Annotated in this window: 46 protein-coding genes (2 of these 46 only partly in view); 27 read left to right on the plus strand and 19 right to left on the minus strand. The window is 60.1% G+C overall.

Annotation, left to right across the window (positions count from 1 at the left end; translation table 11 throughout):
• Positions 1-1,082, minus strand: the 5' portion of a protein-coding gene (locus BJF91_RS07080; RefSeq protein ID WP_234801564.1) for a glycosyltransferase family 2 protein. The gene continues 862 nt to the left of window position 1, outside the view; the window shows 1,082 of its 1,944 coding nt (coding positions 1-1,082); it begins with the start codon at positions 1,080-1,082; its stop codon lies beyond the left edge, outside the window.
• 78 nt (positions 1,083-1,160) lie between these two features.
• Here BJF91_RS07080 and BJF91_RS07085 point away from each other — a divergent pair, with 78 nt between their 5' ends.
• A complete protein-coding gene (locus BJF91_RS07085; RefSeq protein WP_075613766.1) occupies positions 1,161-2,051 on the plus strand; it encodes a transporter substrate-binding domain-containing protein in 891 nt (296 codons plus the stop codon).
• 66 nt (positions 2,052-2,117) lie between these two features.
• Here the strand turns inward: BJF91_RS07085 and BJF91_RS07090 are convergent, their stop codons facing one another.
• The 3 genes from BJF91_RS07090 to BJF91_RS07100 form a co-directional block, all read right to left on the minus strand.
• On the minus strand, positions 2,118-2,531 hold the full coding sequence (locus BJF91_RS07090; protein ID WP_075613767.1) for a tellurite resistance TerB family protein: 414 nt from the start codon (positions 2,529-2,531) through the stop codon (positions 2,118-2,120).
• Between the two features lie 158 nt (positions 2,532-2,689).
• On the minus strand, positions 2,690-3,349 hold the full coding sequence (locus BJF91_RS07095) for a S24 family peptidase (protein WP_075613768.1): 660 nt from the start codon (positions 3,347-3,349) through the stop codon (positions 2,690-2,692).
• Between the two features lie 278 nt (positions 3,350-3,627).
• Positions 3,628-4,275 carry a response regulator gene (locus BJF91_RS07100; RefSeq protein WP_075613769.1) on the minus strand — a complete coding sequence of 216 codons (648 nt, stop codon included), beginning with the start codon at positions 4,273-4,275 and terminating at the stop codon, positions 3,628-3,630.
• 332 nt (positions 4,276-4,607) lie between these two features.
• On the opposite strand from BJF91_RS07100, the gene BJF91_RS07105 reads away from it, so the two are divergent.
• Both BJF91_RS07105 and BJF91_RS07110 read left to right on the plus strand, forming a co-directional pair.
• The gene (locus BJF91_RS07105) at positions 4,608-4,958 is read left to right on the plus strand and encodes a DUF952 domain-containing protein (protein WP_075613770.1); all 351 of its coding nucleotides are present in this window, start codon (positions 4,608-4,610) and stop codon (positions 4,956-4,958) included.
• Positions 4,955-6,046 (plus strand): quinone-dependent dihydroorotate dehydrogenase, encoded by a 1,092-nt coding sequence (locus BJF91_RS07110; RefSeq protein WP_075613771.1) that lies wholly within the window; start codon positions 4,955-4,957, stop codon positions 6,044-6,046. The genes BJF91_RS07105 and BJF91_RS07110 overlap by 4 nt, the downstream gene beginning before the upstream one ends.
• On the opposite strand, the gene BJF91_RS07115 is transcribed toward BJF91_RS07110, so the two are convergent.
• Genes BJF91_RS07115 through BJF91_RS07125 form a run of 3 tightly spaced genes read right to left on the minus strand, consistent with a single transcriptional unit; the run spans position 6,019 to position 8,273 of the window.
• Positions 6,019-7,374 carry an MATE family efflux transporter gene (locus BJF91_RS07115; RefSeq protein ID WP_075613772.1) on the minus strand — a complete coding sequence of 452 codons (1,356 nt, stop codon included), beginning with the start codon at positions 7,372-7,374 and terminating at the stop codon, positions 6,019-6,021. The genes BJF91_RS07110 and BJF91_RS07115 overlap by 28 nt on opposite strands.
• 43 nt (positions 7,375-7,417) lie before the next feature.
• Positions 7,418-8,005, minus strand: coding sequence for a CAP domain-containing protein (locus tag BJF91_RS07120; RefSeq protein WP_075613773.1), 588 nt, complete (start codon positions 8,003-8,005; stop codon positions 7,418-7,420).
• A gap of 1 nt (position 8,006) precedes the next feature.
• Positions 8,007-8,273: a DUF6460 domain-containing protein gene (locus BJF91_RS07125; protein ID WP_075613774.1), complete on the minus strand. Its 267-nt coding sequence runs from the start codon at positions 8,271-8,273 to the stop codon at positions 8,007-8,009.
• 179 nt (positions 8,274-8,452) lie between these two features.
• Here BJF91_RS07125 and BJF91_RS07130 point away from each other — a divergent pair, with 179 nt between their 5' ends.
• The 3 genes from BJF91_RS07130 to BJF91_RS07140 all read left to right on the plus strand — a co-directional run bounded on the left by BJF91_RS07130 (position 8,453) and on the right by BJF91_RS07140 (position 10,986).
• Positions 8,453-9,424, plus strand: a complete 972-nt coding sequence (locus tag BJF91_RS07130) for a class I SAM-dependent DNA methyltransferase (protein ID WP_075613775.1) — start codon at positions 8,453-8,455, stop codon at positions 9,422-9,424.
• Positions 9,425-9,562: 138 nt separating this feature from the next.
• Entirely contained in the window at positions 9,563-10,201 is a 639-nt protein-coding gene (locus BJF91_RS07135; RefSeq protein ID WP_075613848.1) for a YitT family protein, read from the plus strand.
• Between the two features lie 233 nt (positions 10,202-10,434).
• On the plus strand, positions 10,435-10,986 hold the full coding sequence (locus BJF91_RS07140) for a YagU family protein (RefSeq protein ID WP_075613776.1): 552 nt from the start codon (positions 10,435-10,437) through the stop codon (positions 10,984-10,986).
• Between the two features lie 179 nt (positions 10,987-11,165).
• Here BJF91_RS07140 and BJF91_RS07145 read toward each other — a convergent pair whose 3' ends face one another.
• The 3 genes from BJF91_RS07145 to BJF91_RS07155 are packed head-to-tail and all read right to left on the minus strand — an operon-like array spanning position 11,166 to position 16,450.
• The gene (locus BJF91_RS07145; protein WP_075613777.1) at positions 11,166-13,379 is read right to left on the minus strand and encodes an FAD-dependent oxidoreductase; all 2,214 of its coding nucleotides are present in this window, start codon (positions 13,377-13,379) and stop codon (positions 11,166-11,168) included.
• A 15-nt stretch (positions 13,380-13,394) separates the two neighbouring features.
• Positions 13,395-14,603, minus strand: a complete 1,209-nt coding sequence (locus BJF91_RS07150) for an acetyl-CoA C-acetyltransferase (RefSeq protein WP_075613778.1) — start codon at positions 14,601-14,603, stop codon at positions 13,395-13,397.
• Between the two features lie 53 nt (positions 14,604-14,656).
• Complete coding sequence (locus tag BJF91_RS07155; protein ID WP_075613779.1) at positions 14,657-16,450, minus strand: acyl-CoA dehydrogenase C-terminal domain-containing protein; 1,794 nt, start codon at positions 16,448-16,450, stop codon at positions 14,657-14,659.
• A gap of 485 nt (positions 16,451-16,935) precedes the next feature.
• Between BJF91_RS07155 and BJF91_RS07160 the strand changes: the two genes are divergently transcribed.
• The 8 genes from BJF91_RS07160 (at position 16,936) to BJF91_RS07195 (ending at position 29,063) form a co-directional block, all read left to right on the plus strand.
• Entirely contained in the window at positions 16,936-20,760 is a 3,825-nt protein-coding gene (locus tag BJF91_RS07160; protein WP_075613780.1) for an SEL1-like repeat protein, read from the plus strand.
• 460 nt (positions 20,761-21,220) lie between these two features.
• Positions 21,221-22,144 (plus strand): sulfite exporter TauE/SafE family protein, encoded by a 924-nt coding sequence (locus BJF91_RS07165; RefSeq protein WP_075613849.1) that lies wholly within the window; start codon positions 21,221-21,223, stop codon positions 22,142-22,144.
• Positions 22,141-22,962: a TIGR02186 family protein gene (locus BJF91_RS07170; protein WP_075613781.1), complete on the plus strand. Its 822-nt coding sequence runs from the start codon at positions 22,141-22,143 to the stop codon at positions 22,960-22,962. The genes BJF91_RS07165 and BJF91_RS07170 overlap by 4 nt, the downstream gene beginning before the upstream one ends.
• Before the next feature lie 253 nt (positions 22,963-23,215).
• Entirely contained in the window at positions 23,216-24,967 is a 1,752-nt protein-coding gene (locus BJF91_RS07175; protein WP_075613850.1) for an alkaline phosphatase, read from the plus strand.
• Between the two features lie 79 nt (positions 24,968-25,046).
• Positions 25,047-25,514 (plus strand): hypothetical protein, encoded by a 468-nt coding sequence (locus BJF91_RS07180; protein ID WP_075613782.1) that lies wholly within the window; start codon positions 25,047-25,049, stop codon positions 25,512-25,514.
• A 4-nt stretch (positions 25,515-25,518) separates the two neighbouring features.
• Positions 25,519-26,220, plus strand: coding sequence for an ABC transporter ATP-binding protein (locus BJF91_RS07185; RefSeq protein WP_075613783.1), 702 nt, complete (start codon positions 25,519-25,521; stop codon positions 26,218-26,220).
• The gene (locus BJF91_RS07190) at positions 26,217-27,491 is read left to right on the plus strand and encodes an ABC transporter permease (RefSeq protein WP_075613784.1); all 1,275 of its coding nucleotides are present in this window, start codon (positions 26,217-26,219) and stop codon (positions 27,489-27,491) included. Before BJF91_RS07185 ends, BJF91_RS07190 begins: the two co-directional genes overlap by 4 nt.
• A gap of 192 nt (positions 27,492-27,683) precedes the next feature.
• Positions 27,684-29,063: a histidine-type phosphatase gene (locus BJF91_RS07195; RefSeq protein WP_075613785.1), complete on the plus strand. Its 1,380-nt coding sequence runs from the start codon at positions 27,684-27,686 to the stop codon at positions 29,061-29,063.
• A gap of 41 nt (positions 29,064-29,104) precedes the next feature.
• On the opposite strand, the gene BJF91_RS07200 is transcribed toward BJF91_RS07195, so the two are convergent.
• A complete protein-coding gene (locus BJF91_RS07200; protein WP_075613851.1) occupies positions 29,105-31,045 on the minus strand; it encodes a diguanylate cyclase in 1,941 nt (646 codons plus the stop codon).
• Between the two features lie 286 nt (positions 31,046-31,331).
• Here BJF91_RS07200 and BJF91_RS07205 point away from each other — a divergent pair, with 286 nt between their 5' ends.
• From BJF91_RS07205 to pdeM, 4 genes are all read left to right on the plus strand, one after another.
• Positions 31,332-31,979 carry a YitT family protein gene (locus BJF91_RS07205; protein WP_075613786.1) on the plus strand — a complete coding sequence of 216 codons (648 nt, stop codon included), beginning with the start codon at positions 31,332-31,334 and terminating at the stop codon, positions 31,977-31,979.
• A 127-nt stretch (positions 31,980-32,106) separates the two neighbouring features.
• The gene (locus tag BJF91_RS07210) at positions 32,107-32,889 is read left to right on the plus strand and encodes a transporter substrate-binding domain-containing protein (protein ID WP_075613787.1); all 783 of its coding nucleotides are present in this window, start codon (positions 32,107-32,109) and stop codon (positions 32,887-32,889) included.
• Between the two features lie 102 nt (positions 32,890-32,991).
• The gene (locus BJF91_RS07215; RefSeq protein ID WP_075613788.1) at positions 32,992-35,499 is read left to right on the plus strand and encodes a ligase-associated DNA damage response DEXH box helicase; all 2,508 of its coding nucleotides are present in this window, start codon (positions 32,992-32,994) and stop codon (positions 35,497-35,499) included.
• A 22-nt stretch (positions 35,500-35,521) separates the two neighbouring features.
• Entirely contained in the window at positions 35,522-36,250 is a 729-nt protein-coding gene (gene pdeM, locus BJF91_RS07220; RefSeq protein WP_083943202.1) for a ligase-associated DNA damage response endonuclease PdeM, read from the plus strand.
• A 29-nt stretch (positions 36,251-36,279) separates the two neighbouring features.
• Here pdeM and BJF91_RS07225 read toward each other — a convergent pair whose 3' ends face one another.
• The 4 genes from BJF91_RS07225 to BJF91_RS07240 form a co-directional block, all read right to left on the minus strand.
• On the minus strand, positions 36,280-37,680 hold the full coding sequence (locus tag BJF91_RS07225) for a bifunctional serine/threonine-protein kinase/universal stress protein (protein ID WP_075613789.1): 1,401 nt from the start codon (positions 37,678-37,680) through the stop codon (positions 36,280-36,282).
• A 1-nt stretch (position 37,681) separates the two neighbouring features.
• Complete coding sequence (locus BJF91_RS07230; protein WP_075613790.1) at positions 37,682-38,422, minus strand: metallophosphoesterase family protein; 741 nt, start codon at positions 38,420-38,422, stop codon at positions 37,682-37,684.
• A 160-nt stretch (positions 38,423-38,582) separates the two neighbouring features.
• Positions 38,583-39,020 carry an FKBP-type peptidyl-prolyl cis-trans isomerase gene (locus BJF91_RS07235; protein WP_075613791.1) on the minus strand — a complete coding sequence of 146 codons (438 nt, stop codon included), beginning with the start codon at positions 39,018-39,020 and terminating at the stop codon, positions 38,583-38,585.
• Positions 39,021-39,278: 258 nt separating this feature from the next.
• Complete coding sequence (locus BJF91_RS07240; RefSeq protein WP_075613792.1) at positions 39,279-42,788, minus strand: PAS domain-containing hybrid sensor histidine kinase/response regulator; 3,510 nt, start codon at positions 42,786-42,788, stop codon at positions 39,279-39,281.
• A gap of 257 nt (positions 42,789-43,045) precedes the next feature.
• Between BJF91_RS07240 and mscL the strand changes: the two genes are divergently transcribed.
• Complete coding sequence (gene mscL, locus BJF91_RS07245; protein WP_075613853.1) at positions 43,046-43,477, plus strand: large conductance mechanosensitive channel protein MscL; 432 nt, start codon at positions 43,046-43,048, stop codon at positions 43,475-43,477.
• 8 nt (positions 43,478-43,485) lie between these two features.
• Here mscL and BJF91_RS07250 read toward each other — a convergent pair whose 3' ends face one another.
• Positions 43,486-44,349, minus strand: a complete 864-nt coding sequence (locus BJF91_RS07250) for a GNAT family N-acetyltransferase (protein ID WP_075613793.1) — start codon at positions 44,347-44,349, stop codon at positions 43,486-43,488.
• Between the two features lie 181 nt (positions 44,350-44,530).
• Between BJF91_RS07250 and BJF91_RS07255 the strand changes: the two genes are divergently transcribed.
• The 7 genes from BJF91_RS07255 (at position 44,531) to BJF91_RS07285 (ending at position 52,237) form a co-directional block, all read left to right on the plus strand.
• Entirely contained in the window at positions 44,531-45,718 is a 1,188-nt protein-coding gene (locus BJF91_RS07255) for a pyridoxal phosphate-dependent aminotransferase (RefSeq protein ID WP_083943204.1), read from the plus strand.
• A 174-nt stretch (positions 45,719-45,892) separates the two neighbouring features.
• The gene (gene galE, locus BJF91_RS07260; RefSeq protein ID WP_075613855.1) at positions 45,893-46,927 is read left to right on the plus strand and encodes a UDP-glucose 4-epimerase GalE; all 1,035 of its coding nucleotides are present in this window, start codon (positions 45,893-45,895) and stop codon (positions 46,925-46,927) included.
• Positions 46,928-47,148: 221 nt separating this feature from the next.
• Positions 47,149-47,919 carry a glucose-1-phosphate cytidylyltransferase gene (gene rfbF / locus BJF91_RS07265; protein ID WP_075613794.1) on the plus strand — a complete coding sequence of 257 codons (771 nt, stop codon included), beginning with the start codon at positions 47,149-47,151 and terminating at the stop codon, positions 47,917-47,919.
• Entirely contained in the window at positions 47,919-49,007 is a 1,089-nt protein-coding gene (gene rfbG / locus BJF91_RS07270) for a CDP-glucose 4,6-dehydratase (RefSeq protein ID WP_075613856.1), read from the plus strand. Before rfbF ends, rfbG begins: the two co-directional genes overlap by 1 nt.
• Positions 49,004-49,567: a dTDP-4-dehydrorhamnose 3,5-epimerase family protein gene (locus tag BJF91_RS07275; protein ID WP_075613795.1), complete on the plus strand. Its 564-nt coding sequence runs from the start codon at positions 49,004-49,006 to the stop codon at positions 49,565-49,567. The genes rfbG and BJF91_RS07275 overlap by 4 nt, the downstream gene beginning before the upstream one ends.
• On the plus strand, positions 49,564-50,793 hold the full coding sequence (locus BJF91_RS07280; protein WP_075613796.1) for a class I SAM-dependent methyltransferase: 1,230 nt from the start codon (positions 49,564-49,566) through the stop codon (positions 50,791-50,793). The genes BJF91_RS07275 and BJF91_RS07280 overlap by 4 nt, the downstream gene beginning before the upstream one ends.
• A 133-nt stretch (positions 50,794-50,926) precedes the next feature.
• Positions 50,927-52,237: a glycosyltransferase family 2 protein gene (locus tag BJF91_RS07285; protein WP_075613797.1), complete on the plus strand. Its 1,311-nt coding sequence runs from the start codon at positions 50,927-50,929 to the stop codon at positions 52,235-52,237.
• A 142-nt stretch (positions 52,238-52,379) separates the two neighbouring features.
• On the opposite strand, the gene BJF91_RS07290 is transcribed toward BJF91_RS07285, so the two are convergent.
• A complete protein-coding gene (locus BJF91_RS07290; RefSeq protein WP_075613798.1) occupies positions 52,380-53,192 on the minus strand; it encodes a cephalosporin hydroxylase family protein in 813 nt (270 codons plus the stop codon).
• A 255-nt stretch (positions 53,193-53,447) separates the two neighbouring features.
• On the opposite strand from BJF91_RS07290, the gene BJF91_RS07295 reads away from it, so the two are divergent.
• Positions 53,448-54,293: an NAD-dependent epimerase/dehydratase family protein gene (locus BJF91_RS07295; protein ID WP_075613799.1), complete on the plus strand. Its 846-nt coding sequence runs from the start codon at positions 53,448-53,450 to the stop codon at positions 54,291-54,293.
• 19 nt (positions 54,294-54,312) lie between these two features.
• Here the strand turns inward: BJF91_RS07295 and BJF91_RS07300 are convergent, their stop codons facing one another.
• Together BJF91_RS07300 and BJF91_RS07310 are read right to left on the minus strand one after the other, a co-directional pair.
• Positions 54,313-55,440 carry a hypothetical protein gene (locus BJF91_RS07300; protein ID WP_075613800.1) on the minus strand — a complete coding sequence of 376 codons (1,128 nt, stop codon included), beginning with the start codon at positions 55,438-55,440 and terminating at the stop codon, positions 54,313-54,315.
• Between the two features lie 693 nt (positions 55,441-56,133).
• Positions 56,134-57,671 carry the 3' portion of a P-loop NTPase gene (locus BJF91_RS07310; RefSeq protein ID WP_075613802.1) on the minus strand. Its footprint extends 1,021 nt past the window's final position, so the window shows 1,538 of its 2,559 coding nt (coding positions 1,022-2,559); its start codon lies beyond the right edge, outside the window; the stop codon is at positions 56,134-56,136.

A 57,671-nucleotide genomic window follows, 5' to 3' on the forward strand; every position in this document is an offset into this window, starting at 1 on the left:
TGGGGCCGGTCCTCGGCGTCGTAGAGCACGAGAAAATCGCCGCGGGCGCCGGATAGTGCGTAGGTCAGCGCCTTTGGTTTGGTCCGGGGTCCGACCGGTGGCGTCGCGATAACTTCGATATGGGCGGGCAGCGTCATCGACGCCAGCGCGCCCAGCGTCTCCAGATCGTCCGCTTCGCAGACCAGCTTGATATCCAGCCGAGCCGCCGGCCAGTCCAGCCTTTGCAGGCTCTCGATCAGTTGTGGGACCATGGCGCTTTCGCGGTAGAGCGCCACGAGAACCGTATAGACCGGCAGTTGCGCCGTCGCCGGCAAGAAGACCTGCTGCGCGAGGCCCGTGACCCGGTAGGCGAGAGTGACGGCGCGAAAGGCGAGCATCCATAGATAAAGCAACGAGGTCAGGATGTGGACGACAGCCAGCGCACCCGATCCGAAGATGGCGAGGCCCGTGATGGCTGCTGTGAGCAGCGAACCTAGCCAGAAGCCCTGCCGGCCGGTCAGAACCATGCGGGCGGAAGACAGCGGTGCGGTCTCGAAGAGATGATTGGTTGTCTTTTCCACTCGCTGCAAGCTGCCCGCCTGCCAGACCGCTCCAGCCAAAGCGCGTGGCGTGGTCACCGCAAGCGAAGCTCTCAGGTCTGGCGCTTCGGTCACCCGTTTGTGCAGGGCGTCGATATGGCGGGCTTCCGGCACAATGACGGTGATCGGTGGACGGACCTTGTCATGCAACCGCAGCAGGCTTGGCCGGATCAACTGGCTGTCCATATGGTCGGAATAGAGAACCTGATCGATCGGCAGGGTCGCCAAGAATGGCAGTCCCAGATAACCGGCGAGCGCGCAGTAATAATCCTGCGCTTCCATACTTCCCGAGACCAACAATTCCTGCTCCATCGTGGAGCCATTCTCGATCGCTTGGCGCAACAATCTTGCGAGCAACGGCCTCTCCAGGCCAATCCCTCTCAGCACCTGCAATTCCTGACCGAAGCGAGTGCGGATGTCAGGAAAAGCCACCGCCGTCACAGAACCGCGCAAACGCTGCTGGCTCGATGCAGAGAAAAGCCCGGAATGGGATGAAAACGGCAAGGCGCGTTTCCATGGCGCAATTCCTTTGCTAAACAATGGCACGACCCCACGCCCTATCCCTGCCCGAAAGAGATGATAATGCGCCGGTTGAAAGTTGCATCCCTGAAAACCAAGGGGCGAACCATGGCAATTGCGCGGTGGGCAGCGCTCTGCCTCTCAAGTCTGTTGATTTCACTGCCTGTTGCGCGAGCGGAAGAAACGGTATCAGGCACGCCGCCCATTCTGTTTGACGTGCGGGCCAGGCTGCCGAAGCCGGATCTATCGGTTTTGCTGCGGCTGCGGTTTCTGACGACGGTTGATTTTCCGCCCTTCAGCTTTCTGGATCAGACTGGACATTTGACCGGTTATAATATCGATCTGGTGCGGGAGATCTGCCGGGAGCTGGACGTCGAGGCCAAATGCGAAGTCCAGTCTGTACCGTTCTCCGACATCGAAATCGCGCTGCTCAGCAAGCATGGTGATGCTGCGGTGGCGGGCATGGCCGTGACGGCGGGGCTGCGCCGCGATTTTGCGTTTTCACGACCCTACCTGATGCTACCGGCCCGTTTTGTCGTGGCGCGCGGCAGCGCTTCGGGTACGCCCGCGATGCTTTCTGGCAAACAGGTCGGCGTTGTCGCCGGCTCGGCACAGGAGGCGATGCTGAAAGCGTTTTTCCCGGCCACTGTTGCGGTTCCGGTCGCCAATCAGGCGGACTTGATGGAGGCATTGAAGCAGAAAAAACTCGCAGCCGTGTTCGCCGATTCCCTGCAATCATCCTTCTGGCTGGCGAGCCCAGCCTCTAGCCAGTGCTGCGCCTATCTCGGCAGCCCTTATTTTTCTCAAGGGTTCCTGGGGGAGGGAATGACCATCATGGTGCGCAAGGAAGACGGCTTCCTAAGCGCCGCCTTCGACTATGCTCTTGTGTCTCTGTCGCGAAAGGGGCGGCTGGACGAACTCGCCCGCCGCTATTTCCCGGAAGGCTTTTATTGAGAGCTAGAGCATTCCAGGGAAAGTGGAAACCGCCTTTCCGCACGGAAATGCTCTAGAAGACAAGGCTTAAGCCTTGCGATAGCGGGCAATCGCGCTGCGTTCGATGGCAGCGCAAGTTAGCTTGTCGAGGCCGAGGCGGTCGCGCAGCAATTGCAGCAGGCGGATTTCCTCCGGTCGCACAGTATGATCGACGGCTGCGACTTCGACGGCCAGCGCATAGGCGGTGTCGTAAAGCCGCTCAGGCAGGGCATCGCGGATCGTTTCGAGCGTGATGTCGAGGCCTTCCGGCCCCGCCAGAATGGTGGCGCAGCGCCTTGCAACGTCGAGCACGGCACCTTCATCGAAGCCGGCAAAAACGGGCGTATTGGAAACGAGATTGCCGATCCGCTCCAATTCCCGGTCATCCATGGCATTGTCGACCGCCGACGTCATCACCATCGCGAAAATCATCGCATCCTGCACGGTCACCTTGGAGGTCATGGATGTAGTGTTCCTGTCATCGTCTTCGAGTGGATCGGTTCTCAGTTCCGGCTAAGCCGCCGCGCGCCATGAAGAATGGCGATTGCCGCAGGCGGTTTCAAGAGGCGTCAATGTCGCCGCAGACTGCCTAAAGAGGATTAAGTCTATGGGAAATATTCCTACTGGCTGACCCAGATAATCCGGGCGATCCATTCGACATCCTGCATGTCGAGCACCCGATTGGGGTGGTCCGCGTTGATGGATATCAGGTCGACCGACCGTGCCGTCTGGCGGCCAAGGACCTTGGCCATGACCTCGCCGTTGCAGGTCTTGACGACCACCCGGTCGCCACGGCGCACGGCCGCACCAGGCTCGACAATCAGGATGTCGCCGTCGCGGTAGAGCGGCTTCATGCTGTCGCCCTGAACTTCCAGAGCATAGACGCCCGGCTTGGCCGCCGTTGGAAAATCCACAAGATCCCAGCCCTGGCCGGCAGGAAAACCGCCGTCGTCGAAAAAGCCGCCGGACCCGGCCTGCGCCAGGCCTAGCAATGGGATAGCTCCAATTTGTGGTGGGAAATTACCCTCCGGCACCACGTCGCTGCGATTGTCGTTGCTGATCAGCGTCACGAACTGGTCGATCCTCGCCCCAGTTGCTTCCAGAACCTTGGCGATGGATTCCGTCGAGGGCCAACGCATCCGACCATCCGGGCCGACACGCTTGGACTTGTTGAAGGATGTGGGGTCCAACCCCGCTTTTCGCGCCAGTCCCGATGGCGTCAGATGATACTGTTCGGCCAGTCGGTCAATCGCATTCCAGATCGTCTCATGTGAAAGCATATCCCGCCAACCCCGGCAATTATAAAGCCGTGGCACACGGCTTAGACCCCCGCCATATATCGAACAGAAGAGGTCGAGAGTAAAGATGAAAGAGGAATAAAGTCCTCTATTTTTGATATTCGTCGCGGATATTCGCCACGCTTTCCCTGTCCCTATCGTCACATCCCTGATTTTTAGGAGGGGAAATTTGTAGCCCTGCTGGTGGCATGCTGCCCAAGCCAGATCAAGGCACAGGGCACCGCATGCCGATCAGCAAGCCGTTGCTCGTATGGAAATGGTCAGGCGACCATGGCCATGTTGAGCCGTCCGAGCTGAATGACCGCCTGAGTACGGCTATCGACCTTCAACTTGAGCAGGATGGCGGAGACATGCGCCTTGATCGTCGCTTCCGAAACGCCGAGTTCGTAGGCGATCTGTTTGTTCAGCAGACCTTCGCAGAGCATGCCCAATACCCGGTTTTGCTGCGGGGTGAGCGTGCGCAGCCGCGCCATGATATCGGCCAGTTCAGGATCCTGCTCCTGCTGCTCTATATAGGACGAAGGCGTGAAGATGTCGCCGCTCAGCACGGTCTGGATCGCCAGCCTGATATCCTCGATGCCCGACGATTTCGAAATGAAGCCGGATGCGCCGAGTTCCAGCGCGCGCCGGATGGTGGCGCAATCGTCCGTGGCCGAGCAAATGATGATCGGTAGGCTGGAAAATTCTGCCCGCAGTGCCATCAGTCCGGAAAAGCCGCTGGCGCCGGGCAAGGCGAGGTCGAGCAGAAGCACATCGGCATCCGGATGCTCAGCCGCTGCCTGGCGTGCCGCTTCGAAATCTCCCGCCTCGACGATATCCTGCTTGCCGTCCATGCCGCTTACGGCTTGCCGCAGCGCGCCGCGAAACAAGGGATGATCGTCCACGATAATGATTGTTTGCTCAGCCATCGTCTGCCCCCTCCCAAGAGCTTTCGTTGTGCAGCAGTTCCCGCATCTGCGATGCCGGGTCTTTGTTATTAACGGTTGTCGTGCCTCCTGCGCAAGCAGCAACGCCATTGGCCGTCTGTCTTGCGTCTCCAACCGTCACTATACGGCGAATAGATACCGCTACCAAGTCTTCACGCCACCGTGAAATCGTAGATCACTGCAGGTTGAACAGGAAATCAAGCCTAAAAATACTGCACAGTTCAATTGCCTCGTGCTGTCGACCGTGGACAAGTCGGGCCGGTTCAGGCAAACCGACAGGGATTTCGCCCGTTAAGGGCTGCAAGGATGGCATCATGGCAGCAGAGACAGTCTATAAAATCGTGCCGGAAACGCTCTGGCAAAAGGCGCGGGCAGAGGGCGTATTTACCGGCGCCGCCATTGATCTGTCTGATGGCTTCATCCACTTTTCAACGGCTGCCCAGGCGCGGGAAACGGCAAGACTGCATTTTGCCGGGCAGGAAGGCCTGCTGCTGATCGCTGTCGATGGTGCGGCGCTGGGGGCGAAGCTGGTGTTCGAAGCGTCGCGTGGCGGGGCGCTGTTTCCGCATCTTTACGCAGCCTTGCCGCTCTCGGCCGTCGTTGCCGAATGGGCCTTGCCCTTGGGCGAGGATGGGCTGCACCAGTTTCCGGAGGATATGGCATGATAGATCCCTTCAAGCGTTTTGCCCGTCCGGGCCTGTTCCTGTTTGATCCTGAAACCGCCCATGGCCTGTCGATCGCGGGCCTCAAGACGAGCCTGATGCCGAAATGCCGCCAGCCTGATGATGCCAGGCTGGCGCAGACCATTGCAGGCCTGCATTTTCCCAATCCGGTCGGCATGGCCGCCGGCTATGACAAAAATGCGGAAGTTCCGGATGAATTGCTCGGCCTCGGCTTCGGCTTTGCCGAAGTGGGAACACTGACGCCAAAGCAGCAGGACGGAAATCCGAAGCCCCGCATTTTCCGCCTTGTGCGTGACGAAGCGATCATCAACCGGCTCGGCTTCAACAATGAGGGTCATGAGGCGGCCTTCCGGCGTCTTCAGGCGCGGGCTAACAAACCCGGCATCGTCGGGGTTAATATCGGCGCCAATAAGGATGCCGAGGATCGGATTGCGGATTATGTCGCCGGCATTCGCCGCTTCTATTCGCTTGCTACCTATTTCACCGCCAATATCTCCTCGCCAAATACGCCCGGCCTGCGGGACTTGCAGGCCAAGGACAGTCTCGGTCAGTTGCTGGATGCCGTGCTCGCTGCCCGGGCCGAAGAGGCCGTCAAGGCTGGCCGTCGGGTGCCGGTCTTTCTGAAGATCGCGCCCGATCTGACCGAAGAAGGCATGGACGATATTGCTGAAGTGGTGCTGGCCCGCGATCTCGACGGACTGATCGTCTCCAACACCACCCTGTCGCGCGAGGGCTTGATGGATCAGCGCCAGGCCAGCCAGGCCGGGGGCATGTCCGGCAAACCGCTGTTTGCCAAATCCACAGCGGTGCTTGCCCGCATGCGCCACCGTGTCGGCCCCGGCCTGCCGCTAATCGGCGTTGGCGGCGTGTCTTCTGCGGAAACCGCGCTGGAAAAGATCAAGGCGGGTGCCGATCTGGTGCAACTCTATTCCTGCATGGTCTATGAGGGGCCGGGTCTTGCGGCTGCTATCGTCCAGGGACTGTCAAAGGCGCTGGATCGCGAAGGCGTGGCGTCGATTTCGCAGTTGCGCGATAGCCGGCTTCAACACTGGCTGTCGGCAAAGGTTTGACGGCTGCGGCTTTTCAGCCGCAAAGCCAGAAACAGGCCGCGAAACGCCAGGAACAGATTGAGCGCCAGCCAGAGGCCGTGATTGCCCAACAGCGGCACGAAGATCGCAAGTGCGATAAGATAGCCGACAAAGGCGGCAAGCATCATGTTGCGCATGTCGCTTGACCAGGCCGCACCTATAAAGACCCCATCCATCTGAAATGCGAGCGCACCGGTGAGCGCGGTGACCGCCGCCCAGGGCAGGAAGATCCGCGCCACTTCGCGCACGTCTGCCGCTGTGGTCATGGCGTCGATGATCGCTCCGCCGACGAGAAGAAAGAATACCATGCTGGTGATCGCCAGCCCGAAGGACCAGACCGTGGTCAGCCGCACAGCCTGATCAAAGGCAGGCCGATAGCGGGCGCCGACGGCCCGGCCGACGATCTGCTCTGCGGCATTGGCGACGCCGTCGAGATAGAATGAGGCGACCATGAAGAAATTCATCAGCAGCGCGTTGGCGGCCAGCGTCACCGCTCCAAAGCCGGTGCCGATCCGGGTCAGCAGCGTGAAGGCGCCCAGCAGGACGAAGCTGCGGATCAGGATGTCGCGGTTAAGGGCAAACAGCTCGCCGAGTTGCTGGCGATCGAGCAATTCGGCCATGGACGGCAGCAATGACCGCTCGGTGCGGATAAGGATGACGGCAAGGCCGACAATGGCTGCTGTAGCTTCGCCGGCAACCGCTCCCCAGGCGACGCCTGATACACCCCAGCCGAAATGCAGCCCGAGCAGGATCGACAGCAGGATATTGACGCCGTTGAGAAGGATCTGCAGGGCGAGTGCCAGAGACCCTTTGCCCCGCCCGAGAATGAAGCCCATGATGGTGAAATTCGATAGCGTCAACGGGCCGGCTAGAATGCGGGTCGAGAAATAGATAGACGTGACCTCCGCCACCCGACCTTCGGCGCCCATCAGCGCCAGTCCCGCCTTCAGCAGAACCGGAGATAGAGCCAGCAGCAGCAGGCCGATGCCGAGCGACAGGATCATCGAGCGACAGAAGACTGCGATCTGTTCACGCTCATCCCGACGGCCATGGGCCTGGGCAACCAGCGCAGTGGTCGAGGCTCGCAGGAAATTCAGGCTGGCAAAGACAAGGTCGAAAACGGCGGCGCCGATCGCAAGCCCGGCCAGCGCGGCAGCCTCACCGGTCCGCCCGATCACAGCCGTATCGGTTATGCCGAGCAGCGGCGTGGTGATATAGCCAAGCGTCATCGGGATGGCGATGGCGAGCACGGCGCGATGGGTCACGATAAAAGCCCGGTTTTGTGCGCCGGGAGTGGGGGCAATGGTCATCAAAGGCTCCAGCGGGCAAAGACCACTGCCCGGAAGCTCGTTATCAACCGATTCTCAGGCGAATGCCAGTCGGCGAGGCGCCCATCGGCAGAATACCCATATCCGTCTGTGGACGCGGCGTGCCTGAGAGGACCATGGCCCAATAGGGCTTGTTGCCGCGTGCGGGAATGCGCGCTACGGCAACGCCAAGCCCATGATAGGGGCCGAGCATATTTTCGAGATGGTGCGGCGAGTTGATCCAGGCCTGCATCGCGGCCTCGTCGGTCTGCTGCAGCATGGCGATATTTTCCGCCGCCGGAAGCTGGACATTGCCGGCCCGCATGCGGGAACCGAAACTGTCACCCATGCCGATCAGATGCGACATGGTTTCGGCCTGGGCCATGCGATTGGCCTGGAACATCGCCGCCTTTGCCGCCTGCGGATCGATCACCAATGTCGATTTGCCGTTCTTCTGGCGCAGCGCGTTCACCATCGGCAGGAAGGCTGCTGTCTCGTCCGTGACGTTGGACGGCGCCGTCGGCTTTGAGATGGGGCTGGCGCAGCCGGCAAGCAGGGCGGCAAGACCAAGACCAGCCGAGGCTATAAAGGCGCGTCGGCCGGAACGATCGGTCTCTGGGCAAGGAACGTACATGTTATTTCCGCATGTTGAGAAGGCGCAGGATGATGAACAGCGGGATGACCACGCTGGCGCCGAGCAGCAGATAGTCTCCGAACTGGCCAAGCGCGGCAAAGCCCTTGTGCCAGATATCCTGGAAGAAATGGCGGATGCCCTCGATAATGTCATAGGGATAGATGCCGAAGATCCGCATCACGAAGCCGACGATCACCGAAACGACGATCAGCTTGATGATGGTTCGGCCGATCGAATCGCCCAGAAATCTGTTGACGCCATCGGTCATGGCTCTGTCTCCTGTTATCCGCCCTTGGCGCATGAGTCGCACATAAGCATTGGATTATGGCGACGCAAGCACAATGACGCTCCGATGAAGGCGACAAGCAGGCCGCCGATAGATTTCACTTGCGTTTTTCAAGGCTTGCGCCATTGCTCCGGCATCGTCCCTCAGCACAGACATGTCCCATGCATCGCACGCAGCCCCCTTCCGGTAGAAATGCCCCCGGTTCACGCTCCTCAGGCGACGTAACCGCCGACCGCCGCGCCGATTATGCCCGCATGCTCGCAGAAAGTGGTGATCACGCCGCTGCCGCCGAATTGATGGAACAGGCGCTGGAACTGGCTCCCGGCTGGGCGGCCGGTTGGTTTCTGCTTGGCGACTACCGGATGAAGGCCGCCGATCCGACTGCCGCCGACGCTTACCGGCAGGTGCTGGCGCTCGACCCTCAGGACATATTCGGTGCTGGCCTGAAACTCGTGCTGCTCGGGGCGGAAGCCATGCCGGAAAAGCCGCCAAGCCGTTATGTCGAGGCGTTGTTCGATGATTATGCCGACCGTTTCGACGCGGCCCTGGTGGAAAGGCTCGACTACCGGGTGCCGAAAAAGCTGGCGGCTCTTATTGCCCGGGTCACCGGCCCAGACCGCCGCCACGCCCATGCCGTCGATCTCGGCTGTGGCACCGGCCTGATGGGCGCCGAACTGCGGCCGCAGACAGACTATCTGGAGGGCTACGACCTCTCCGCCGCCATGCTGGCCAAGGCACGCGACAAGCAGATCTATGACGCACTTGGCGAGGCCGACCTGTCGCTACCCCCCGAGACCTGCGGTCTGTTTCCAAAGGACAAGGGCAGCGCCCGCGCCGATCTGGTCACGGCAGCCGATGTGCTGATGTATCTCGGCAACCTCACCGGCGTCTTTACGCTTGCCGCCGACCTGTTGCGACCGGGCGGATATTTCGCCTTTTCGGTGGAGCGGCACGAGGGCGAGGAGGGATTTTCTCTCGCGCCATCGCTGCGCTACCAGCATGGGCAGGCCTATGTGGAAGCCGAACTTCGGGCGCAAGGCTTCGAACTGCTGACCAGCGAACAGGAGATCATTCGTCTTGATGGCGGAAAACCCATTCAAGGCTTGCTGTTTATTGCCCGCAAGCCCGCCTGAAAGACCGAAAATTGCGATCTTCTCGATAGGTCAGGTATCCTGACCAAACTATCTTGAAAGCCTTGGATTTTCAGGCATTCTCATAGCCAATAGACAACCAAAACTGGCGGTCGCGCGGGCAACGGGATGGGAACGGCCATGGCCTTGATGAACAATCTCTTCGGCATCTGGAACGACAATCCCACCCGTCATAACCGCGCCGAGGATGTGCAGGGCATCATTTGCGGCACGATGATTTCGGCGCTCGGCCTGTTTCTGATCGCCAAGATCGGGCTTGTCACCAGCGGCATGGCGGGGCTTTCCTTCGTCATCCATTACTGGACCGGCTGGAGCTTCGGCCTGATCTTCTTCCTCCTCAACATGCCCTTCTACATCCTCTCCATCAAACGCGTCGGCTGGGACTTCACCATCAAGACCTTCGTTGCCGTGGCATTGACGTCTTTCCTCGTTGAAATCGAAAGCCGCTTCATCGTCATTGAAAGCATCAACCCGGTCTGGGGCGCCGTGCTGGCTGGCCTGTTGCTCGGTTTCGGCCTTCTTGCGCTCTATCGCCACCGCGCCAGCCTCGGTGGCATCGGCATCCTCGCCGTCTTCGTCCAGGACCGGTTCGGCATCCAGGCCGGACTGGTGCAGCTCGCCTTCGATCTCATCGTCATGGCCCTTGCTTTCACCGTCGTCAGCCCCTGGGTGGTCGGCTGCTCGGTCATCGGCGCCGTTGTGCTCAATCTCTTCGTGCTGATCAATCACCGCTCAGACCGGTATATCGCGCTGCGGTGAGCACTGTCGCCGGTCGTTTCCTCTCTCTCCCATTCCGGCCCTTTTACTGCATGTGACTTGGCGGGGCCATCCATGGTTGCCCTGATACGAGGGGGCGTATCGTCTCCTGACCGCAATCCTGCCAACGTCACAGCTTCACCACAGTCTTGGTGGTGATGTCAGTCTGATAAGATGTCTGTGGCTGTTGCGGGAGGTCTTGTTTGATCGAGCCTTCCACTGGAAGGATATTGGTCATGTTTGGAACGAGGGATAATCGCAAAGTCATATTCTGGGCGACCGTGATCGGTGGTTTCATCAGTTCGCTCGTCAAATGGGGGTCGGAGGTCAATGTGCCGCCGCGCGTTCCCGGCGAAGTATCACCGCCGGCCGCCCATATCGATGCCTGGCTCGGGCCGTTCGGGATCAATTCGCATTCACTCGATTATGTCTATCAGGGTGCGACCGTGGGCGGCGCCGTCACGCTTTACCACTGGCTTTTCAGCTTCGCTTTTGCCTTCGTCTATGTTCTGCTATCCGCCTACTGGCCGAAAATCAGGCTATGGTACGGAGCCTTTTATGGCTTGGTCATCACCGTCACCATGCATGGCTTTCTGATCCCGCTGCTTGGTTTCAGACATCCCGTCTATGCCAATGGGGCCGTCGGGTGGCTCTGGAACCTAAACGCTTATGAGCTGTGCAGCGAGATGCTCGGCCATGTCTACTGGGCAGGATCGATTGAGATCTGCCTGATCGCCGTTCTGGCTTCTCAGGCCAAACCGGTGAGGGGCGATTGGGCGGTGCTGTAACACTTTAAATCTGCTGCGTAATTTTCTCCTCAAATCAATTCCGATTTAAGAAATTATGCAGTAGCCGCGCCTGATAAGGCCCGTCATCGCGTAGCCCTGACAATTAAAAACCCGGCAGGGCCAAAGGCCTTGCCGGGTTTTTCCAGTCAATTCCGACGCTTTCCAATCCTGGTGAAGGATCAAGCAGCAGCCTTCACCGCGCCATAGGGATCGAACCGGCCATAGAAGGTGTCACCCTTCTCGGCCATGTCCTTCAGCAGCGGTGTCGGTGCAAAATGCGGACCGTATTCTCCTGCCAGCTTTTCGCAGAGCGCCACGAAATTCTTCACGCCCATGCCGTCGATATAGGACAGTGCACCGCCGGTATATGGCGCAAAGCCGAAGCCCAGGATGGAGCCGACGTCGGCTTCACGCGGGTCTATGACGATGCCTTCTTCCACGGTGCGGGCAGCTTCGAGCGCAATGGTTGCCAGAAAGCGCTGCTGCAGCACCTTCACGTCAACGTCATCAGCCTTCTTCTGCGGGTAGAGATCCTTCAAATCAGGCCAGATGAATTTCTTGGCGGGCTTGGCGGGATACTCGTAGAAGCCCTTGCCGTTCTTACGGCCGAAGCGTTCTTCCTTCTCCACCATGCGCGCGACAAGCTCCATATGGCGCGGATTGACGGCTTTTTCACCGAGATCGGCAACGGTGGCCTTCAGGATCTTGTAGGACAGATCGATCGCCACTTCATCGTTGAGCGACAGCGGTCCGACCGGCATGCCCGCGAATTTCGCGGCATTTTCGATCATGACCGGCGGCACGCCTTCGATCAGCATGTCATAGCTCTCGGCCATGTAGCGCAGAACGCAACGATTGACGAAGAAGCCGCGCGTGTCGTTGACGACGATAGGCGTCTTCTTGATCGCTGCGACGTAATCCAGTGCCACGGCCAGCGCCTTGTCGCCGGTTTCCTTGCCTAGGATCACTTCGGTCAGCATCATCTTCTCGACCGGCGAGAAGAAATGGATGCCGATGAAATCTGCCGGCCGCTTCGAGTTCTTCGCAAGCCCTGTGATGGGCAGCGTCGAAGTGTTGGAGGCGAAGATCGCCCCTTCCGGCAGCACGGCCTCGACCTTTTCGATGACAGCCTTCTTGACGTCGCGGTCTTCGAACACGGCTTCGATGACCAGATCGGCATCGGCAAGTGTGGAATAGTCGGGCGTGGCGGTGATCAGGCCAACCAGCTTCTCGCCAGCTTCCTTGGTCAGCTTTCCCTTGCCGACAGCGTCTGTCACCAGCTTCGCCGAGACGGCGAGACCCTTGTCAGCGGCTTCCTGGTCGCGGTCGATCAGCACCACGGGAATGCCGGCGGCAGCCGTGACATAAGCGATCGAGGCGCCCATGAAGCCGGCGCCGACCACGCCAACCTTCTTGATCTCACTCTTCGGCTGACCCGCCGGGCGGCGTGCGCCCTTGTTCAACTCCTGCATGGAGATGAACAGCGAGCGGATCATCGAGAAGGCTTCCTTGGTCTGGACGATCTCAGTAAAATAACGCTGCTCGATGCGCAGGCCGGTGTCAAAGGGCACTTGCAAGCCCTCATAGACGCATTTCAGAATGGCGAGCGCTGCCGGATAATTGCCTGAGGTTTCACGACGCAGCACGGCGGGCGCCGCAGGCCAGAGTTGGGCGGAGGCCGGCGTCCAGATGCCGCCGCCGGGGGCCTTGAAGCCCTTCTCGTCCCAGGGGGCGACGGGTTTCAACCCATCCTTGATCATCTGCTTGGCGGTGGGGATCAGCTGATCCGGTTCGACAACCTGATGTATGAGGTTCATGGCCTTGGCGCGCTGTGGCGCCAGCGTCTGGCCTGTTGTCATCATCTGCAGGGCGTCCTGCGCATTGGCAAGACGCGGCACGCGCTGGGTACCGCCCGCACCTGGGAAGATGCCGACCTTGACTTCCGGCAGGCCGATTTTTACCGACTTGGCATTGGAGGCCACGCGGCCATGGCAGGCGAGCGACAATTCGAAGGCCCCGCCCATGCAGGTGCCGTTGATGGCCGAGACCCACGGCTTGCCGCAGGTCTCGATCTTGCGCCACAGCCAGCTCATGCGGCCGACGCCGTCGAACAGCTTCTGCACGGCATTGGCGGGGTCTTTCGTCCGTTCTTCCTCGACCATGGAGAACATGCCACGGATCATGCTGAGATCGGCGCCGCCAGAGAAAGAAGACTTGCCCGAGGTGAAGACCACGCCCTTGATGGCTTCATCGGCCACCACGGCATCGACGATAGCTTCGATTTCGTCCATCACCCCGACAGTGAAGACATTCATGCTTTTATCGGGCATGTCCCAGGTGACGAGAGCAATGCCGTCTGCGTCGGTTTCGACGGTGAAATTCTTGTAGGTCATTGTCATCCCTCCCAATCAGACGCGCTCAATTACGGTCGCAGTGCCCATGCCTGCACCGATGCAGAGCGTGACGAGTGCTGTGTTGAGATCGCGCCGCTCCAACTCGTCCAGCACGGTGCCGAGGATCATCGCGCCGGTGGCACCCAGCGGATGGCCCATGGCGATCGCGCCGCCATTGACGTTGATCTTGTCGGTCGGAATATCGAAGGCCTGGATGTAGCGCAGCACCACGGCGGCAAAGGCTTCGTTGAGCTCGAAGAGATCGATATCGGCGAGCGAGATGCCTGACTTCTTGAACAGCTTTTCCGTCACATCGACCGGACCGGTCAGCATCAGTGCCGGATCGGAGCCAATATTGGCAAAGGCCCTGATGCGGGCGCGAGGCTTCAGCCCCATGCTCTCGCCACCGGCCTTGGAACCGAGCAGCACGACGCCGGACCCGTCGACGATACCGGAGGAATTGCCGGCGTGATGGACGTAGTTGATCTTTTCGATTTCCGGATGAGCCTGAATGCCAACGGCTTCGAAGCCGCCCATTTCGCCGGGCATCTGGAAGGACGGGTTGAGGCCGGCCAACGACTGCATATCGGTGCCGGGACGCATGTGCTCGTCGCGGTCGAGGATCGTCAACCCGTTCTGGTCCTTCACCGGCACGACGGATTTGTCGAAATAGCCGCTCTGCCAGGCATGGGCCGCCCGTTTCTGGCTTTCGACCGCATAGGCATCGACGTCATCGCGGGAAAAGCCGTATTTTGTAGCGATCAGATCGGCAGACACGCCCTGCGGCATGAAATAGGCAGGGAAGTTAACCGAGGGGTCCATGAACCAGGCACCGCCGGACATGCCGAGGCCGACGCGCGACATGCTTTCAACGCCACCGGCAATCACGATGTCATCGGCGCCCTGGGCAATCTTGCCGGCGGCAAAGTTGATGGCATCGAGACCAGACGCGCAGAAGCGCGAGATCTGCATGCCAGGCGCTTTGGTGGAATAGCCGGCCTCGAAGGCGGCGGCCTTGGCAATTACGGCGCCGGCGTCCATGACCGGATCGACGCAGCCCATGATGATATCGTCGACAGTATCCGTGTCGAGCCCGTTGCGGTCGCGGATCGCTTCCAGCGCCTTGGCGGCGAGGCGAACGGACGGCACCTCATGCAGGGAACCGTCCTTTTTGCCACGCCCGCGCGGCGTGCGCACGTGGTCGTAAATATAGACGTCACTCATGTCTCTCTCCCTTGGGCGTTTGCTTCGCCCGAAATCTTTTCGTCAAATCCAAATCAGAAGGCGTCGGCGGCCAGTTCCATCACGCTGTCGGCGCCTGCTTCGATGCGGATCTTGCGCACTGCCGTCTCGGGCATAATTTTTTCCATATAGAACCGGCCGGTGATCAGTTTGTTCTTGTAGAAATCGGCGTCGCCTGTGCCTGTCGCAAGCGCCTCTTCAGCGGCCTTGGCCATCTTTGCCCACATGTAACCGAGCACGACGATACCAAAGAGATGCATGTAATCGGTGGAGCCAGCGCCGGCATTGTCCGGCTTTGCCATGGCGTTCTGCATGAACCACATGGTCGATGCCTGCAGGTCGTTCAGGCCCTTTTTAAGATGCTTGGTGAAGAAGGACAGCTTTTCGTTGTCGCGATTCTCCTCGCAGAAAGTGTCGATTTCGTTGAACAGCGCCATGACAGCGCGGCCGCCATTCATGCCAAGCTTACGGCCCACCAGATCCAGCGCCTGGATGCCGTTGGCACCTTCATAGATCATCGCGATACGGGCATCGCGCACATACTGGCTCATGCCCCATTCTTCGATATAGCCATGGCCGCCATAGACCTGCTGGGCCATGACCGCATGGTCGAAGCCCTTGTCGGTCAACACGCCCTTGAGGATCGGCGTCATTAGTCCGAGAATGTCGTCGGATGTCTGTTTTTCAGCGGCGTCGCCGGAGCGGTGGGCAATGTCGGATTTAAGCGCCGTCCACAGCGTGAAGGCGCGGCCCGCTTCGTTGAAGGCGCGGATGGTCATCAGGCTGCGGCGAATATCGGGATGGACGATGATCGGATCGGCCTTCTTTTCCGGTGCCTTGGCGCCTGACAGCGACCGGCCCTGGATACGCTCGCGCGCATAATTGGCGGCGTTCTGATAAGCGATTTCCGCAATCGACAAGCCTTGCAGGCCAACGCCGAGGCGAGCTTCGTTCATCATCACGAACATGGCCGACAGGCCCTTGTTTTCCGCACCGATGAGATGGCCAGTCGCCTCGTCATAATTCATCACGCAGGTGGCATTGCCGTGAATGCCCATCTTATGCTCGATGGCGCCGCAGGAGACTCCATTGCGCGCGCCGACCGAGCCATCCTCATTGACCAAGAATTTCGGCACGATGAACAGCGAGATGCCTTTGGTGCCTTCAGGCGCGCCTTCGATGCGGGCGAGGACCAGATGGATGATATTGTCCGACATGGTGTGTTCGCCGGCGGAGATGAAGATCTTCTGGCCGGAAATCTTGTAGGCGCCATCGCCAGTGGGGACCGCCTTGGTGCGCAGCAGGCCGAGATCGGTGCCGCAATGCGGCTCCGTCAGGTTCATGGTGCCGGACCAGGTGCCTTCGACCATTTTCGGCAAATAAGTCTGCTTCTGCGCGTCGGAACCATGCACGAGAATGGCGGCAATCGCCCCCTGGGTCAGGCCCGGATACATCATCAGCGCCATATTGGCCGACGACATATATTCACCAACGGCGGTGTGCAGCACGTAAGGCAGTCCCTGTCCGCCGAACTCGGCAGGAATGGACAGGCCGAGCCAGCCGCCCTGGCAATAGGCGTCATAGGCCTGCTTGAAGCCCTTCGGCACAGTGACGGTGCCGTCGTCATGACGCGTGCAGCCTTCCTGGTCACCAGAGAGGTTAAGCGGGAAGAGCTGTTCTTCCGCAAGCTTTGCAGCCTCGCCGACGATCGCTTCGATCATGTCGGGCGTTGCGTCCTCGAAACCCGGAAGGTTGTTGAAGCGCTCCAGGCCCAGCACGGTGTTCAGGATGAAAAGCGTGTCGGCGACGGGGGCCTTGTAGACGGGCATGGTCAATGTCCTCCAGATTGCGGCCGGCTACCTCCCCGACCAGATACTGTTCTACAAAATATTGACGTGCGCGTAAACGTCAATACGGAAAAACGTGAATTCTGCGGCAACCCATGCGGCAAGAAGACCGGGGTGGCCGCAAATGAGAAGGGGCCACACAGATGGCGAAGGCGCACTTTGCCCATGTCGTCTTCGCGGCAAAGCCAAAGCGCCAACTATCTTGGGCAAATGGCAGAAACCGTGGTGATTGGAACCAAAAGGTTAAAAAATCCTGCGCCTCTTAACGGGTTGTTTACCACGTTTACCCGATTCTGCAGCGGAATGATTTGCGTCGCCTCAAGATTGCATCTGCTCCCGCCCGACGTTCGCTTGAACGGGGCATGGACGGGGCCTGTCGTTCTTGAGATCGGGCCGAAACACGAAGCGAGTTTGGAAATATGAACGGACAGCGGTCTTCATCTCAGGGCTACCGGGCTCCGGACCAGATGGCGTCCCGTCATGCGGATCCTCGCCAGGCGGAGGTCCGGCCTGGCGAGCCGCGCTCTGCCGGCGCCTCCTCGCTCGATGCTCTCAGCCGCACAATCGAAGGGCTGGAAGCTCGCATCGAAGGTTTAATGAATGGTATGGCAGCCGCGCCGCGCGATAGCCGCCTCCCGTCTGATCCTGTTTTTGCCGAACCTGCTCCGACGCCCGAGCGGTTCGACCCGCTGGCCGAGATCCGCGCCAGACAGCGTGCTCTCGAGGCCTCTCGTCCGTCGACGCCTGCAGGCACTATCGGTTCGCAGCCCGCTGCGGCCGAAGACAGGCCACTTGAAAAAACATCCTCACGCCGTATGCCGGTGCTCGAACTTGCCCCTGAGCTGGCCGCGCCCAGCCGTCCGGCGGCAACACCTATGGATTTCCAATCGGCTCTGTCGACGCTGCGGGCGGATCTGCGCCAGGATATCAGCGATAGTCTGGCGGGTGAGATCGGTACCTTGCGCGCCGAGATGCGCGATATCCGCCGGTTGGCCGAAGACGGTCGCGAGGCAGCCGGATTGCGCGATGACTTCGTGCGCATGGCCGACAGTATCGACCGCATCGGTCATGCCGTGACCCCGGATGCGACTGCGCAGACCGATGCCTTGCGCGCCGATTTCGAAGACCTGCGGTCGCTGATTGACGGGCTCGCCCGTGGCGGCACGACGCCGGCCGTCGAGGCGCGTTGGAGCGCGCTGGAAACCCGGCTTGATGCCATCGACCCCGAGCGCATCCAGCAGGACCTGCTGCAACTCGCCTATCGGCTCGATGATATCAAGCAGCAGCTGGGCTCGATCGGAGACGTGCGCTCGGTGCGTCTTCTGGAAGACAAACTCATTGCCATTGCCAAGGCGCTCGAACATATCGGCCAGCATCTGGAGCCCAACAGCCAGGCGATGCTCGACCAGTTCGGCCAACTCGACCGCCGGCTGGATGAGATTTCCCGCGCCATTTCCGTCACTGGGCGTCACAATGGCGCCGCGACCGATCCGCGCCTGATCGAGCGGCTGGAAGACCGGATCGCCACCATTGCCCATCATCTGGAGCTTATCTCCGAGCAGACCGCCGGATTGGGGACCAATGATCTTGGCCAAGAGCTTGGCGAGCGCATCGAAGCCCTGTCGCATAAGATCGAGGATCTCGCCCATCAGCAGGCTACCCAGCGGCTGGAAGAGCGGCTGGACGATCTGGCGCGCATGCTGGATCTGTCGCGGCGCGACAGCCTGCAGCCGGAACTGACCGGCTATCTCTCCGACATCTCCCGCAAGATCGACGCGCTCGACCACGGCTCGCTGACCGACAAATTGGCCGAACAGATTGCCGTCATCGGTCGGCGCATCGATGAAATCGATCAGCATCCGGTTGCGTCGCCCGTCGATGAAAACCTGCTGCGCAGCCTGGACGATCGGCTTTATTCCATCGCAGCCCGCCTGGATGAAACAGCCTCTGCCCCTTTGGGTGACGGCACGGCAATTGCCGGGCTGGAACAGCAGATCGCCCATCTCTCCGCCCTGATCAGCGCATCACCGCTGACGGATCAAGGCGAGCGGATCGAAGGCCGGATGGCCGCGCTCGAGGACTATCTCGCCACCAGCGACGAATATATCGTCGAGGCTGCCCGCCAGGCCGCCGAGGCTGTCATGGACAGTTATTCCCGCAAAAACCCGCTTCTAGACCAGCAAGCGTTGCCGGACCAAACTGCGGAAACGCTGGCGGTGCTGGCCGATCATCTGCGCCATCTCGAAGACATCAGCCGAGGCGGTGAAGAACGCAGCCATCGCACCTTCGAAGCCCTGCACCAGACCCTGGTGCAGATCGCCGAAAAGCTCGACCAGATGGATCGCCGCGCCACCGTCGCAACGCCGGTGGTTGAGCCTCAGCCCGAGGCAGCGAGCATCTTCTCGGCAGAGGCCAAGACAGCTGGCAGTGATGATACGCTTCCTTCGGAGTTCGGCTCTGCCAAAACGGCATACGATGGCGATCGCGCTCCCGCTATCTACCCTGATAAGCCCCTGCCGGACGCGGATGCAGATGCCGGCAGGCCGAGCCTGCTCGCCGGTCTTGGCCGCCGTCTGAAGCCGCAGGCGAAGAAGGCGAAGCCCGCAAAGCAACAAGGTAAAAACTCAGACGCGGCATCAGCTCCGACGGCAGTGGCCACGCCGACACGCCAGCGCGTCGAGGATGCGCCGTCGATAGATCCCGCCGATATTCTGCCGCCCGAAGAGGCCAATGAACTGCTGGAGCCGGGCTCCGGCAAGCCTGACGTGCGCAAGATTCTTGAAAAGGTACGCGCCCGCCAGGCCGCTAATGGTAGCACATCGGCGGAATCCAGCCATGCTTCCGATACGGTCAAGCCGGCGGGTGCCGATGATCGGATGGATTTCATTGCCGCCGCCCGTCGCGCTGCCCAGGCCGCAGCCCAGGAGACTGAGCGCAGCGCTCGTCCCGGTCGCATGTCGCTCGCTGACGAGGTCAAGGGCGCTTCCGCCTTTTCGCGCTACCGTCGCCCGATCCTGATGGCTGTCGGCGCGCTGCTTCTGGCCGCATTGGCCGTAACAGCTGTGAAAAATCTCACCCGCCATAGCGATGGACCGACACCTGCGGTTCAAGCACCGGCCGCGCCAGCCCCGCCCAATGCAGCACCTTACAATGCAGCACCGGCCGCCGAGGCGCTTCCCTCCCAGGCACCGCAGCAGATCAAGGCTGTCGAGACGCTTCCTTCCCAGGCGCAGCCCGCCCCTGAAAGCACCGAGGCCGAGACCGAGACCAGGTCGGCACCCGTCATCCCGGTGACCTCGCCGCCCGGCCAGGCCAGCCTCTCGGCTGCTCCGATCGATGGCGGCAACACGGTCCAGAATCTCTCGGCGCAACCTGCCCAGCCGGATGCCGCCAAGGCCGCTTTTGCGCCGCCGCAAGATGCAGCTGCAAAGCCGCTGTTCGATGTTCCCGCCGATCTGTCGCCGCCGTCGCTCGTCACAGCAGCCAAGGCCGGCGATCCGGCTGCGCTGTTTGAAATCGGCTCGCGCTACATGGAAGCCCGGGGCCTGCCGGGCGATGTCTCGCAGGCCGCCGTCTGGTTCCAGCGAGCTGCCGACCTCGGTCTCGCGCCGGCCCAGTACCGGCTTGCCGGGCTTTACGAAAAAGGTACCGGTGTTCAGCGGGATCTGGTCAAGGCAAGACAGCTCTACAGCCAAGCGGCAGAGGCCGGCAATGCCAGCGCCATGCATAATCTCGCCGTGCTCTATGCATCGGGTGGTGATGGCAAGCCGGATATGGATGCCGCCGCGAAATGGTTTTCGAAGGCCGCCGAGCTTGGCGTTACCGACAGCCAGTTCAATCTCGCCGTGCTTTATGCCCGTGGCAGCGGTGTGAAACTTGACCTCGAAGCGTCCTACAAGTGGTTTGCGCTTGCCGCCCGCGCCGGCGATAAGGATGCTGCCGCCAAGCAGGAGGAAGTCGCCAAGGCCTTGCAGCCGGCCGCCTTGGAGCGCGCCAAAGCAAGCGTCCAGCAGTGGCAACCCACCCCTGTCGACGCCAATGCCAATAGCGTCAACCAGCCGGACGAATGGGTCGGCAAGGGCCTGAAGACCGGCAGCGTCGACATGGAAAAGGCGATCCGCAATATCCAAGCCATTCTCAACAAGAACGGCTTCAATGCAGGTGAGCCCGATGGCAAACTCGGTACCCGCACGGTTGCCGCCATCAAGTCCTTCCAAAGCTCCGTCGGCCAGGAGCCGAACGGCAAGGTTTCCAACGAGCTCGTCAAGGCGCTGCTCGCCCACAACCGCTGACGGTTCCGTCCGAGCCTTTCAGACGGGCTTGGGCGCGAACTCATCGAATGGCCTTTGCGGTGGTGAACAGGCGCGAAGCAGGCTCTAAGCTGCATGAGCAAATGCGCAGATCTTGATCTTCTGCTTGCAGCGCCAGGATTTGCTTCTAAACTCGGGCTGAGAGACTTGCGCTCCTGCGTCATTGCCCATTGTGGCGAGTATGATGGGTACGGTGATGCGCATCCGACATTTTCTGGGGGCTTTGCCCCTAAATCCACCCGGATTTAAGGAATGATGCTGTAAACAGTGACAGTCCGCTGGCATGGTGTGAGGCCATGGCGGCGCGATCGAGTATTTTGACAGCATGATTTTGCCGAAGTGACATGCGCATTGGCCAAACTATGCTTCAAGAGAGACACCTTAGGACCGACGGTTTGATCCTATCGAACCAAGAGCGGTTCTATCGTTTGTGGGGATGGCCGTGACGATTTACCTGCCGATTGCGGAACTGTCGGTGAATATTTTCATCATCCTCGGCATGGGCGCGGCTGTCGGCTTTCTCTCGGGCATGTTTGGCGTCGGCGGCGGCTTTCTGATCACCCCGCTTTTGATCTTCTATAATATTCCGCCGATCGTCGCGGTCGCCACCGGCGCTAATCAGGTGGTTGCCTCGTCCGTATCGGGCGCGATGAGCCATTTCCGCCGAGGTTCTCTCGACCTGAAACTCGGCTGCGTGCTTCTGGCGGGCGGTCTTGCCGGCGCCTCGCTCGGCATGTGGATCTTTGTTGCCTTGCGCAAGCTCGGTCAGATCGACCTGTTCATCTCGATCCTCTACGTGGTTCTGCTCGGCTCGATCGGCACGCTGATGCTCTGGGAAAGCATTGGGGCGCTGCGGCGCGCGGCGCGCAAGCAGCCGATTGCGGTGCGTCGGCCCGGCCATCACAACTGGGTGCATCGGCTGCCCTTCAAGATGCGCTTCAAGAAATCGAAGATCTACCTGAGCGCGGTGCCTATCCTGACGCTCGGCTTTCTCGTCGGCGTGCTCACGCCAATGGGTATTGGCGGCGGTTTCATTCTGGTGCCGGCGATGATCTATCTGCTGCGCATCCCCACCAATGTCGTGGTCGGCACGTCGCTGTTCCAGATCATTTTCGTCAGCGCCTTCACCACCATTGCTCAGGCCAAGGCCAATTACTCCGTCGATATCGTGCTCGCCTTCATGCTGATGATTGCCGGTGTGATCGGGGCGCAATATGGCGTGCGCGTTGGGCAGAAGCTGCGCGGCGAACAGCTGCGGGCCCTGCTTGGCCTGCTGGTCATGGCCGTCGGCCTGCGTCTTGCCATTGAACTGGTGATGACGCCTGGTGACGCCTATTCCATCGTAGTCGGGAGTTCCGGGCGATGAGGCTGCCCCGGCTCTTCGTCCTGACCATCTGCACCGTTCTTGCAGGTGCCGCTCTTGGCATCGGCCCGGCGCTGGCGCAGATCCCGTTTCTGACGCCTGACAGTACGGGCAAGGAAACGCTGGAGATTGGCACCTCGACCAACGAAATCGCCATCACCTCGGATTTTCGCGGTGCCGACCTCACCGTGTTCGGCGCGCTCAACAATGTCGACCAGCTGCTGCTGGCCATCGGCCAGTATGATGTGGTGGTGACGCTGGAAGGTCCCAGGGAAGCCGCGACCGTGCGGCGCAAGGAACGTTTCCTCGGTATCTGGGTCAACCGTCAGTCGCTGACCTTCGACCGTGTGCCGACTTCCTATTCCGTTGCCAGCACGCGCCCAGTGGACGCGATCGCCCCGCCCGAGGTGCTGAACGAACTGGGAATCGGTGTCGATCATCTGCCGCTGACGCCGACGGGCCATTTTATCGGCGATATCAACATGGGCGAATTCCGCAGTGCCTACCGCCGGCTACAGGAAGGTAGCGGCCTTTATCAGGATGGCGATACCGGCATCCGGTTCGTTTCCACCAATCTGTTTCGGGCCAGTCTGCGGTTGCCGGCCAATATCCCCGATGGCGTCCATGTCGTGCACGCCTATCTCTTCAAGAGCGGCGGCTTTCTTGCTCAAAAGGATCTTCGTTTGCGCGTCGTTAAAACCGGCGTCGAACAGGCGATCACCGATGCCGCCCGCAATCAGCCTCTGTCCTACGGCGCATTCGCGGTGCTTTTAGCCCTCATCACCGGCTGGACCGCAAGCCTGGTGTTCCGCAAGGACTGACGGCCGTTTTCTGCAATGATCACGCAATCGTGCGTTGTCATCTGCTTGTCATGTCCGCCCCCTAACAGTCCCCCCAAGACCCGCCGTCGATGCAGCGGAAATCGGAAATTTTCAGCAAATGAGCCGCGGATTTGAAAAAACCGGGCTTCAGGAGCCATGTAATCCGCGATTTCTCGCCGGTTGACGGTTGTTCTCGGGCAGATTTGTAGGCCTGCCCGTCATCATCAATTTCCGCATACCGGGGGATTTCATCATGCGCACTTTCCTTGCAGCACTTTTAGCCACGACGGTTCTGGTCGGCGGCGCCCAGGCAGCCACGGTCTATCCGCTGGACCGCGCCACCATTCTCAACGGCTCGCCCTTCGACTTCAAGGTCGAGCTGAAATCCGTGGTCAAGCCGGAGGACGTCAAGGTAACCGTCAACGGACAGGACTATAAGGCGGTCTTCGGCAATCAGGCGCAGTTCGTCGCCGAGGAAAAGGGCAAGGAAGACAAGATTCTCGGCTCCGCCCTGATCCTGCGCGACATCAAGCTGCCGGCCGGCAGCTACAAGGTCGAAGTTGCCGCCGGCGACGAGAAGAAGTCGGTTACTTGGGACGTTTATGCAACCGCTCAGAAGCCGGTTGCCAAGAACATCATCTTCTTCCTCGGCGATGGCCTTTCGGTTGCCCATCGCACCGGCGCCCGCATCATGTCGAAGGGTATGACCGAGGGCAAGGCAAACGGTCACCTCAACATGGACACGCTCGACCGGATGGCCTTTATCGGCACGTCCTCGACCAACGCGATCGCCACCGACAGCGCCAATACCATGTCGGCCTACATGACCGGCCACAAGACCGCCGTTAACGCGCTGGGCGTCTATGCCGACCGTACGCCGAACACGCTCGACGACCCCAAGGTGGAGACCATTGCCGAAGCGCTGCGCCGCACGACCAAGAAGTCGATCGGCATCGTTTCTCCGGCTGAAATCGAAGATGCAACGCCGGCCGCCGTCGTTGCCCATACCCGCGCCCGCGCCGACAAGGCCGAAATCGTTGGCATGATGTACGCTGTTAAGCCGGACGTCATCCTCGGCGGTGGATCGGCCTATTTCCTGGCCAAGGAAGTTCCGGGTTCCAAGCGCAAGGACGACAAGGACTATATCAAGCTGTTCAAGGAGGCCGGCTATACGCTTGCGACTTCCAAGACCGAACTTGGCACCGTCGCCGGCAATTCCGACAAGCTGCTCGGCCTGTTCCATACGGGCAATATGGACACGATCCTCGACCGCAAATTCCTGAAGAAGGGCACGGTCGACAAATTCCCGGACCAGCCGGGCCTGGTCGACATGACCAAGGTTGCGCTGGACAAGCTGTCCAAGAACTCGGAAGGCTTCTTCCTGATGGTCGAGGGCGCATCGATCGACAAGATGTCCCATCCGATGGACTGGGACCGTGCGATGTATGAAACCATCGAATTCGACCAGGCCGTCGGCGTTGGCCTCGAGTTTCTGAAGTCCCACCCAGACACGCTGATCGTCGTTACCGGCGACCACACCCATGGCATTTCTGTCATCGGCACCATCGATGACGACAAGCCGGGCACCGAGATGCGTGAAAAGGTTGGCGTTTACGCCGATGCCGGCTTCCCGAACTATGAGGACAAGGACGGCGACGGCTTCCCTGACAAGGTCGACGTTTCGCGCCGCCTGGCCGTGTTCTCGTCCAACTTCCCGGATTATTACGAGACCTTCCGCCCGAAGATGGACGGCCCGTTCGAGCCTTCGATCCAGAACGAGAAGAAGCAATACGTCGCCAACGAAGCCTATAAGAACGTGCCCGGCGCCGTTCTGCGCGAAGGCAACCTGCCGCGCTCGGCCGATACCGCCGTCCATGCCGTCGACGATGTCGTGCTGCAGTCCACCGGCGCCGGTTCTGAAGGCTTCAAGGGTTATATGGAAGAAAGCGACGTCTATAAGGTCCTGGTCGACTCCTTCGCACTTGGCCCGAAATCGACCAACTAAATCATTCTATCTCGGCTCCGGGCGCTGCATGTTGCGCCCGGAGCATTTTATTATTGATTATTAGCGTGTCGGGCCGGTCATGAGGACATTCACCAGCGTATCTCTCCGCAGACGAGACAGTCTTGCTCTCCTGGGCCTTGGGGCGCTGGGCCTGATGCCGGGCGTGGCACGGGCGGCACGACCGCTGATCGATTTTGACCATCTCTACGGCAAGGTCGGCGTGCTGGGCCTGGAGTTTTCCGATACCGTCAAACAGGCTGCCGGCAAGCAGGTGGCGATGCGCGGCTTCATGGCGCCGCCTTTGAAGGCGGAAGCGACTTTCTTCGTGCTGACCGAAATCCCGATGGCGCTGTGCCCTTTCTGCTCGTCAGATGCGGACTGGCCGGACAATATCGTCGTCGTCTATCTCAATGCCAAGCAAACCTTCGTACAGCCCGGCACACAGATCGAGGTGGTTGGCACCTTGGAGATGGGCTCCTGGACCGATCCGGAAACCGGCTTCGTGAGCCTGTTGCGGCTTAAAAATGCCACCTATGGTACGGTCTGAGCCAATGATGGCGCTTACTCTTGATGATGTCTCCGTCCGTTATGCTGACACGGCGAAACCGGTTTTGACGATAGCGTCGCTCGACCTCCCGGCCGGCGGGCAGCTTGCGATTACCGGCGGCTCTGGCTCGGGCAAAAGCACGCTCGTCAATGTCATCACCGGCCTGGAGCGCTTGCGCCAAGGCCATGCGCGGTGGAACGGCACGGATCTCGCAACGCTGTCCGAAGGCGCGCGTGACCGGTTTCGTGCGGCGCATATCGGCCTCGTCATGCAAGACTTTCATCTTTTCCCCGGCCTGTCGGCTCTCGACAACATTCTGCTGCCCGCCCGGCTCTCCCGGGTGGCTACAACCGAGTGCGTGGCGCGGGCGCAGGACCTGATGGGCCGCTTCGGGCTTGAGCGGTCGCAGCAGCCTGTCGAGACCATGTCGCGCGGAGAGATGCAGCGCGTCGCTGTGGCCCGCGCTGTGCTGAGAAAGCCGGGCGTGATCATTGCGGACGAGCCGACCGCCAGCCTGGATGTCGAGGCAGGTGCCGCCGTTGCCGATCTGCTGCTGGATCTTGCCGAGACCGAAGGCAGCACTCTTGTCGTCGTCTCCCACGACGCCCGTCTCGTCGAGCGCTTGCCTCGGCGGATCGAACTCAAGAACGGCGTGATTGTGCATGACACCGCAGGGAGCCACAAACCTGCCGGAGGTGATGCATGATCCGCTTCGTTCTCGCCGATCTCCGCCGTCTCTGGGCAGGAGCCCTGGTGATCTGCCTTCTGGTGGCATTGTCGACGGCACTGGGCGTTGCCGTCACATTGCAGGAGAGGGCGCTTCGCCTCGGCAGTGCCCGGGCGGCTGACAAGTTTGATCTTGTGATCGGTGCGGCCGGTTCGGAAACCCAATTGGTGCTGTCCTCGGTCTTTCTACAGCCTTCGCCTTTGCCACTCCTGCCGGGCACGGTTCTCGCGGGCCTGCAGACCGATCCACGGGTTGAGTGGGCGGCTCCGGTCGCCTTCGGTGACAGCTTTGCCGGTTATCCAATCGTGGGTACGACAACCCGCCTGATTGCGGCGACCACTCCGGGCTTTGCCGAGGGGAAGATGTTTACCCACGAAGGCGAGGCGCTTGTTGGTGCCGATGTGGCGCTGAAGACAGGCGACACGGTCAAGCCCATGCACGGCACCGCAGCCGAAGGCGGTCATACCCATGGCGAACTCGCTTATCATGTCGTCGGTCGCCTGAAGGCAACGGGCACCGCTTGGGACCGCGCCATTCTGGTGCCGGTACAGGCGGTCTGGCATATTCACGGTCTCGGCGAGGAGCATGAAGACGATCATGACCACGCCCAGAACGGCGCCGCGCATGAGGAACATGATGACGGCCATGACGATCACGATCATCATGGTCACATCGATCCGGATGCGCCGATCAGCGAGCAGTTCGACGCTCAAGACCCAGGCGTTCCGGCGATCCTCGTCAAGCCCAAGACCATTGCTGCCGCCTATAAGCTGCGCCAGGACTATCGCAACGATCGCACGCTCGGCGTCTTTCCCGGCGAGGTCCTGACCAAGCTTTATGCGACGCTTGGCGATGCAAAACTTGTCCTCTCACTCGTTGCCGCTGGTGCGCAGGTGCTGGTGGCAGGCGCACTGTTGCTGGTGACGGTGGTGCATATCGGCCAGCGCCGCAAGCAGATCGGCGCGCTCAGGGCCTTCGGCGCACCTCGCCTGTCGGTCTTCCTGATCGTCTGGCTGGAACTGTTCAGCCTGTTTCTCACCGGTATCGGTCTTGGCGTCGGGCTTGGCTATGGCGCGGCAAGGGCAATTTCGCAGGCGGTCAAGCAAGGCAATGGCTTTGATCTTCCTGTGGAATTCCTCCATCAGGACGCTTGGCAGATCGGCGTCATGCTGATGTTTGCCGCCCTGCTCTCCGCCCTGCCGGCCTGGCTTGCCTATCGCCAGTCCCCGGTGGCGGCCCTGCGTTCGTGACGACAGGACAGCATCGCGCGTTTCATCAAGCGAGCGATGCTGTGGCGCTCCAAATTATGCTGTAGGCACCGGCAAAAACGTTTCTGTTGCGTCACATAACCTTCATTGCCCGGCGATATGGAAGCCGTGTCGATATGCTGAGTCGCGGACGGTTTGCCCATGGGGCGGGCCTTGGCTCTTGAGGGGGTAATAATGCGTTTTGTGTTCACCAAGCGGCTATCTGTGGTGCTGGGTCTGACTTTGGCAGCTTTCAGCTTCGGATTGGGCGGGATCGCTCAACCGGTCGTGGCTCAGGATGGCATGGTCCTCGACAAATACGTGGTGCTCATGCGCCATGGCGTGCGACCGCAAACCAGCCTCAAGGAAATCGAACCGCTCTCCTCCAAGCCCTGGCTGCAATGGAATACGCCCGACGGTCAACTGACGCCGCATGGCGCGGAAGCTGTGGCGCAACTGGCCAAATGGGAAAGCTCCATGCTGCGCCAGCGCGGCCTTTTACCGGAAAAGGGTTGCCCGGCACCCGGTGCGGCCTTCGGCTGGGCGAATGGCTCGGTCAAACGCACCATCGACACCGGCAATGTCATGCTGGAGACGATGTTCCCAGGCTGCGGCCTGACCGTGGGCTTCAACAAGGTGGACGAGTCCGATGGCGTCGACAGTCTCTATGCTCCCTCTGATACCAAGCTTGGTGCGATCGATACTGAAAAGGCCAAGGCAGCCATTCTGGACGCGGCTGGTGGCGATCTTGAAAAGACGCGCGCCCGCGCCGCCAGCCTGATGAAGGAACTTGATGGCATCCTCGACTGCTGCGCGGTCTCGCTGTGTGACAAGGCTGATCCCACAAAGGCCTGCACGCTCTCCGAGCGGCCTTGGGCGATCAAGGTGAAGGAGGCCAAGGGCGAGAAGCCCGCCAGCGTAGAAGTGGTCGGCCCCTTGAAGGAGGCGGGCACGGTCGTTCAGGTCTTCCTGTTGCAATATGCCAATGGCTTTCCGGCTGAACAGGTCGGCTTTGGCCGGACCCCGAAGGCCGATGACATCATCCGCCTGTCGGAACTGCGCCAGATGAAATACGACGTCTCCGTGCGCGTGCCCTATCTCGCTGCCCGCGACGGTTCCAACATTCTCAACCAGCTTCTTCTGGCGGTCGCCGCAGATCCGGCCGCCGGTGCCGTGACGGATGGGCCGCCGAACGCGAAATACACGCTGTTTACCGGCTCCGATACCCAGCAATCCGAAATCGGCGCCATTCTCGGCCTGCATTGGCATATTCCGCCGTATGTGGATGACGAGACGCCGCCGACGGGCACACTGGCCTTCGAACGGCTGCATGATGCAGCGGGCAAGGCATTCGTGCGCATGTCCTTCATTGCTCCTTCTCTTGACCAGATTCGCGCGGCGTCGCCGCTTGACGGCAACAATCCACCGCTCCAGGGCGCCGTAGCCTTGCCCGGCTGTGAAGATCAGGCGATTAAGGGCGCTTGCCCGCTGGATCGGTTTCTAGCCATTACGCGCGCCAAGCTGGATATGACTGCAGTTGGGCCGCAAAACTATCGGTCACCGTTCAAGTCATAAGACGAAAGCCTTCGTGAGGCATTGACTGGGCTACGCAAGTGTTACCGACCGTGCTTTGCCCTTTTGCTGGTTAATGTATCAACCGGCGCCAGCTGGAGTTCGGCTGCGACATGCTGGTCGCGACCGCCATGTTTGGCGCGGTAGAGAGCCGCATCAGCGCTTGCGATCAAGTCGTCGCTGTCATGGATGGAATCTGCCGGAACGGCCGCGACGCCGATGCTGACGGTGACGAAACCCTTGTGGCTGCCTTCATGGGCAATGCGCAAATCACGCACCGCTTGGCAATAGTGACGAGCAACGATTTCGCCGCCAGCTAGGTCGGTGTCGGTCAGCAAAAGCGCCATTTCCTCGCCACCATAGCGCGCTGCAATATCGGTGCCACGCTTTGCGGTCGCGCGTAACGCTGAGGCAACCTGGCGCAGGCACTGGTCGCCGGACTGGTGGCCGTAGCGGTCGTTGAACAGCTTGAAGTGGTCGATATCGATCATTAACAGGCAGACGCCCGATCCGGAGCGCCGCGAACGCGCCAGTTCGTGGCGGATATGCACGTCGAATGCGCGGCGATTATAGAGACCCGTGAGGCCATCGGTAAAGGCGGCCTTTTCCAAGGCGCGATTGGCTTGCCGCAGCATTTCCTCAGCCTGCTTTGCAACGGTAATGTCGGTAAAGACGATCAGCGAACCGCCGCCACTGACGCTTCTTGTCTGCGCTTCCAGCGCGCGTCCATCCCAGAGCTGGATCTCCCGCTTGCCCGGTTGCAGGGGCAGTGCGGGCATTTTATCGTCGGCTCGGTCGCAAGCGGCTGGCGCGCTTGCTGCTTCAGCGGGCAGAGCTTCTTCGCCCCTGGCGCGTGATGCGGCGATGATGTCGCGCAAATGGGCTCCGGGAACCCTAAGGTCCGCGGTCTTTGAGAACATCGCGCGGTAGCGCTCGTTGCAATAAACCAGCTTGCCCTGTCGGTCGAACATCACGAGACCGTCGGCCATGTTGGCGAGTGCATCGGTCAACTGCTGCCGGCTTTCGGCCAATTGACGTTCCAGCTCTTTCTGCTTGCTGATATCCCTGTTGTGGGTGACGAGCCCGACGATCCGGTCGGTCTTCGGTTCTCTGATCGGGTATTTGAGGGTGGAATACCAACCCTTGAGACCTAAGCTTGTCTCATAGCTCTGTTCAAGCAGGAGCGCCTTATCGGCATCGTACACCGCCTGCTCGTCGCTATGATACTGGCTGGCCAGCGCAGGGGAATGAAAATCGGCATCGGTCTTGCCGATCATGTCCTGCGGGTCCGCCAGTCCAAGCACATCGGCGGCGGCAGGATTAGCAAGGATGAAACGGCCTTCCCGGTCTTTGACCGTGAGGTTTTCCGGCATGGTCTCGATAATACTTCGATAAAGCTCCGCCTCTTGCAGTTTCGCCCGTTGCAGCAATTCCGCACGGATCATAAGGGCCGCGAGCAGTGCTGCCAGACATTGCATCGGCAACATGAGTGGCAAGCTGCTCAGCACGAGCGGCCATGTCTCCGGGGGCAGGACGAGGATGGTGATTTGCGGCACGATGACAAGGCCGACGCTCATCAACACGATCCGCCTGATGCTGAGGATGGCGCGATCGTCGCGCCATCCCGCGCAGATCCCGACTGCGGCAGCAAGAAGAATGGCAAGCGCCCCGGCGCCGGCCCCTAAGCCACCCTGAAACACCCGCCAAGTTACGGCCATGCCAGCCGACAGCACTGCTGAAATCGGACCGCCCATCAGGCCGCAGACGGCAATCGCGCTGGACCGCAGATCGAGGAACACGCCGGGGGCCACTGCAAGCGGAAAGAGCATCAGCAGAATTGTCGTCAGCCCGCCGATCAGTCCAAGCCCGACCAACCGATGTGCGGGGCTGTGACGCTCCAGCCATCCGTCTAACCGGCTCCAAAGCATGGAAAACAGCAGGACAAGGGCGATATTGACGAGCGTTTGCGTCATCGTCATGGTCATCTGATCCGTCGTCTCCTCCACGGCCTGGCGATGCATGCAAGCATGACGCGAAGGCGCCTCAGAGAGCATGCGAAGATGATCCTAGAAGGCCTTCGTTAATTTGTAATTTCGAACTTGATAATGTTTTCGTGCCAATTCGAGATGCAACTCCCGCGATGGACAATATGAGTTTTGCGGCCTGGCTTGCGGAAGCCGGTTCGTAACCTGTAATTGCGCCTGATCGCCCTTGAGGACGCGCCGTGTCGGGTCTACGGATGACGCATGTGACGACAGGATAGGGCAAGACATGACCGTAGCAGACGAGCAGGCCGCCAGTGATCTAAAGCCAATCGCGGCGGGGCCGGAGCAGCATTCGCTGCTGGATGATATTCAAGGGCTTCTGGCCGGCAGCATGCTCGCAGCCTTGGGCGTCGTCATGCTGTCGAATGCCAAACTGCTGTCCGGTGGCACGGCTGGCGTCGGTTTTCTGCTGCATTATCTCCTGGGTGTCGGTTTTGGTCCGATCTTTTTTGCCATCAACCTGCCCTTCTACTATTTCGCCTTCCGGCGCATGGGGCTCGCGTTCACGGTGAAGACCTTTATTGCGGTGCTGTTGACCTCGGTTTTGAGCGCGCTTCTGCCGAAGTTCATCGGCTTTGCCATGCTCGATCCGCTTGTTGCTGCCCTGTTTGGCGGGCTGTTGATCGGTACCGGCATGCTCGCCCTGTTTCGCCATCAGGCCAGTCTCGGTGGCTTCGGTATTCTGGCGCTCTTCCTGCAGGACCGGTTCGGCTGGCGGGCCGGTCTCGTTCAGCTGTGCTTTGATGCCATGGTTCTGGCGGCCTCCTTCTTCGTGGCAACGCCCGGCGTGATTGCCTGCTCCATTATCGGCGCCGTGGTGGTCAATCTGACGCTGGCCATCAACCATCGTCGCGACCGCTATATCGCCAGATAGAGTCTGTGAGGCTGACAGCCTCGCGATGGGCTGAGGCTCTTCGATCTGGAACGGAATTTGCTGCCCTGTTGTCGTTTCGGGCAAACTGGCGCCCAGATTTATCAATTGCTCAAGAAAGAGACAGACGATGCGACTTTTCCACTCCGCCCTTGCCGCGGCCCTGCTGCTCACCACCAGCCTTGCCAATGTCGATGCCCGTGCCGATGATGGCGCTCTTGCCGCCATCAAACAGGCCGGCGTGCTGCGCATCGGCACCACGGGTGACTACAAGCCCTTCAGCTACAAGGGCGTGGATGGCGATCTTGTCGGTGCCGATATCGCCATGGGCAAGGAACTGGCCGGAGACCTCGGCGTCAAGCCGGATTTCGTGATGACCACCTGGAAGACCATGCTCGACGACTTCAAGGCCGGCAAATTCGATGTGGTTCTGGGCGGCATCACCGTCAACCCGGCCCGCGCCGAGGTTGGCGATTTCTCGCTGCCCAATGTCAAGGACGGCAAACGCCCGATCGTGCGCTGCGAGGACAAGGACAAGCTGACGACGCTGGAGGCCATCGATCAGCCGCAGGTGCGGGTCATCGTCAATCCCGGCGGCACCAATGACAAATTCGCCCACGAGCATTTCACCAAGGCGCCAATCGAGGTTTTCCCCGATAACAAGGTGATTTTCGACCAGATCGCCGCCAATAAGGCGGATGTGATGGTCACCGACGGTGTCGAGGTCGATCTGCAGTCGAAACTGCATCCCGGCGTGCTATGCCCGGCAGCGGTCAAGGAACCCTTCACCCATTTTGAAAATGCCTATCTGCTGCGTAAGGACCCGGCCCTGAAAAGCGCCGTCGACGCCTTCATGGCCAAGGCGCTTGAGAATGGCGATTGGAAAGCCAAGCTCGACGCCGCCATGCAGTAACATTTAGAACGCTGTCCGGTTTGCGAAGCGAAAGCCAATCGCAAACCGGATAATCATGTACGCCCTGCTTCTTTTTCACGCGCTTTCGCCTATCTTATCGGCGTGTCAGATCCATCGTCCGCCCTTTCCCGTCTGCCCCCGCCGTTCCTGCGCTGGTTTGCGCAAAAGGGCTGGCAGCCGCGTGCCCATCAGCTGGACCTGCTGGAGCGGGCGCAGCGCGGCGAAAGCACGCTGCTGATCGCACCAACAGGGGCGGGCAAGACGCTCGCCGGTTTCCTGCCATCGCTGGTCGATCTCACCAGGCGCGGCCGTAAGCGGCCGGGCGAAGCCTTTACCGGCATCCACACGCTCTACATCTCACCGCTGAAGGCGCTCGCCGTCGATATCGAGCGCAATCTGGTCAAGCCCGTCGAGGAGATGGGGCTGCCCGTCACCATCGAGACCCGCACCGGCGACACGCCGCAGGCCAAGCGCCAGCGCCAGAAGCTCAATCCGCCGGATATTCTGCTGACCACGCCGGAACAGCTGGCACTGCTGATTGCCAATGGCGAAGCGCCGCGCTTCTTCAAGGACCTGCGCTATGTGATCTTCGACGAATTGCACTCGCTCGTCACCTCAAAGCGCGGCCATCTCCTGGCGCTGGGCCTTGCCCGGCTGCGCCGGCTGGCACCGGATCTGCAAACGATCGGCCTTTCCGCCACCGTCGCCGATCCGCCGGAGCTGCAGCGCTGGCTGGTGGCACAAAAGCCGGAAGAGCAGGCGCAAGCCGGGCTGGTGACCGTCGCCGGCGGTGCGCGGCCGCATATCACCATTCTCGACACCGAGGAACGCATTCCCTGGTCCGGCCATTCGGCCCGCTACGCCATTCCTGATATCTATGCGGTGCTGAAACAGTTCGCCATGACGATCATCTTCGTCAATACCCGCTCCCAGGCGGAAATGCTGTTTCAGGAACTGTGGACCGCCAATGACGACAACCTGCCGATTGCGCTGCATCATGGCTCGCTCGATGTCGGCCAGCGCCGCAAGGTGGAAGAAGCAATGGCCGCCAACCGGCTGCGCGCCGTTGTCGCGACATCGACGCTCGATCTCGGCATCGACTGGGGCGAGGTCGATCTCGTCATCCATGTCGGCGCACCGAAGGGCGCCAGCCGGCTCGCCCAGCGCATCGGCCGCGCCAATCACCGCATGGATGAACCAAGCCGTGCCATTCTGGTGCCAGCTAATCGCTTCGAAGTGATGGAATGCCAGGCCGCGCTCGACGCCAACTATCTCGGCGCTCAGGACACCCAGGCGGTTGGCGAGGGACCGCTCGACGTGCTGGCCCAGCATGTGCTCGGCATGGCCTGCGCCGCGCCCTTCGAGGCGGAGACGCTTTATGAGGAAGTGCGCTCGGCCATGCCCTATGCCTCGCTGCCGCGTGACACGTTCGGCCGGATCGTCGATTTTGTCGCGACCGGCGGTTATGCGCTGAAGACCTATGAGCGTTATGCCCGCATCCGCCAGACAAAGGACGGCACCTGGCGGATCGCCAATCCTGCGGTGGCGCAGCAATACAGGCTCAATCTCGGCACCATCGTCGAAGAGCCGATGCTGAATGTCCGTCTCGTCAAGCGCAATCATCTCGGCTCCATCGGCCGGGGCGGCATGACGCTCGGCAAGGTCGAGGAATACTTCGTCGAGCAATTGAGCCAGGGCGATACGTTCCTGTTTTCCGGCAAGGTCCTGCGCTTCGAGGGGCTGCGGGAAAGCGAATGCCTGGTCTCCAGCGCCTTTTCCCAGGACCCGAAAATTCCAGCCTATGCCGGCGGCAAGTTTCCGCTGTCGACCTATTTGGCAGACCAGGTGCGCGCCATGCTTGACGATCCCGCCCGGCGCGGCAACCTGCCCGATCAGGTGCGTGACTGGCTGGAAATACAGAAGCTGAAATCCGTGCTGCCCAAACGCGGCGAATTGCTGGTCGAGACCTTTCCGCGCGGTCAGCGCTTTTACATGGTGCTCTATCCCTTTGAGGGGCGGCTGGCGCATCAGACGCTTGGCATGCTGCTCACCCGCCGGTTGGAGCGGATGCGCGCCAAACCGCTCGGCTTCGTCGCCACCGACTATGCCTTGGCGATCTGGGGGCTGGAGGATCTGAGCTGGCTGGTCACCATGGGCAAGCTGTCGCTGGCCGAACTGTTCGAGGAGGATATGCTGGGCGACGACCTCGAAGCCTGGCTTGCCGAATCCTACATGCTGAAGCGCACCTTCCGGACCTGCGCAGTCATCGCCGGATTGATCGAAAAACGCCATCCTGGAAAAGAAAAATCCGGCCGGCAGGTGACGGTGTCTGCCGATTTGATCTATGACGTGCTGCGCGCGCATGAGCCTGACCATATCCTGTTGCAAGCCACTCGGGCCGATGCGGCAAACGGTCTTTTGGATATTGCCCGGCTTGGCGATATGCTGAAGCGAATCAACGGGCATATCGTCCATAAGCCGTTGGAGCATGTCTCGCCGCTCGCCGTGCCGGTCATGCTGGAGATCGGCCGTGAAAGCGTGGTCGGCGAGGCGCAGGAAGACGTGCTGGCGGAAGCCGCCGACGATCTGATCGCCGAGGCGATGGGGTGACGGCAAGTCAAGTAGGAAGCATATGGCGCAATTGGCCGCAGCATTCGCAGAACGTCCGCAGGGTAGGGACCTGACCGTCAGGATCGAGATATCAGGCGTTGAGGCACTGTGCGATCTCTCAGGTGCGATGTTCCTGCCTGCGGAGAGGCTGCTTGTCGTGTCGGACCTGCATCTGGAAAAGGGGGCGGCTTTTGCCCGTCGCGGTCAATTGCTGCCGCCTTACGATACGGTGGCGACGCTGAACAAGCTTGAGGCGGTGCTGGCGCGTTTCGATCCGGCGATCGTCATCAGTCTCGGCGACAATTTCCATGACCGGCAGGGCTCGGCCCTGATGCCCGAGATTTTCCGGCAGCGGCTGGAAGGCCTTGCGCGGGAACGCGAATGGATCTGGATCAACGGCAATCACGACCCCGATGGCGTCGAAAACCTTGCTGGTACAGTGGCGGACGAACTCGCCTATGGCGGTCTGGTCTTTCGCCATGAGCCGCTGCCCGGCAATCATGGCCGTGGCGAAATCGCGGGTCATCTCCACCCTGCCGCCACCGTGCGCCGGCGCGATAAGTCAGTACGCCGTGCCTGCTTTGCTGCCGATGGCGCCCGCCTGATCATGCCGGCTTTCGGCGTGACCACCGGCGGTCTCGACTTGCGGCACCGGGCCTTTGCCGGATTGTTTGCGCAGCAAAATCTGGTGGCGCATCTGCTGGGTCGCGACCGGCTCTATTCCGTCCGCTTCGACGGCTTGACCGGCTAAGAACACGGTACTGTAAGTTTTTACTTACGTTACTCTGGCCGCTCTCGCAGCCGCACAACGGTGACTGTGCACGGTGCCTTAGAAGCGACTTCGCCCGAAACGCTGCCGAGAAGCGCCCGTCTGGCCGAGTTGGCGCGCGCGCCCATGACGATATGGTCGACGCTGTTGTCGCGGGCATAGTCTAGGATGGCATTGGCTGGCGAGGTGCTTTCCAGCACATGGCAGGTGATCTGCGGCTGGTCCTTCAAGGGCGCCGCCCATTGCCGCAGCTTGCCCAGCCGCATGACATGCTTGTTATTGCCTTCCTCGTCCAGATCGCTGTCGAGATTGAGCCGGGCGATCTTGAGGATATTCAGGCAGGCGACGCGGGCGCCGGGAGAGCGTGCCATGATGCGCGACACCGTCAGCCGCATGGCATCGGCAAGTTCGGTGCTCGTGTCGCCAAGATCGAGCGCTACGACGATGATCGGTGCATTGGCAAGTGCCGCTGTTGCCACCTGCGGCTTCAAAAGTTCGATTGGGTCGGGATTGAAGCGGCGTTTCAACACGTCGGAAAGCCCGTCCTGCTTCAGCTTCTGCGCCCGCGCTGTCAGCGGCACGGCGGCGAGATCCTTAAGGTCGAGCGCCAGTTGCGCCGCCGTTGGCACCCGCCTTGCCGGATTGACCTCCAGGCAACGTAAAATCACCTCCTGAAAGGCGGGCGAGATCGCCGGATTGAGCGCGCGCGGCGGGACCGGATCGCGCCAGAGCCGACGCTTCAATCCCTTCAGCCGCTGGGGATCGCCGAAAGGCCGCTTGCCGGTCGCAAAGAAATACAGGAGCACGCCGAGCGCAAACAGATCTGAGCGGAAATCCGAGCGGATGCCGAGGATCTGCTCCGGCGCCATATAAGGCGCGGTGCCATATGGTAGCCGCAGTTCCTCGCCGACAAGATCCGGCAGGTCCAGATGCCGCGCCAAGCCGTAATCGACCAGCACCGCCTCGCCACTTTCACGAAACAGGATGTTGGAGGGCTTGATGTCGAGATGCACCACATGCTGGCGATGTAGGTCGGCAAGTGCCGTGGCAACCCGCTCGCCGATCCGCACCGCCTCCTCGACCGCGATAGGCAGGCTATCGAGCAGCGGATAAAGCGATTTGCCGGGCAGGCGCTCGAACACGAGGTAGGGCAGGCGGGAGAAATCGCCGCTGGCGACGAAGCGCGGCACATGCGGGCCTGCTAGGCGCGGCAGGATCATCTGCTCCATCTCAAAGCCGACGATCATCGCCGGATCGATACCGCCGCCCATTTCCGGCACTTTCATCAGCAACGGAAAGTAATAGTCGGGATGGGTCACGGCATAGAGCCGGGCCATACCACCCTTATGGGCCTGCTCCACCACTGTAAAGCCGTCGATGATGCTGCCGAGCTCGAGCTTGCTGCGCACCATGTCAGCGCCCCCTGTAAAGCCGGGTTGCCAGCGTTTCGCTTAAGCCCGCAGCGCGAATGGCGGCGGCCGCAGCATCGATATCATACTCGGCACGCAGGAAGGACAGCGTACCTGCTGTCGTGTCCATCAGTGCGAAGGCTGCCCCGGACTCGCCGTCGCGGGGCTGGCCGACCGAGCCGATCACCGCCAGCCAGCGCCGCTGTGGCAGAAGCGGAATGGCGATCTGCGAATGCGGAACAAAGGTAATGACCTTTCCGCCTGCCGCACTGGCATAGAGCGCCGGGCGATGCACATGGCCGCAAAAGCTGACGCGTGCCTCGCAGGCGGCAAAATGCTCTGCCGCCGCTTGCGCGTCCGTCACGTAGTGAAAGCTCGGTGGGGCGCCAGCCTCGGCATGGACATAGAGCCGGTCTTCCTCGCGCAGCATCAGAGGCAAATTGGCGAGAAAAGCTTTCTGATCGTCGTCCAGTGCGTCGCGCGTCCAATGAATGGCAGACCGGGCGGTGTCGTTCAAAGATATCGTGGGATCGCCGATGGCCTGATCGTGATTGCCGCGCACGACAAGCGCGCCTTGCTCCTTAAGGGCCCGCACCTTGTCCACGCACAATCCTGGGTCACCGCCATAGCCGACGATGTCACCGAGAATGACGATGCGCTCGGCACCCGCCTCGCTCGCGGCCTGCAAGGCCGCCTCGAAAGCCTGGGCATTGCCGTGGATATCGGAGAACAGGGCAATGCGCATCAATCCTCCGTTGCCGCTTTGTCTTCTGCGCGATGATAGGCGGATTGAGCGGGCTATTCTATCCTACTGAAGACGGGGGCGGCATTCAGCGGTTAGATATGAAAAACCCTCCGGTGGAGGGCCGGAGGGTGGGATAATTCGACAAACTGGAGGTTGCCGGTCAGGCTGCCCTGACAATGTCGAGCAGTTCGACCTCGAAAATCAGGTCCTGCCCAGCAAGCGGGTGGTTGGCATCGATAGTCACGACATCTTCGGCGATATCTGTGACGGTCACGATCAGCGGTGCGCCGCTATCGCTTTGTGCCTGAAGTCGTGTGCCGGGGGCGAGATTGATATTGGCGGGTATCAATTCGCGAGCCACCTGCTGCACCTTGCGCGGATCATGCGGGCCGTAAGCCTCAGCCGCAGGCACTGTCACACGCTGGCTACCGCCAACTTCCATGCCGTCGACCTGCCGCTCCAGCCCGGAAATGATCTGGCCGGAGCCGATCTCGAACTGCAGCGGGTCGCGGTCGCGTGATGTGTCGAACTGCGTACCGTCAGGCAGCAGGCCGATATAATGGATGCGCACGGTATCGCCGTTTTTTGCTTGCGTCATGATGGGTCCTTTCGTCTCTCAAGGGAGGCGCGATCTCCGCCCATAGGGCAGGGCAATCACCTCCTTGAAGCTTCCTTCAAGCGCATCGCGTGACCGGACTTGCCGATGGCGGGCGCGGAAGCAATTCAGCCGACACACGGAAATTCGTGGGTTGCATGACGACTATCGGAGTGTTCACACCCGAAGGTGCAAGCATCCTTAAGGTAGGTCTGAAACGCGGCAAATCAACGGCAAAGACGTAAATGTCTGCCTTTTCGCCTATTCCGCAGCGCTGCGGCGCGGGCTGGATGCCTGGGTTATGTAGGCGCGAAGGGCCGCCGGTCGTACCGGTTTGTGCTGCACGGCAATGTCCTGTTTTTCTGCCTCAGTCCGGACTTCGATCGTCCGGTCGGCGGTGATCAGCAGGCCGGGCACCGGCTGGCCGTAGAGCGCGCGCAGCCTTAAGATAGCGCCGATGCCGCTGCCATCGCCCAGGTGATAATCGGCAATGATCACATCAGGTACCTGCGGATTATCAGCAAAAACCCGGTCGAGTTCTTCGACCGAACCGGCCGTGATCACCCTGCATCCCCAGCCGCCGATCAGCAGCCGCATGCCCTCGAGAATACCCGGTTCGTTGTCGATGCACAAAATCGTCAAGCCGCTGAGATTGCCCCTGAGCGCCGTGGCAATTGCCGGATCATCCACCGGGACCGGCGCCCTTACACTTTCTTCAAGCGGCAGGGTGACGCGAAAACTCGTGCCGCGCCCGGGCTGAGATTCGAGCGCCACGGTCGATTTCAGCACCCGGGCGATGCGGTCGACGATCGACAGGCCGAGACCCAGGCCACTGGCAGTCTTGATGCCGTCGTCGAGCCGGGCGAATTCCTTGAACACGGTGCGGAATTTCGAAGAGGGAATGCCGATGCCCGAATCCGTGACCTGGATGATGACCTGCCCGCCCCGCCGCCGCGCGCCGACCACGACCTTGCCTGATGGCGTGTATTTGATCGCGTTGGAGACCAGATTCTGCACCAGCCGGCGCAGCAGATTGGCGTCCGAGCGCACGCTGAGCGAGGTCGGCAGCACCACCAGCTTGAGGTTCTTTTCCAGCGCCATTGGCTCGAAATCGGTGCGGATCCGCTCCAGCAGACCCTGCAACGGCACGGTGGCGAAGCGCGGTTTCATCGCACCGGTGTCGAGCCGCGACAGGTCGAGAACCGCACCGAGGATCTGCTCGACCGATTCGAGCGCCGAATCGATATTACGCACCAGCCCGGCATTGTCCGATTGACCAAGCCGCTCCACCAATGCCGAGGAATAGAGCCTGGCGGCATTGAGCGGCTGGAGAATGTCATGCCCGGCGGCGGCGAAGAACCTTGTCTTGCCGATATTGGCCTCGTCGGCGCTGGCCCGCGCTTCGGCGAGTGCAGTATTGACCCGAGTCAGCTCCGCTGTGCGCTCGCTCACCCGCTGTTCCAGGGTCTCGTAGGCCTGTTTCAAGGCCCGGTCAGCTGCGACTTGCGGGGTGATGTCGGTGAAGGTCGCGACCAGGCCCTTGTCCGGCAGGGCGTTGCAGCGCACCTCGATGATCTGGGAACCCTCGCTCAGGACCAATTGAAACGGCTCGTCCATATGGTGAAAATTGGCGAGGACTTTGGCTTCGTCCTGCTTGGCGATCGCCCCGCGCGCGCTCAGGCGATGGACGATATCGGCAAGCGCCACGCCGACCTGGCCCATTTCGTCTGGCAGGTCGAGCAGGCTGCGGAAACGCCGGTTCCAGATTGTCAGCCGGCTGCTGCTGTCGAAAACGGCAATGCCCTGGTCCATTTGCGAAAGCGCTGTCTGCAGCATGTCCTGGTTATACTGCAGAGCCTCGCTCGCCTGGTCGAGCAGCCATGCGGTATCGGCGGACGTGTCTTCCGCCTTTTGCAGCACCAGCGACAGGACCAGCCTTGCCGAGGCCGAGCCGATGGCGCTGCCCAGCAATTGCTCGGTGAAATGTATGAAGGCCATATCGGCGGGGCTGTCGTCCTCAAGCCGGCGGCCAGCTTCGCGCTCATAGCTCTTCAGCGAGCGTTCCATCCGCTCGTGGCCGAGATAGCGGGCAATCGCGGTCTTCAAATCACCAACGCTGACCCTGGTTTTCCAGCCGCGCGTGGCAAATTGCGAGCGTCGGTGCCGGCGCACGAAGATGCCGGACTGGATGCGCTCCACGGGACGCGGGTTGCGGCTGAGGCTGCCGAGCACGAAGGCCAGCGTGTTGATCAGCAGCGACAGCACGGTTGCCGTCAGCAGCGGATCTGCGCCAGCCCGGGTGAAAGCATCGATGCCCGGAAACAGAAAGGAGAGGATGTCCGGGGCCAGATCCTTATGGGTATCGAGGCCGAAGCTTGGCAGCAGCAGCGTATAGATCCAGGTGATGAACCCGAGTGACAGGCCGAGGATCGCGCCCCTGGCATTGGCGCGCCGCCAAATCAACCCGCCGAGCAGGCAGGGCGCAATCTGGGCGATGGCGGCAAAGGCGAGCAACCCGATGGAAGACAGGCCACGATCGTCACTGGCCAGCCGGAAATAGGCATAGCCTAGCAGCAGCACGCCGAAAATCGCCAGCCGACGGATCAGGAGCACGGTCTTTGCCAGGCTTTGCGAGGCGCCTTGCCCATGCCGGAAGCCGCGCCGCAGCAGCACGGGCAGCACGATATCGTTGGAAATCATGATTGCCAGAGCCACGGTTTCGACGATCACCATGGCGGTTGCGGCCGAAAAGCCACCGATGAAGGTGACGAGTGTCACGACAGGCAAATCGAGGCTCAGCGGCAGCGATAGCACGTAAAGATCGGCATTGCCGGTGCCGTTGAAGGCGAGCAACCCGCCGATGGCGGCCGGCAGCACGAAGAGGTTGATGGCGATAAGATAGAGCGGCAACAGCAGCCCGGCGCGGCGCAGTTCTCGGTTGGTGCGGTTCTCGACAACGGTGACATGAAACTGGCGCGGCAGCATCAGGATGGCGAAGGCCGACAGCGCCGTCAGCAGCACCCAGCGGCTGATCGGGGTCTGGTAGGAAAGGGCCTCCATCACCCGCGGGCTTTCGGTAGCCTTGCGCCACAGATCGGCGGGGCCGTCGAAAAAGAAGAACACGACGGTAACGCCGAGCGTGCAAAACGCCAGAAGCTTGACCACTGACTCCATCGAAATGGCCAGGATCAACCCGTCCTGATGCTCGGTCGCATCCGTATGGCGCGTGCCGAAGATCGCCGCGAAACAAGCGAGCGTCAGCGCGACGATCAGCGCTAGATCGACGAAATAGAGATTGCCGGTGCCGATGCCATAGCTGGTGGGGTCGACCAGCACGCCCATCGAATTCGACACGGCTTTCAATTGCAGGGCGATGTAGGGGATGGAGGCGGCCAGCGAAATCACCGTCACCAGCATGCCGACGATTGGGTTCTTGCCATAGCGGGCGGCGACGAAATCGGCGCCGGAGGTAAGCTTTTCCACCTTGGCGATTTCGATCATCCGGCGCACCAGCGGCAGGCCGAGCGTCAGCATCAGGATCGGCCCGATATAGATGCCCATGAATTCCAGGCCCCGGTCTGCCGCCAGCCCGACGCCACCGAAATAGGTCCAGGACGTGCAATACACGGCGAGCGACAGGCCATAGACCAATGGCCTGCCATTGGCGGGAACGCCCTTCAATCGGCTGCGCCGATCGCCATAGCTTGCCACGGCAAACAGCAGCAACAGATACAGGATCGATGCCGTGATGATCAGCCATGCCGGAAGCATCGCCTGCCCCTCCCATTCACGTGCCAACGATAAGCCGTCTCCACTCTAAGTCATGCCGGTTGCTTTTGAAATCGGGGCCGCCTTGGCAATAAGTCGAAACCGAAGCGGATTTTATGCGTTAGGCATTTGATATGTTGCGGTGACTGCGAAGGTTAGTGACGACAATCATTGAATTGGGGCTTCTAAGCCGAGCCTTAATGAGTCATTTATAAGCCAAGTTGGAATAAGGAGATGGATCGGTCATGAAGGGGACAGGTGTGCTCAACGAATTCAAATCATTCATTGCCCGCGGCAATGTTATGGATCTTGCAGTCGGCGTCATCATCGGCGGCGCTTTTGGTCTCATCGTCACCTCGCTGGTCAACGATATCGTTATGCCCCTGGTTGGCGTGGTGTTCGGCGGCTTCGATTTTTCCAACTATTTCCTGCCGCTCAGCGACAAGGTCACGGCCGTGAGTCTGGCCGAAGCCCGCAAGCAGGGTGCCGTCTTCGCCTATGGCAACTTCCTCACGGTCGTTATCAATTTCGTCATCCTCGCCTTCATCATTTTCCTGATGGTCAAGGGCGTCAACACGATGCGAAAGCAACTCGAACACGATGAAAAGCAGGGCAAGCCCACCCCGCCACCGCCGGCGGACGTGCTGCTGCTGACCGAGATCCGCGATCTGCTGAAGGCCCGGCAGGAATAAAGGGGACGTCAGACGCCGCCAGGCGGGGTGTCACCTGCCTGGCATTTTGCGAGAACCCGGTGCCTGTAATGCGTCAGGGTGAGAAATCTGCTCATCCCCAATGCCTGCGCCAGCTTAATGGAGGCGACGTTGTCTTCAGCAACCTGATAACGAGGGATGCGGGCACAGCGTGAGAGCTCCCGTATTGCCGCATCGACGACCCGCCTGCCATAGCCTCTGCGGCGAGCTGTCGGGCTGGTGTAGACACCGCCGATCTCCCATAGGGCTCCATCGATCTCGAAAGCGAAACATGTGGCAAGAACGACCGGTCGTCCCTGATCATCCATATCTCTGATGACAGACAGGAACGCCTTATCTTCCGCGAGAAGACGACCGATCCAGGCCGGATCATGGCCCTGCGCCTTGAACAGCGCAAAAGCATCGTCATCGCCGCTCCGACTTATCGTGGCCGGCCCAGTCACCGGATCGTTGCCTTGAACTGTGTAAGACAGGTAGGCGATCTGTCGCTCCAAGGGGAAATACCGTGCGACAACATCTTGGTCCTGCTCCGACGAGAGCTTGAAAACAAGATTGGCATGACGGGGAACATGCTCCAGCAACAATGCTGTGAGACGCGGCTCGTCGCTGACAATGATGATCGAAGCAAAGGTATCCAGATAAGCGACCATGTCGAAAGCGCTGAAGCGGGTTTCAACCATGAGAAGCGTGGCGGTCTTGCCGCATTCCATGATTTGCCAGCCACACACGCCTTCTGCCTGGCCGAGCAGAAACTTCAGGATGATCAGGTTCTTCAGCGGCTCCTGTCTCAGCCGATCCAGGACTGCCTCCGGTGCCGGTGATGAAAACGCCAATGAAACGCAAGCTTTCGTCATCTCTTACCTTTGGTCAAACGGGGCAGCGAGATCGTGGCCGCTGTGCGCCTGGAAGAAAAGCCGGTACAGTGCTCTATCCGTGTCTTTTTCCATCAAAAGAATCGATCGGTTTGCCACGCTTTGTCATGGGATTTTCCGCCGGGCTTCGGTTATGAACAAAGCCGAATAAAGGAGATTTCCCATGGTCATGCCCGCCGGTTCATCCCTGATCGCCAGCCTCAGCCCGCGCGCGACCGCGGCGCCGGAAAGCGGGATCGTGGAAATCATAAATTATGCGCGCGGACGCGACAATCTCCTGCCGCTCTGGGCCGGCGAGGGCGATCTGCCGAGCCCCGACTTTATCAACAGGGCAGCGAGCGATGCCTTGTTGGCGGGCGAGACATTTTACACTTGGCAGCGCGGCATTCCCGAGCTGCGCCAGGCTCTTTCGGATTATTACCGCCGCCACTTCGCCGTCAGCCTGTCGAGCGAGCATTTCTACGTCACCGGGTCCGGCATGCAGGCCATCCAGCTTGCGGTGCAGGCCGTGACGGCACCGGGCAATGAGATGATCTATCTATCGCCGTGCTGGCCGAACATCGTTGCCGCCATCGAGATCGGCGGGGCAAAGGCCGTCGGCGTCGAGATCGGCTATGAAAACGGCGCTTGGCAGCTCGATATCGAGCGGCTTGAGAAGGCGATTACGCCGAAAACCAAAGCGCTGTTCATCAATACGCCATCCAATCCTACCGGCTGGACCGCGAGCCTCGACAATCTGCGCGCCATTCTCGCGCTGGCCCGCAAGCATGGGCTATGGATCCTCGCCGATGAAATCTACGCGCTCTATTATTTCGCCGGGCCGGCGCGGGCGCCGTCCTTCCTCGATGTGATGGAAGAGGGCGACCGGGTGTTGTTTGCCAATTCCTTTTCCAAGAACTGGTCGATGACCGGCTGGCGGGTCGGTTGGCTGGTGGCGCCGCCGGAGCTTGGTCAGGTCATCGAAAACCTGATCCAGTATTCCACCTCCGGCGTGGCGCAATTCATGCAGCGCGGCGCTGTGGCGGCGCTGGAGCAAGGTGACGGATTCGTGGCTGAAAATATCGCCCGCGCCCGCACCTCGCGCGATATTCTACTTGATACTCTGATTGCCACCAACCGGGTGCGGTCGGTGAAGCCGGATGGCGCTCTCTATGCGTTCCTGGAAATCGACGGTATTACCGACAGCAGGGCGGCGGCGATTGATATCGTCGACAAGACAGGCGTGGCACTCGCACCCGGATCGGCTTTCGGAGCCGGCGGGTCGTCTTTCCTGCGCGCTTGCTTCCTGCGCGACCCTCGCCAGATCACGGATGCAGCGTCCCGCCTGAGTGATTATATCGCGCGGTTGTAGCCGGGTAATTGCTCGATATCGAGCAATTGCGTTAAAGCCACTTTAGCTCTTTCTATAAAAGTACCGATTGCTTTTCGCTTCGATCCTGTGATTTTAACCGGGCGAAAGAACCTGCCGCTGTTATCTGCGGCAAGAGATGATCTCTTGTGGGGCGGGCTTCTTGTGGGGATGGGCATGGCAATCTTGGTCACGGGTGGCGCCGGATATATCGGCAGTCACATGGTCTGGGCGCTGGTGGACAGCGGCCATGACGTGGTCGTGCTCGATCGCCTTTCCACCGGCTTTCGCAGTGCCGTGGCACCACAGGCGCATTTTTATCTCGGCGACCTCTCAGATCGCGATCTTCTGCGCAAGATTTTTGCCAGTCATGCCATCGACGCGATTTTTCATTTTGCCGGCTCGGTGATCGTGTCCGAGTCCATTGCCACGCCGATGGACTATTACGCGAACAACACCGTCAACTCTTCGATCTTGATCGAAGAGGCAGTGCAGGCCGGCATCGGTAAGCTGGTGTTTTCCTCGACCGCCGCGGTCTATGGTCCGCCAGCGGACGACCGTCCCGTGCGTGAGACAGACCCCCTGCGGCCTCAAAGCCCCTATGGCCAATCCAAGCTGATGACCGAGCTGATGCTGGCCGATACCGCCCGCGCCCATCCCGATTTTCGGTTTGTCGCCCTGCGCTATTTCAATGTGGCCGGCTGTGACGCCAAGGGCCGCACCGGTCAATCCACCCGCGGCGCCACCCATCTGATCAAAGCCGCCTGCGAAACGGCGCTCGGCCTGCGCCCCTGTTTACAAATCTTCGGTGACGATTACCCCACGCCTGATGGGACTGGCATCCGCGACTATATCCATGTCGATGATCTCGTCGGTGCTCATCTCCGCGCGCTTGCCTATTTGGACGATGGCGGGCCGTCGCTGACCGCCAATTGCGGCTATGGCGCCGGTGCCTCCGTTCGGGAGGTGATTGCTGCGGTAGAAAGGGTCGCGGGGCGTAGATTGCCTGTTACCATCGAAGCGCCACGGCCCGGCGACGCCGCCAGCGTCATCGCCGACCCCGGCCTTGCCCAAGATAAGCTGGGCTGGATGGCTGAAAATCCGGGCTTGGATGCGATTGTGCGCACTTCGCTCGATTGGGAGCGCCGCTGCCTCAGCGCTCGCGAGACGCCGCTTGGCATGGCCGCGCGACGATTGGCCGGCGGCCTTTAACCCGGGCTTAAAATCGGGACTACCTTATATGCTCCAGTTTGACGACAGTTTCCCCCTCTAGAGTTTGTCGACAGGGCGGAGCGTCCATCGCTGTGATCGCTCGCCCTTCTGCCGCCTGACGCGCTGTCGTCGGGCCGGCTGCAAGCAGACAGGTGGATGATGGCAGGAACTGTGCAGGCGCTGGATGCGCGCCCCGATCTGGCCGGGATGGAGCGGACGCAATGAAAGCGGTGATACTCGCCGGCGGTCTTGGAACCCGGATTTCCGAGGAGACCCATCTGCGTCCAAAGCCGATGATCGAGATCGGCGGCAGGCCGATTCTCTGGCACATCATGAAGCTCTACTATGCCCATGGTATCCGCGATTTCATCGTCTGCTGCGGCTTCAAGGGCTATATTATCAAGGAATATTTCGCCAATTACGGCCTGCACATGTCGGATATCACCTTCGACCTTGCCGAAAACCGCCTGGAATTTCACCGCAAGAGTGCCGAGAACTGGCGCGTCACTCTCGTCGATACCGGTGAAAGCTCAATGACCGGCGGCAGGCTGAAGCGGGTGGCGAATTATCTGAAGGACGAAGAGGCCTTCTGCTTCACCTATGGCGATGGCGTGTCGGATCTGGATATTTCGGCGACGCTCCGCTTTCACAAGGAGCATGGCAAGCTTGCCACTGTGACCGCTGTGCAGCCGCCGGCGCGTTACGGCGCGCTGAAGCTGGATGGTGCTGTCGTGCGCGGCTTTGTCGAAAAGCCTGTCGGCGAGGCGGGCTATATCAATGGCGGCTTTTTCGTCCTCTCGCCCAAATGCATCGAGCGGATCGCCAGCGACGACACACCTTGGGAAGCCGAGCCGCTGAGCAGCCTCGCCGCGGAGGGCGAACTCTGTGCCTATCTGCATAACGGCTTCTGGCAGCCGATGGATACGCTGCGCGACAAGAACCATCTCGAAGATTTATGGGCGAGCGGGCGACCGCCGTGGAAGAGCTGGTGATGATGATCGACCGTCAATTCTGGGCCGGCAAACGGGTGCTGCTGACCGGCCATACCGGTTTCAAGGGCAGTTGGCTCGGCTTATGGCTGCGCGAGATGGGCGCCGAGGTCTCGGGACTGTCACTGGCACCGCAGACCGATCCCAATCTGCACGACCTTCTCGCTGAAGACCGTGATGATCAGCCAGGACAAGGCATTTGCGACCTGCGTGACCCGATTGCCGTTGCCGCCGTGGTTGCACGGGCCAAGCCGCAGATCGTCTTTCATTTGGCGGCGCAACCCTTGGTGCGGCAGGGCTACCGCGACCCAGCCCTGACCTTCGAGACCAATGTCCAGGGCACCGTGCATCTGCTCGACGCGCTGCGGATCTGCCCGGATGTCAAATCCATCGTCGTGGTCACCACCGACAAGGTCTACGAGAATGCCGAGACTGGCAAGGCCTTCATCGAAAGCGACCCGCTCGGCGGCCACGATCCCTATAGCGCCAGCAAGGCGGCAGCCGAGATTGTCGTTGCCAGCTACCGTTCCTCCTTCTTCGCAGCCCGTCGCATCGGTCTAGCCACGGCCCGGGCCGGCAATGTCATCGGCGGCGGCGATTGGGCCGATGACCGACTGATCCCCGACGCGGTGCGCGCCTGGAGCCAGGGGGAAACGCTCGATGTGCGCCGCCCGCAGGCGGTGCGGCCCTGGCAGCATGTGCTTGAGCCGCTGGCCGGCTATATCGCCCTGGCCGAGCGCCTGTGGCACGAGCCGGCGGGTGTTCAAGCTCTCAATTTTGGCCCGGATCACGCCAGCGCCGCCACGGTCGCCGATGTTCTGGCGCTCGCAGCCGGACGTCTCGGCGGCGGTGATCTTCGCCTGGGGGATGGCAGCGACGGACCGCACGAGGCTGGCTATCTGATGCTGGACAGTTCTCTCGCCTCTGACATGCTTGGCTACCGCCCGCTCTGGTCGCTTGAGGAAACCGTGGCGCGCACCATGAACTGGTATCGGCAGCTTTCAGCCGGCGCATCGGCCCGCGCGCTCTGCCTTGCCGACATAGCCGATTACAGCGCCGGTCTTGGTTACGAACAGAGGCTTGCCGTATGAGCGCCCGCTTCCAGGCCGAACACACTGCCATTGCCGGCCTGACGCTGTTGACCCGCAGCCGATTGGGGGACGAACGCGGTTTTCTGAGCCGGCTGTTTTGCGGCGAGGAGCTTGCGGCATTCGGCTGGCCGGGGCCGGTGCTGCAGGTCAATGAGACCGGCACAGCCTTGAAGGGCACGGTGCGCGGCATGCATTTCCAGCACGCGCCCTTTGCCGAGTGGAAATTGGTGACCTGCGTGCAAGGCCGGATCCTCGACGTTGCGGTGGACTTGCGCCAGGGCTCGCCGACCCTGCTGCGGCATGTCGCCGTCGAACTCTCGGCCGATAATTGCCGCTCGTTGCTGATCCCGCCAGGCTTCGCCCATGGCTTCCAGGCACTGAGCGACGACGTGCGGATGATCTATACCCATTCGGCCCCCTACCGCGCCGAAGCTGAGGGCGGACTGAACCCTGAAGACCCGCGTCTGGCCATTGCCTGGCCGCTTCCGGTCGAGCGGCTGTCTGCGCGCGACCAGGCTCATCCGCTTGTTACCTCTGAATTCGAAGGGCTGATTGTATGACGTGCCGCCATTGCGGATCGCAGAGGATGCGACCCTTTCTCGATCTCGGCACCGCACCGCCGTCCAATTCCTATGTGAAGCCTGAGGATCTGGCGAAGCCGGAGCTGTGGTATCCGCTGGTCATTCGCGTTTGCGAGGACTGCCTCCTGGTGCAAACCGAGGATTTCGCGTCGCGGGAAACCTTCTTTTCCCATGACTATGCCTATTTCTCATCCTTTTCCTCATCCTGGCTCGCGCATGCGAAGTCCTATGTCGAGACCATGGCCGATCGTTTCGGGCTTGGTGAAGCCTCAAAAGTCGTCGAAATCGCTGCCAATGACGGCTATCTGCTGCAATATGTGAAGGCGCGGGGCATCGCTTGCTTAGGCGTGGAGCCAACGGCAAGCACGGCGCGCGCCGCCCGGGAAAAGGGCCTCGACGTCGTCGAGAATTTCTTCGGCGTGGCGCTGGCGCAAAAGCTTGTCGCCGACGGCTGGTCTGCCGATCTGACAGCCGCCAACAATGTCTTGGCGCATGTGCCCGACATTAACGACTTTGTCGCCGGCTTTGCCCATCTGCTGAAACCCGAAGGCGTCGCCACCTTCGAGTTTCCGCATCTGATGAACATGATTGCCGAGAACCAGTTCGACACGGTCTATCACGAGCATTTTTCCTATCTGTCGCTTCTGGCCGTGGAGCGGATCTTTGCCGCCAATGGTCTTGCCGTCTTCGACGTGGAAACCACGCCCTGGCATGGCGGTAGCCTCAGGGTTTTCGCCTGCCGGGCCTATGCCGCAACCCATGCCCGCAGCCCGGCCGTTGCAGCCATGCTGGAGCGTGAGCGGCAGGCGGGGCTGGACAGTCCTGATGGCTATGACGGCTTCCAAGCCAAGGCAGTGAAAGTGCGAGACGACTTCCTAGCCTTCCTGATCGATTGCAATCGCCAAGGCCTCTCTGTCGCGGCCTATGGCGCGGCGGCCAAGGGCAATACTCTGTTGAATTTCGCCGGCGTCAAGGCAGGCCAGATCGCCTTCGTCGTCGACAAAAACCCGGCAAAGCAGGACATGCTCCTGCCAGGAAGCCGGATCCCGATCGTTTCGGAAGAGCTTCTGAAACTCCACAAACCTGACAGACTGGTGATCCTCCCATGGAATCTGACGGCGGAAATCAAACAGCAACTTTCGTATATCGCCGACTGGGGTGGGAAATTCGTGACGGCGGTCCCGATCCTGACGGTGCATCGATGACGGCTGATCCAGCGTTAGAGGATCGATCGGCGGCAGCTGCCATCGCGCCGCCGACGCCAGACAACGCAGTACGCGTGAAATAGTAACCTTCGATTGAATATCCGCTCCCGATGAAATCGCCAGGAGATCTCTGATGACTGACACGCCAACTCTGTCAATTTGCGTTCCCTCGCGAAACCGTCAGGTTTATTTCCGGAAGACCATTGAGGGGTTGCTGCGCAATACCCGTGCCGATGTCGAGTTCATCTTCACCGACAATTCGGACGATCCTTCGATCATGAACGATTTCATGACCAGGTATGCTATTGACCGCCGTGTCATCTATCTTCCGACCAGTGAGCGTATCCTGTCGATGATGGACAATTGGGAGCGCACCATCCATGCCAGCCGTGGCGAATGGGTCCTCTTCATCGGTGACGACGATTTTGCTGAGCCGGAACTGGCAGGGCTCCTGACCCGCATCGCTGCGGTCAATCCGGATATTGAGGCGCTTGCTTGGGGGACCTTCAGCTATTTCTGGCCGGTCGAGGGCGAGATGCCTGGTAGCGTCAACATACCGTTTGACAGCAGTGTCGTGCGGGTGCCCAAGGCGGATTTACAGCGCAGAATGTTCGGCTGGCAGGATTCCACATCGGTACCGACGTCTGGATTTTCAATCTATCATTCCGCAATACGGCGCCCATTACTCGACCGGATCTATGCCAAGTACCACCAACGCTATTTTGAACATGCGGTCGTGGATTACGACATGGCCATGAAGGTTATCTGCGAAGGTCGTGGTTTTGCGTTTTCTCAACGGTCGTTTTCCATGTTCGGCGCGTGCCCGGAAAGCAATTCCTTCTCCATTGGCCGCCTTGAAGATACCAAGCTGCGAGCAAAGATCTTCATGGACGAATTCGGCACCAATTTCGAGAATGACTCGACGCTTCGTGATTTTCCCTTCAGTTCATTCCTGGGATGTACAGCCACGATCGGCGTCACCCAGCAATGGTTCCGCAAGACCTACAAGGTCGATTTTGCTGGCTGGGAAAAGAATTACGCTAGGGCCTGCGCGCTCAACACCGAGGCCTATCGCGACAGACAAGCGTTCGACGTGATCAAGGCGGGCTACGAGACCGCTTTCCGCAACTGGCATAAGGGTCGGTTCCTCTCCGACTACAAACCCGTCTGGCGCGGCGAATTGCCCGAGATGGTGGTGACCGGTGCCAGCCCCCAAGGTATGATGGTACGTTCCGACATTGCCGGAGCACAGACGCCAGCCGAGCTTTGGAATGTAGTCTCGGCCATGATGGTTGCGCCCGATGATATCGAAGTGCGCGCCACGGGTCTGCGATCGCTGCAGGAAGAACCCTCCGCCTCAGCGGATCTTATACGACTGTTTGGTGGAAAACCTGCTGTGGGGGCTACCAAGGTGGCGCCTAAGAAGGCGGCCGGTCGGCGCTAAGCTGACGCGCAAGAGGTCCGGGGCTGAAGCATCCTTCGGACGCAACAGCTAATGGCCGGCGGTGACGTTGTTGATAAAAAAAAGGGCGCCTCTGGGCGCCCTTAACTCGTTCAAAACAATCGAAGTGGGATGTGCTTGGCGCTCAGACCCGCCGCAAAAACCCGTCACGTGAGACGGTGATCGCGATCTTATGCTCCAGGGTGCGGTCATAGTCGAATCGAAGGGGTGCACCATCGGCGCCGTTCCGTCCTTCCTCGGCCAGTCGGCGCATATATTCCCATACGGCGGTTTTCGGGTTGTCGCCAGGGCCCCAAGGGCGGTCAGGATAGAGATCCGCGGGCATATCTTCGACAAGCGTATCCCAGACCGCGCAATAGGAGCCCTTTGACGTCAGCGGCGCATAGAGCTCTAGTTCCTCAAGGACATGCGCGTGGGTATGGTTTGAATCGAGGAAGACCATGATCGTCTCATGAGCCTTGGCCGCCTCCTTGACTTTAGCGAAGATGTCTGGGGCAACGGAGGAACCCTCGATCATCTCGATCTTATGGCTCAGCGGATGCGCCTCGATGGCGGCACGGTTATGAGCGCGGATATCGATATCGATGCCCAGCACTTTGCGACGGCTCGCCTTAGGGTCAAGCATTTCGCCCTTTTGCACGGCTTCGCAGTAATCCAGCATTGCCAGCATCGATGCGCTCAAGACCAGCGAGCCGCCATGGGCAATGCCTGTCTCGATCACCAGATCCGGCTTCACCGACCAGATCATCTCCTGGATAGCATAGCTATCCTGCGGCATCTGGATGATGGGCCGGCCCAGCCAGCTGAAATTATACATGTAACCGAGTGGGATGCATTTTTCGATCCAGAGATTCGACAGATCGAGAAAGTCCTTGCTCTCGCCGATGGATTGAATGTTCCGGCTGACAAGGGCCTGGAAATCATTGACTACATTCATTGCGCTTCCGTCCGGTTACTGCGTAACTCCTTAATCCGAGGCGATTTAGGGAATTATGCAGAAAATTTAAGTTGTTACAGCGTCCTTTGCGCGTTTCGCAAACGCGCGGCGCTGTAGTGTCCTGTGGTACCAAACCTAGTTTAGTATGCCTGTGTGAGACTGACGCTTTCCGGTAGCGCGACGTTGCACGGCTCGGATTTGCGCTCTACGTTTAAAGCTGTGCGGCCGGGCTCCGCCGGTTGGAGGAGGTTCGGCATGGGCAAGACAATTCTGTTGACTGGAGCGACGGGCTTCGTCGGAAAACAGATCCTGCGATCCTTGCTCAACGCCGGCCATAGCGTGGTGGCATTAGTTCGACCGGCATCCATGGGTGTTCTGGATGGGCAACAGCCGAAACTGAGGTTGCTGGAAGTCGAGGATATCTTTGCCTTGCCGGTCGACTGGTGGGCCGAGACGTTTCAGGACTGTGACGCGGCAATCCATGCCGCCTGGTATGTCGAGCCGGGACGCTATCTCGACTCTCCGCGTAATTTTCAGTGTGTCACTGGCACCTTGGTAATGGCGGAAGGGGCCGCTCGCGCTGAACTTTCTCACTTCGTCGGTCTAGGCACCTGCGTCGAATATCATCTGCCGTCCGAGCATCTGACGGTCGATGCGCCTCTGGGGCCAAAGACCCTTTATGCTGCCGCCAAGCTATCCACCTATCACATGCTCGATCGCTATTTTGCAGGATTATGGACAAATTTTTCCTGGTGCCGGCTGTTTTATTTACATGGTGAGGGCGAGCATTCCTCCCGCCTCGTGCCATACCTACGGCAAAAGCTCTCGCTGGGTGAGACAGCCAAGCTTTCCAAGGGAACGCAATTGCGTGACTTCATGGATGTCGCCGATGCCGGACGGATGATTGCAGGTGTCATCGACAGCGGTCAGTGCGGTCCGATCAATATCTGCTCCGGCATGCCTGTGACCATTCGTGCGTTGGCCGAGGCCATCGCTGACGAGTATGGCCGTCGTGACCTCCTGGAGTTCGGCAGTGCCGAGATCCACCCGTCAGACCCGCTGGCGGTTGTCGGCGTTTGCAACGCCCTGTCGAGGGGATGATCGACGTCCCGTTGGCCGATCAGGCGGATGCCCGTTCGGCGGGGGAGGTCATTAGCTTGACCGGCGTCATCATGCTGTTGACCACGCTATAGAATTGCTGCGCGGTAACGGCATTGCCGATGAACCTATCGACCATCAAGGCCATGCCATGCAGGCCCCGGCGCCGGTCTTCGGGCGGCAGTGCGCTGTAAGGAGGATGAAAACCGTTCGCCAGCGCCGCCCCACCTGGCATGGAGCTTAGGGCGCGTCGATAGGCTTCGGATTTTGCTTTGAAACCTTCGGGAGAGTGGTCCAATGCGCAGTCGTAGAGGCAGGCCCGGGCAAAATCCTCACCGAAGCCGGTCCATTCGCTGCCAAGTTCCATCAGTACGCGGGCCTGGACTTCGGCGATGGCAGCCGTCAGGCCGACGCCGGAATGCAGCGGAAAATTCTTGATTGCCGATGGGACAGGGCGCGTCTCAAACCGCCGCTCATGCATAGCCGATAGCGGACGATTGGAAAATAGCAGGCAGTTGGAAAACAGCAGCACGCGCGCCGCCCACTCATATTGGGGTACGAGCGTCAGCCAGCTCAACTCGCCGCAGGCGCCAATGATACCGTCAAGCAAGCTGCGCTTGATAGCGCCGTGATAAAGCCCGAAAGGCATGCGCGGCACCCGGGCGGCACCTTTCCAATGAAAAAAGGCCTCCAGCATCGGCCGCTTGTCGAACTCGGAGACATTGTGAAGCACCGGTACCGGGATATTGCTCTTGATGTTGCGCGGCGCGTCTGCGGCAATTTGGAAGGCACTCCAGCCGAGGGCGTCGGCTTCTGGGTGTTCCACTTCGAGATAGGCAAGCAGGTCTGGAAGATCCGGCTCGATCATGTCTTCGGGATAGACGAGAGAAATCCAATCGCCTTCAGCAGCTCTGACGGTGCCGACCCAGAGCTCAGCCGCCGAAAGCCCCTCTGGCGCCGGTGGCAGGATCCGCAAGCGCGGATCGCTCTCGGCAATAGCGGATAATTGCCCGTCGCGATGCACCGCATCGCCGAAACACGACAGGATGATCTCCAAATCGGAAGCAGCATTCTTCAGCAGTTCCGTCACCAGATAAGCCGGTAGGATGTGACCAGGCTCAACGGGAATGCAAAGCGACAGTTTCGGCATAGGCCCTCACGATCTCAGACCCCGCCCGTAGCGCTAAGATCCCGTCTCAAAACGCGCCATGATCTGTGCCTCCGCCCCAGGCATCTGAAAGATGGGAGCATCAACCTCCCACCAGGAAGATCGCAAAGGTCGCTTGCGCATGGCACGCAGCTAAATGATTGCATAGAGACACAAGCTGGAGTGAGGCTTGAAAGAAATGATCGCAGCCTCTGAAGCCGCAGCATGACATCGTTTATGACATTGGGAAAAATGGTGCCCGGAGGCGGATTTGAACCACCGACACGCGGATTTTCAACAGGACTGGGAACTATGACAGCTTGGCTCGCCTTGTGCCGATTGGTTTCAACAAGATGTCTTGCGCCTTATAGCCAGAGCTGCCAATCCGCGTCATCCGATTTCAGCGTCACGCAGTCAAGATCATCGAATTTGACTCCCATAAGGCACCCAGAATTCCAAGCAAATGACTGAACTTGAAAACCGTATCAGACAAGTCCAGGCCGAAAATGGTCATCTCGAATGGTGATTGACGATGACTCAAGAGTGCCGGAATCCAACCGTCCGGCACGAAAACAGCGTTGGATAGCTGACCTTCGGCAATTAACCCATCGTACATAAGTAAGAGCACTTCTTATATCTCAGCACAGTAGACACCGGTGCCTGGGCGTCGATGCAGACAACCTCGACCGAGAACCATCAACGTCGTCTCTTACGATTGCGATGCTTTGATCGGCCATTTTGAGTGGGCTGTGCCTTCTCCCATGTTCCGTGAGTTGAGTAGTGTGCTAGACGTTCGCGCGCGCGTTCTATCTGCATGTCGGTACGGTGCATTGCCGCGATCATTCGGAAGTATCGTTGTGCGGCGGCCTTTGCGGGCTGTTGCTGCCCATGCTTGATAAGCGCAGATATGTGGTTACTGGACAGGGTCACAATGGGATAAAAATCCGTCTCCAGATTTTGTGAGGCATGAAGCGCTTCCAAGGTTTCCACGGCGTCACCGATCAGAGCAACAGTAGTCGCATCATAGGTACTGCGGTCGTGCGCTACTCGAAGACGTAGATCGGCTAAAGCATGAACCGCAAAGATGTTTTCCGGGTACGCGGCGATTGACTTTTCTAGGGCTCGCATTGCCGGTTCAAGTTCGCCGAACATCGATAAATATTGACCGTATTGGAGCCAAAAGTGCCCATCCAATTGGAAGTCAATTTCAAAACTCTCAAATATACGAAGGGCCTCCTCAACGGCATTTCTCCGACGAGCTAGTTCTCCAATGAAATTATGATTGAGAATGAATTTGAATAGAAGGGCGTCTTGCCGATCTACATTCTTAACAATGGGGAGTGCATACTTTGTATAGGTTCGAAGGATCTCTACGGCGCCGTCTACGACGGCCGAAAAGCCCGCTACGTTATCTACAATGTGCCTGACATACAACTCATGTCTGGCGACCAAACGCCCAATGCTGTTGGAGCTTACAATTCCTTCGAGCTGGCCCAACGCACGGTCAAAAGGAATCTCTTTTCTTACCTTTTCATAAGCTTCTCGCGCTGCCGGTTTGGAAATTCCGGTTCGGGCGATGGTGGCGAGACCGACAATTAGAAAAAGCGATTTTGCGTCATCGTCTGGGATCTTTTCGTATTCGTCGGTAATAACTTTTGTAAATTTCTCAGATGTTGTTGCTTCCTTGAGGGCAATTAAGAGCTGCTCCTGTGAGGCTGCGAGCTTCGTAATCCGCTCGTTTGGCGTCATTTTTAGGAATTTCGGCGATGGTACGTATTGCAACAACCTCTCTATTAGAGCGGGATAGTCTTTTTTAACGAAGCGTTGAAACTCGAATGGAGTGGTGAAATCACCCACTCGCCGCTCTATGTGCTGCCGCCATTCATTGGATCGGGCGCTACTGACCAGAGTGAACTTCCCACGAGGAAGAGTAAGTGCGTCTTCGCTAAGAGCGTCTCCATAAATGAAGGCGTCGCCGACGTAGATCACCACGTGTTCGTCGGGATGAAGTCGAGTGATCAGCTCAAGAGAGGCACGCAGAGATTTCACATCACCTTTCAGTTCATAGACTGCCGACTCTTTGTTTTCGCTAAGATAACGTAGGAGAGACTGCAAAAGAGCTGTTGTTTTCCCGCTTCCCGATTGGCCGTAGACGAGGAACATCCGGTCTTCTGCGGCGATCGACGCAGAGAGTGCAGTATAAAGCTCACTGGTTGCGCTAAGCCACACAGGGA

The organism is Gillisella taibaishanensis (assembly GCF_001938985.1).
GTDB lineage: Bacteria > Pseudomonadota > Alphaproteobacteria > Rhizobiales > Rhizobiaceae > Allorhizobium > Allorhizobium taibaishanense.

Bases quoted from the DNA above. Each gene is read 5' to 3' on its own strand.
- BJF91_RS07100 (WP_075613769.1), bottom strand. From the start codon at position 4,275: ATGGCTGAGCAAACAATCATTATCGTGGACGATCATCCCTTGTTTCGC.
- BJF91_RS07275 (WP_075613795.1), top strand. From the start codon at position 49,004: ATGAGCGCCCGCTTCCAGGCCGAACACACTGCCATTGCCGGCCTGACG.
- BJF91_RS07140 (WP_075613776.1), top strand. From the start codon at position 10,435: ATGTTTGGAACGAGGGATAATCGCAAAGTCATATTCTGGGCGACCGTG.
- rfbG (WP_075613856.1), top strand. From the start codon at position 47,919: ATGATGATCGACCGTCAATTCTGGGCCGGCAAACGGGTGCTGCTGACC.
- BJF91_RS07130 (WP_075613775.1), top strand. From the start codon at position 8,453: ATGCATCGCACGCAGCCCCCTTCCGGTAGAAATGCCCCCGGTTCACGC.
- BJF91_RS07280 (WP_075613796.1), top strand. From the start codon at position 49,564: ATGACGTGCCGCCATTGCGGATCGCAGAGGATGCGACCCTTTCTCGAT.
- BJF91_RS07200 (WP_075613851.1), bottom strand. From the start codon at position 31,045: ATGACCATGACGATGACGCAAACGCTCGTCAATATCGCCCTTGTCCTG.
- BJF91_RS07085 (WP_075613766.1), top strand. From the start codon at position 1,161: ATGCGCCGGTTGAAAGTTGCATCCCTGAAAACCAAGGGGCGAACCATG.
- BJF91_RS07235 (WP_075613791.1), bottom strand. From the start codon at position 39,020: ATGACGCAAGCAAAAAACGGCGATACCGTGCGCATCCATTATATCGGC.
- BJF91_RS07175 (WP_075613850.1), top strand. From the start codon at position 23,216: ATGCGCACTTTCCTTGCAGCACTTTTAGCCACGACGGTTCTGGTCGGC.
- BJF91_RS07120 (WP_075613773.1), bottom strand. From the start codon at position 8,005: ATGTACGTTCCTTGCCCAGAGACCGATCGTTCCGGCCGACGCGCCTTT.
- BJF91_RS07155 (WP_075613779.1), bottom strand. From the start codon at position 16,450: ATGCCCGTCTACAAGGCCCCCGTCGCCGACACGCTTTTCATCCTGAAC.
- BJF91_RS07225 (WP_075613789.1), bottom strand. From the start codon at position 37,680: ATGGTGCGCAGCAAGCTCGAGCTCGGCAGCATCATCGACGGCTTTACA.
- BJF91_RS07285 (WP_075613797.1), top strand. From the start codon at position 50,927: ATGACTGACACGCCAACTCTGTCAATTTGCGTTCCCTCGCGAAACCGT.
- rfbF (WP_075613794.1), top strand. From the start codon at position 47,149: ATGAAAGCGGTGATACTCGCCGGCGGTCTTGGAACCCGGATTTCCGAG.
- BJF91_RS07090 (WP_075613767.1), bottom strand. From the start codon at position 2,531: ATGACCTCCAAGGTGACCGTGCAGGATGCGATGATTTTCGCGATGGTG.
- pdeM (WP_083943202.1), top strand. From the start codon at position 35,522: ATGGCGCAATTGGCCGCAGCATTCGCAGAACGTCCGCAGGGTAGGGAC.
- BJF91_RS07105 (WP_075613770.1), top strand. From the start codon at position 4,608: ATGGCAGCAGAGACAGTCTATAAAATCGTGCCGGAAACGCTCTGGCAA.
- BJF91_RS07230 (WP_075613790.1), bottom strand. From the start codon at position 38,422: ATGCGCATTGCCCTGTTCTCCGATATCCACGGCAATGCCCAGGCTTTC.
- BJF91_RS07115 (WP_075613772.1), bottom strand. From the start codon at position 7,374: ATGACCATTGCCCCCACTCCCGGCGCACAAAACCGGGCTTTTATCGTG.
- BJF91_RS07135 (WP_075613848.1), top strand. From the start codon at position 9,563: ATGGCCTTGATGAACAATCTCTTCGGCATCTGGAACGACAATCCCACC.
- BJF91_RS07180 (WP_075613782.1), top strand. From the start codon at position 25,047: ATGAGGACATTCACCAGCGTATCTCTCCGCAGACGAGACAGTCTTGCT.
- galE (WP_075613855.1), top strand. From the start codon at position 45,893: ATGGCAATCTTGGTCACGGGTGGCGCCGGATATATCGGCAGTCACATG.
- BJF91_RS07195 (WP_075613785.1), top strand. From the start codon at position 27,684: ATGCGTTTTGTGTTCACCAAGCGGCTATCTGTGGTGCTGGGTCTGACT.
- BJF91_RS07290 (WP_075613798.1), bottom strand. From the start codon at position 53,192: ATGAATGTAGTCAATGATTTCCAGGCCCTTGTCAGCCGGAACATTCAA.
- BJF91_RS07110 (WP_075613771.1), top strand. From the start codon at position 4,955: ATGATAGATCCCTTCAAGCGTTTTGCCCGTCCGGGCCTGTTCCTGTTT.
- BJF91_RS07240 (WP_075613792.1), bottom strand. From the start codon at position 42,788: ATGCTTCCGGCATGGCTGATCATCACGGCATCGATCCTGTATCTGTTG.
- BJF91_RS07295 (WP_075613799.1), top strand. From the start codon at position 53,448: ATGGGCAAGACAATTCTGTTGACTGGAGCGACGGGCTTCGTCGGAAAA.
- BJF91_RS07170 (WP_075613781.1), top strand. From the start codon at position 22,141: ATGAGGCTGCCCCGGCTCTTCGTCCTGACCATCTGCACCGTTCTTGCA.
- BJF91_RS07250 (WP_075613793.1), bottom strand. From the start codon at position 44,349: ATGACGAAAGCTTGCGTTTCATTGGCGTTTTCATCACCGGCACCGGAG.
- BJF91_RS07185 (WP_075613783.1), top strand. From the start codon at position 25,519: ATGATGGCGCTTACTCTTGATGATGTCTCCGTCCGTTATGCTGACACG.
- BJF91_RS07125 (WP_075613774.1), bottom strand. From the start codon at position 8,273: ATGACCGATGGCGTCAACAGATTTCTGGGCGATTCGATCGGCCGAACC.
- BJF91_RS07300 (WP_075613800.1), bottom strand. From the start codon at position 55,440: ATGCCGAAACTGTCGCTTTGCATTCCCGTTGAGCCTGGTCACATCCTA.
- BJF91_RS07255 (WP_083943204.1), top strand. From the start codon at position 44,531: ATGGTCATGCCCGCCGGTTCATCCCTGATCGCCAGCCTCAGCCCGCGC.
- BJF91_RS07160 (WP_075613780.1), top strand. From the start codon at position 16,936: ATGGCGTCCCGTCATGCGGATCCTCGCCAGGCGGAGGTCCGGCCTGGC.
- BJF91_RS07095 (WP_075613768.1), bottom strand. From the start codon at position 3,349: ATGCTTTCACATGAGACGATCTGGAATGCGATTGACCGACTGGCCGAA.
- BJF91_RS07150 (WP_075613778.1), bottom strand. From the start codon at position 14,603: ATGAGTGACGTCTATATTTACGACCACGTGCGCACGCCGCGCGGGCGT.
- BJF91_RS07205 (WP_075613786.1), top strand. From the start codon at position 31,332: ATGACCGTAGCAGACGAGCAGGCCGCCAGTGATCTAAAGCCAATCGCG.
- BJF91_RS07210 (WP_075613787.1), top strand. From the start codon at position 32,107: ATGCGACTTTTCCACTCCGCCCTTGCCGCGGCCCTGCTGCTCACCACC.
- BJF91_RS07145 (WP_075613777.1), bottom strand. From the start codon at position 13,379: ATGACCTACAAGAATTTCACCGTCGAAACCGACGCAGACGGCATTGCT.
- BJF91_RS07190 (WP_075613784.1), top strand. From the start codon at position 26,217: ATGATCCGCTTCGTTCTCGCCGATCTCCGCCGTCTCTGGGCAGGAGCC.